The following is a 57671-nucleotide window of genomic DNA, read 5'->3' on the forward strand; positions in this document are numbered from 1 at the left end:
CGGACGCGCCGGGACCGCTGCTCGCGGTCAGCCTCGTCGTGCCCAAGGACGGTGGTGAACCGTTCCCGGCTTCGAACGCCGCCCCGGTGGACGAGACGGTCAACCTCGCCGAGGGCTGGCAGTGGCGGATCAACGCGCGCGGCTGCCTGGTGGCAACGGGCGCTGCAATCGCCAACCACCCGGCCTCCGCGCTGCCGTGGCGTCCGTCCGACGAGGCACCGGGCTGGTGGGATCGGCTGCTGACGACGCACTTCCCCGGAGCCGAGGTGGCCGGCTGCCAGAGCTGGGACGAGGTCGCCGAGGCGATGCTCGCGGGCGGTCCGGACTCCCGCGGCGCGGTGTGGCTGCGCCGGAAGTCCGGCGGGGCGGAGCTGACCGGCCACCTGCTCTACGCCTACTGCGCCGAAGCCGAGGCCTGCTTCGTCGACGGGCAGCGCGGTGCTCCCGCGGATCTGGACGATGACGAGGTCGGCGAACTGGTGCTGGCCCGGTTCCACCGTTCCGGAGCGGACCGGGCGCAGGCCGGGATGCCGACGCTGGCACCGGCGCCGGACTTCGCGGCCGCCGTCGAGAAGGCGCAGCGCTGGCTCGATCTCGCCTATGCGGGCGAGGTGGCGATGGTCGACCCGGACCCGGCCGACGAGCTCGATCGCGGCTGGCTGTTCGCCTGCGCCGCTCAGCGGTTCCTCCGCACCGGTGACTGGCGCGACCAGCTGCTGGACGCGGCGCTGGTGGTGCCCAAGACCGCCGGAGACGAGCCATTCGGGCTGCCCAACGACGATCCGTGGACCTGGTTGCGAGCCTGGGACGCCGGCGAACCGGGTCTGCCCGAGCCCCCGGAGCCCGCGACGGCGTCCTGGCTGGAACCGGCGACCCGGGAACTCGGCGCGCTGCGCGGCGCGGGCAGCTACGAGGACTGGGGTGGCGCGCTGGCCGACCTCGACGGCCTGTCCGACGGCGAGCGGGCGCTGGTCTGGCTGCGGCGGCGCGACCGCCGGGGCCGGGAGACCGTCGGCAACCTGCTGATGGCCGTCAAGGAGGGCGAGGCGCTGCGGCTGATCGACTCGCGGGCCCCGGAGCCTGTCCTCGACCAGAATCCGCTGGCCCTGCACGTCCTCCGGTTTACCGGGCCCACCCGGTGAGCGGACGGGTGGCGCCGGGGGAGTGGACCTTCCTGCTCGACCCGGGGTGGATGCCCGCCGGCCCTGGCCGCCAGCCGCCGGTCGCGGCGGTGGTGGGTGGCTGGTTCGTTCCCGGCGACGGTGGAGTGAGCCTTTTCCGCCCGAATCCCGGCTACCGGCCCTCCCGCCCCGGACTGCCCACCGATCCGGTCGACGAGGCCCTGCACCGTCTCGTCTTCGGCGGGGGCGACGGTGAGGAACTGCTCACCGCGCTTCCGGAGGTGCTGTTCGGCCTGGCCGTGACCGCGAACAGCGCCCCGGTCGTGGCTCCCGCCCCGGACGGCGTGCCGTCGATGCTGGTCGTCACCGCCCCGGTGCACCGCGACCGGGTGCGCAGTCCCGGCTGGCGAAGGGCGACGATCGCGGAACTCGCCGGAACGCTGCCGTCCGAGGGGGTGGACGTGCTGCTCAACCCTGGCGCCCCCGCGTCGATCCGGCTGACCGCCGGCGCGATCCGGGAGGTGGGGGCACCCGGCCCCGGCGCGGTGGTCACCGTGCGTCCCGACGACAGCGATTTCTGGGCCGACGACGTCTTCAGCGCGCCCGCGCCGGGCCAGGGAGGCTGAGCACGGGCGGGCCGGTAGCCCGTGCCTTCGGGCAGATTTCCCGGCGGAACATCACCGGCCGCCGGTTCGCCGGCGCCCGGATTCCCGATGGCTGCCTAGCGTCGGCAGCACAACGCCGAGATCGCACGACCGAGAGGAATCCGATGTCCTTGCTGACCCGATTGCGCCGGATGGGCCACCCGGCGGCGAACGGCTTCGTGACCGAGGTCGGCGACGTCCTCGTGGTGCGGGCGGCCGGCGACGGCACGGCCGGGGCCCGGGAACTGGCCGCGACGCTGCCCGCCGACCCCGGACACCAGGTGGTCGTGGCGGATCTGCCGCCCGGGGCCCCGATCGAGAGCTGGGAGTCGTTCGCGGCCGCGTTGCCCCGCGACCGGCGTCCGCTGCGGCTGGTGCCCGGGCGGCGGCCCCTCGAGATCGGACAGCCGGTCCCGCCGTGGCTCGCCCGGCGGCTCGGCCGTCCGGTGCTGGCCCCCTTCGGCCGGGTGTGGCCGGGTGCTGGGGGCGCCTTGTTCGTGCATTCGGGGCCGCGGACCGGCTGGGGATGGTTCCGGCCGGGGCAGCCCGCGACGTGGGCGGCGAAGCGCTTTCCCGCGCCGGGATGGGAATCGTCCGCGCTCGCGGAGGTCGTGGCGGCGGGCTCGGACGCGGTGGCCGAACCGCTGCCCGCCGGGATGTGGATCCGGCCGAAGGGCCCGGACGCGCGGTTCGCCCGCGAACGTCTCGCGCTGATCGGCATGGTGCCTGCCCGGCCGGGCACGCCGGTGCTGGTGGTGGGCAGCGCCGAAGTCCCCGGCTTGGCGCCGAGCACCATCGCGGCGTTCTGGCGGACCCTGCCCCCGGAGATCCGCGGCGCGGCGTGGTTCGCGGTTCATGGCGGTCTCGCGCTACCTCGGGACCGTTCGGCCGGCGCCGTGCTGGCGGCCGCGATCGATTCGGAAGTGTTGTGTTGCAATGGAATTCCGGTCGGCTCCCCGGATCGTCCCCAGGCGATCGTGCCGCAGGCGGATGGCGGTCCGGGACGGGCGGACTTCGTCCGGGTGTTCGCGTACCGGCCGGGCGAGGCCCGGCCCCGGCTACGCGCCCAGCACGCACCGCTCGGGGACCTGCCCGAAATCGTGCCGGGCGCCTACCGGTACGCCGCCGACGTGGCGGTCGAGGTCATTCAGGCCGGGCTGTGGGTCCGGCCGGTGGAAGGCGAACGCGCGGGTGGAAGCAGCGACGCGATCCGCGCGGTCCCGCAGGATCCGGCGAGCACGCTGGTGCTCTACGACGGCGCCGGCTCCGCGAAGCCCGGCCGGCTGCGGACCGTGGCCGAGGATCTGGTCAGGACACTTGAACTGAACGCGCGAATTCCAGCGCGGGCGCACTCCTTCGATTCGCTTTCGGCGGTTGCGGAACACACCTCTTGCCTACCGGTTACGCCGGTGTCGGCCGAGGGCAGAGCCGAGGCGACGGCGAAGTTGCGTGTCCTGGCTCCGGCGCCAAGCGAACCGATGGCGTCCGTGGCCCGGGAAGTCGATCCGGACGGGCGCACCGCGCGAATTCATGTGCGCTCGGTGCCTGCCGCCGACCCTCCCGGCGAACAACCAGGCCCGGCGGAGCCGACGATCCGGATGGCGACCCAGCCGAAGCCCGCCGACGCTGGCGCCGGGAACGGGGAACCGGAACCGCCGTCGGCGGGCGGTGGGGAAACGGCGTTGCCCTACCTCTCCCGGATGATGGAAACCATGGCGCTGCCGGTACCGGCAGCGCTGAGGTCCGCCGCGGCGGACCTCAGCGCCCCGTTGTCTCAGCTGTCGGCCCGGCTGGAAGGCAAGCTCCGGTGACCGGCGCTGCCGAGCGGGATCAGGTGCGGGTGCTGGTCGACCCCGCCTGGAAGGCGGCCGAGGACGCTCCCGAACCGCTCCTCGAAGCCCTGGTCGGGGCCTGGCCGATACTCCCGGACGGCAGCCGTGACCGGTTCCGGTCGAATCCGTCCTACCGGCCGTCCGCTCCGGGCCTGCCCCTCGACCCGGTGGATGCCGTGCTCGGCGCGATCGCCCGCGGCGCGGCCGGGGCGGACGATTTGCCCGCCCTGCTGCGGGACGCCGAACTCGGCGTCGCGGTCGACGAACGGGGCGTCGTGATCGTGCGTCCCGCGGCCGACGGGACGCCCTCGGCGATGGTGACGACCGCCTACGGTCACCGTGAACGAGTCCCCGCTGCGGACTGGCGGACGGTGTCGCTGGCGGAACTGGCCGAGGCGCTCCCGGAACACGGCGTCGACGTGCTGCTCAACCCCGGTGCGCCGACTTCGCTGCGGCTGTACGCGGACGCCGTCCGCGGCCTTGCCGTCGAGGACCGACCCAGCTGATCGATTCCGTGAAGCCGGTGTTGGCGGCCGTGGGCAATGAGTGTTCGTCTGCTGGTCAGGCCGGACGCGCTTCGAAATCGCGTCGCCTCTGGAGGGGCCTGGCTGATCGGCAGCGGATTCCGGCGACCGTCGCGACATCGCTGTTCGACCGAGGTGGCGGAGCGGCGGTGAGGACGTCGGCGAGCGGGCCGTACTGGCACAGGCCCGTCTCGGCCGGGCCGCCTGCCCGTACGAGCCGGGCAGCGACCGCGCGCCGAAGCCCCGCTGCGGGGCCGGCCACCCCTACCGCGAGACGTGGCGGGGACTGCCCGTCGATAATGGTGCGGCCATGCTTCCGGACTTTACGGGCACCCGACGCGGCCGGTGGACAGTCGCGCCGGCCTGTGGCACGGTGCGAAGATCGGGTCCAACTCACGGAGCACCCGACCGGGCAAAGGAGAACCAGGCTTGGCAGAGGGGTGGCGCTTCCGTCTGCTGGGACCCCTGGAGGTCCGCTACGCCGGCGTCTCGATACCCGTCGCCGCGGCCAAACAGCGGGTGCTGATCGCGGTCCTCGCGCTCGCGGCCGGTGAACCCGTCACGGTCGAGCGGCTGATTGCCTGCCTGTGGAACGACGTGCCGCCGTCCGGGGCTCGCAATACGCTGCAGAACCACGTGTTGCGGCTGCGTCGCACCCTCGCCGTCGGTACCGGGCCCGGTGTCCTGGTCAGCTCGAGCGCCGGCTATCGCCTCAATGTCGATCCTGACCTCGTGGACGTGCACTGCTTTCGCTCGCTGGTGCGTTCGGCGCGGTCCAACACGACCGCCGGTGAGGCGGAAGCGGGTGTGGCCCTGCTGGACGAGGCGTTGAGACTGTGGCGGGGGGAGCCGCTGGCGGACGTGCCCAGCGACCTGCTTCACCGGGAAACGGTACCGGCGCTGGCCGAAGCGCGGCTGGCCGCCCGGGAGCAGCGGATCGCCCTCGACCTGGACCTCGGCCGGCACCGGGAACGGGTCGGCGAACTTGTTGAACTGACCAACGAACACCCGCTGCAGGAGCGGCTGTGGGCACAGCTGATGCTCGCTCTGTACCGGTCCGGGCGGACCGCTGAGGCCCTGGACGCCTATCGCCGGGCTGGCCAGGTCCTCGCCGAGGAGCTGGGCGTCGACCCCGGCCCCGAACTGCACGCGTTGCACCAGGCGGTGCTGGCCAACGACCCCACCCTGGCGATCGCCGGCCCGGCGTCCGGGCCGACGGCCGGCCAGAGCCCTCCGGTGCCGCGGCAGTTGCCTCCGCTCAGCATGCACTTCGTGGGCCGCGCCGCGCAGGTGCGCGATCTCGATGCCCGATGGGAGGCCTCGAACGCCGCGCCGCTGATGGTGATCTCGGCGATCGGCGGCACCGCCGGGATCGGCAAGACCGCGCTCGCGCTGCACTGGGGGCACGCGCGTGCCGACCGCTTCCCCGACGGCCAGCTGTACGTCAACCTGCGCGGCTTCGACCCCGCCGGCATTCCGCTTCCCCCGATGACCGCGGTCCGCGGGTTCCTGACCGCGCTGGGCGTGCCCATGCAGAGCGTGCCAGCGGACCCCGACGACCAGGTCGCGCTCTACCGCTCCCACCTGGCTGGCCGGCGGATCCTGGTGGTCCTGGACAATGCCCGCGACGCGGAGCAGGTGCGGCCCCTGCTGCCCGGCGCGCCCGGGTGCCTGGTGCTGGTCACCAGCCGTGACCAGATGGCCGGCCTGGTCGCTTTGGACGGCGCTGTGCCGCTCACGCTGGACGTGCTCACCTACGACGAGGCCTTCGGCCTGCTGGTGCGGCGACTCGGCCAGGACCGCGTGACACGCGAGCGGGCCGAGGCCGACGAGCTGATCGAGGCGTGTGCCCGGCTGCCACTGGCCGTGAACATCGCCGCGGCGCGGGCCGCCCTGCACCCGGACCGGCCGCTGGCGGCCTTCGTCGGCGAACTGCGCGACGCCCACCGCCGACTGGACGTCCTGACCACGGGGGACGCCGCCGCGGACGTGCGCGTGGTGTTCTCCTGGTCCTACCGCACCCTCAGTCCCGAGGCGGCCCGCGTGTTCCGGCTGATGGGAGCGAACCCCGGCCCGGACGTCAGTCTCCTCCCGGCGGCCGGCCTGACCGGCCAGGACCCCGGCACGACCCGCCGGGCCCTGGACGAGCTGACCCGGGCCCACCTGATCAGCGAGCACACCCCAGGCCGTTACACCATGCACGACCTGCTGCGCACGTACGCCGCGGACCAGGCAAGTGCGCAGGACGGCGCCGCCGAGGAGGAAGCCGCGCTGCGGCGGGTGGTCGACTTCTACGTCCACACCGCCTGCCGGGCCGAATGCCTCCTGAACACCAACCGCGCGCCGATCCCGCTCGCCCCGCCCGCCCCGGGTGTGCACCTCGAACCGCCGACCGACGCGCGGACCGCCATGGCCTGGCATGACGCGGAATACACCAACCTGCTGGCCGCCCAGGAGGCCGCGGTCACGCACGGCTGGCACCTCACGGTGTGGCAGCTGGCGTGGTCGCTGAACTCCGCCCAGTTCCGGCGGGGAAACCGTGCCGAGCGGCTCGCGGTGTGGCAGGCCGCGCTCGAGGCCAGCACTCACCTGCCCGACCCCGGCAGCCGCATGCACGCCCACCGGCTCCTGGGTGGTGTCTACGCCGACCTGGGCCGGCACAACGAGGCGCTCGTCCACCTGCGGCAAAGCCTCGCCCTCGCCGAAGAACACCAGAACCTCGAGCAGCAGGCCGAGACCCACCGGGTGCTCGCCAGAGCCTGGCGGCTGCACCAGGACTACCGGCACGCCCTGGTCCACTCGAAGCATTCCCTGGAACTGCACCGCGCACTCGGGCAGCCGGTGGCGGAAGCCATGGTGCTCAACCAGATAGGCTGGCAGCTGGCCCAACTGGGTGAGTTCGAAGCGGCCCGCGCCAACTGCGAGGCTGCCCTCGCGATCCAGCGGCTCCAGCCCGACCCGGCCAGGATGGCACCGACCCTCGACAGCCTCGGTTACATCCTTCACCACAGTGGCCGTCACCAGGAGGCCGTGGAGTACTACGAGGAAGCCCTTGCCCTGGTCACCGATCTCGGCCATCTCAGCTACACCGCCGACGTGCTGGACAATCTCGGTCATTCGCGTGCTGCTCTCGAAGAGCACGAGCAGGCTCGTACGGTCTGGAGAAGGGCGACCGAGTTGTACTGGCAGCACGGGTACGAGGAGGCCGCCGAGCGGGTCCAGCGACAGCTCGATGCCCTGGAAGGCAGGGAAGCCCGTTAGCTGCATAAGGCGATGACGTTGGTGACACCAGCGTCAAGCCGGGCCGCTGGTGGTTGATCTCCGGCGGCAGTGGGTGGTCGATCCGCAGCTCCTCTCTGTCACGCCGCGGCGGGTGTTGCAGCGTGCTGATCGGTTGTGAGATGGCGACAGATGACCGTGGCGAGTCGCCTTTGCAGGTATCGCATGGCTTCGCAGTGTCCTTTGCCTGTTGCGCGTTTGCGCTGGCAGTAGATCCGGTGCTGGGCGTGACAGCGGACCTGGCTGAGCGCGATGAGGTGTAGGGCGTGGTTGAGCTGCCGGTCGACGGCACAGGAGAGACAGTGGCGTGTGACGTCACCGGAGGAGATCTCGATGGGCGCGGTGCCGCAGCAGGACGCGAAGCGGTTGTCGCTGGGAAACCGGTCGAGTGATCCGACACGACCAATGATGCGCGCGGCCAGGACGGGTCCGACTCCGGGCAACTGCAGCAACGCCGTCGCCGCGTCCTACACCGCGCCCGACACGTGTCGTTCCGCCGCTGCGACCTTCTTGCCGCGATGGCAGATTTCGGAGACCAGGTAGACGGCGAGGGCCCGTCGGGCAGCTTGAGCCCCGCGGGCTCGGCGGATCCGGCCGAGCAGCGCATCGGCGCGGTCGGCCGTCAATGATGCGGGTGCTCCGCCGTCTAAGGGATGTCTCGTAACTGATCTTGGAGTGCTTGCCGGTGATGGCGTGGTCAGCCGGTGGGGATGATGTTGTGCAGGGTGGCGGTGGCGGATGCGGTGTCGCCGAGTGTGCTGGCGGCGCGGCGGTAGTCGCGCGGGATGCTGAACAGGTTCATGCGGGCGAGTGTGTGTTCGACGCGGGCGCGGATCGTGTGGTGGGTGGGGTTGAGGTCTTCCTGCCAGGCTGTGAGTGGTTGCCTGTCGCGGCGTTTGCGGTAGGGCATGATCACTGCCGGGTTGCCCTGGTAGCCGCCGTCAGCCAGGATCGGGTGGCCGGTGAGTTTCTGTTCGATGCCGGAGTCGCGGTAGGCGGTGCGGTCGTTGCGGTTGCCCGGCAGCGGGTCCCCGATGGCGGGGACCAGGCGCGTGTCGGCGTCGATGGCTACCTGCAGGTTGGTGGAGTATCGGTCGTTCTTCGACGGTGCCGCCAGCCGGTGGTCGCGGGTCGGGATGAGGGTGCCGTCCACGATCGCGATCTGATCGACCCGTCGGCGGCGGACCGGGGCCAGTGCCGGCAGCGGGCCGAGGGTGTCGATGACCCGGTGCACCGCGGAGTGCGCAACCCCGGACAACGGCCCGATCTGGCGCATCCGGAGATTCGTACGCCAGTAGGTCGCCACGAGCAGTACCCGATCCGCCAGGCACAATGCCCACTGCCTGCCGGGGCGGCCGTCGGCGATGTCCTCACCACCGCGCACGGCCACCACCCGCACGAGCTTGCGGAACTGGGCGGGCTGCAACCCGGTGCACGGGTGGATCCACTCGGGGCTCGATGACCAGATCACCTGCACACGGACATCAACAACCACCCGCCGTCACAGCCATCCACCGGGTTACGAGACAGCGCTAAGGTGTATCTGGCCAGGACGTTGGTGGCGGAAGGGTTCGGGTTGACGTGAGGAGAGCCCCCGGGTGGGGTGTGGTTTGTCTAGGACCCACTCCGACCGGAGGCTCTCGTGTCTTACCGTAACGCCCGGACCACGGTTCTGGGCAGGTTACTGATTTTCCAACGTCACCGGGCGGGGTGGCCGCAGGCGCATATCGCGTCCGCGATGGGGGTCTCCTGCACGTGTGTGAAGACTGGCTGGACCGGTATGCCGCGGCGGGCGAGGGCGTTGGTCAGCGCGGTGACGGCGAGGCGGGACTTCATCCTGGAGTCGATGGAGTAGCCGACGGTCCGATTGGAGCAGGCGTCCTTGATCGCACAGAGATACAGTTTTCCCTCGGTGGCGCGGTGTTCGATGATGCCGGCAAGCCACAGTCGGTTCGGCGTGGTAGCGGTGAAGTCGCGCCGAACCAGGTCGCCGTGGACCGGTGGACCGGTATTCTTGCCGTTGCGGCCGCGCCTCTTGCCGAACGCGCTCCACCAGCCCATCGACGAGCAGATCCGCCACGCGGTCCGATCCGCCATCGAGCAGCCGGCGTCGCGGGCCTCGTCGGCGAGGAACCGGTAGCCGAACTCCGGGTCGTCGCGGTGAGCGTCGAACAACGCGTTCGCCCGATGGGCCTGTTCGAGCTCGGTGGCGGTGATTGGCCGGGCATGCCACCGGTAGTACGGCTGTCGAGCGATGTCGAGTACCCGGCACGTCACCGCGACGGGAATCCCGTCCGCGGCCAGCTCCGACACGAGCGGGTAAAGCCTTTTCCCGGCAGGTTCGCCTGAGACAAATACGCCCTCGCCCGGCGCAGGACTTCGTTCTCCTGCTCCAGCAGCTTGATCCGCTTGCGGGCCTCGCGTAGCTCCGCCGAGTCGTTCCTGGTCACACCCGGTTCGATGCCCTCGTCAGGGTCGGCTTGGCGCAGCCACTTGACCAAAGTCATCGGGTGGACCCCGAAGTCCTTCGCGATCTGCTCGACCCCTCACACCGGGCTCACGGTCGCGGGCGACCCGCACGACATCCTCCCAGCTCACCAACACGGCAAGCCAACTCAGATGTCACCAACCCGTGCAGCAGACCCGGCTCTACTGTGAGATCTTCGCATCGACCACGAAGCTTGAGCGCGATCGCCCTGGTGCCAAGCGGCGGCTACGGCCTGATCATGGCGCAGAGGCACCTGATGGGCTGCAGGTTATCCCCAGTTCGCCGAGCGGTCTGTTCCGCGGGCCTTCGGTGTGTCAGCGTCGAGGGTATGGAGCCAATCTTCGAGATACGGCCGCTGGCTGAGTACGAGTCGCCGGCGCACGTGTACAGCGACCTGGGGCTGTTGATGCCGGACCTCGAGTGCTCTGAACACGGCGGAGGTGAGGCCGTGCAGGCTGGCACCGCCGACTTCGTCGACGCGCAGAGCGTGACCCGCAGATGACTCGCCTGCTGGTCGACGATGCCTGATCCCGGCTACTCATCGACGACCGGAGAACCTGGGGTGAAGCCAATCAGAGCCCGAAACCATGTGAGGCGTCAGGTTGTCAAGCTCGTCGCGGTGGTGGTGCTGGCATACTTCGCCGGCGTGGGGATCGGCTTCGTGGTGGGCCTGCCCGACCCGTGGATCCACGGGTTCGTCTCCTGTGGCTCAGTCGCGGGCGGGTCGTTCGCAGGCTTCTGGGTGGCCCGCAGAGCGCGCCGGGACAAGAGGTAGTCTTCCTCGCGCCGTTGGCTTCAGTGGCCGAACGCGTCGTGGAGCTTGCGCGCCGGTCGGCTCCCCAGCAACTTCGCCTGGTAGGTCGAGACGGGCGGGGGTCGTCATTGCGTCGTTCGGATGGCGAGAGCCGGTCGCCCTCGAGGGTGTCGAGGGCGACCGGCTCTCGGGGTGCGACGGTAATCAGACGGGGACGATGGTCCATTGCTGGTTGGCCTGGATAAGGTCCATCCATTGCTGGACCCGGGTGGCGTTCCCGGTTTGGTTGTTGAAGGCTTCGACCACTTTGCCGGAGGTGGCGCTGCGGAGTGCGATGCTGCCGTTGGGTGCGGTGGTGATTTCCCATTGCTGGGCGGCGCCGTAGTGGCAGGTGTACTGATCGATGGTGGTGCCGTTGGTGGTGTTGGCGTTGTAGAGGTCAAGGCATTTGCCGGAGTTGCGGTTTTTGAATGCGTATTTGTTGCCGCCGAGGTCGACGACGTCCCAGATCTGTTTCACCGCGGTGGTGTAGCAGTCCCAGAGCTCGGCGCCGGCGAGGTCGGCGAGGGCGTCGTTGCCGACTCCGGCGATCTGGATGCAGCGTCCGGACTGGGTGCCCTTGAACTCGACCGCCTTGGCGGTCAGGGCCTGGGTGGTGTAGGCGACGGTGGCGCCGCCCTCGCTGCTCCAGTCGATACGGCCGCCGGTGAAGGTGTTGCGTCGCCCCTTGGGCAACGCGGTTTCGTCGCTGGTGGGGTAGCCGAGGAAGGATTTCTCGGCGCCGAGTTCGTTCCACTTGGCCCGGATGGTGCCGTAGACGGCGTGGGCGCCGGTGGTGGGTGACCAGTAGATCGCGGCGCCGTTGCTGAAGGTGACGAACTGGCCTTTGCCGTCGCCGGCGGTGGTGGTGTCGGAGACGGGGTAGCCGAGGATGCCGGTTTCGTTGCCGAATTCGGCGTACTTGCGGGCGATGTCGCCGTAGACGGCGGTCGTGCCGCCGGTAGGGGTGGAGTAGATCGAGCCGCCGTCGAACCGCTGGACACGGCCGCCGTTCGAGCCGAATGTCGTGGCGTCGGTGACGGGGTTGCCGAGCGGTCCGCTTTCGTAGTTCAGCGAGGCGTACTTGGTGTGGATCTGGTCGGTCACGACACGGATGCCGACGCCGGGCTTCCAGTAGATCGAGCCGTGAGTGAAGTGATTGAAGAGGACGCCACCGGTGGGGGATGCGGTGGTGTCGGTGGTGGGGAAGCCGAAGCGGCCTTGTTCCCAGCCGTTCTGCCGCCAGGTCTGCCGAATTAAGCCTTGCACGGTGTGGGCCTGCTTGGTCTGGTCGCTGTAGAAGATGGAGGCGTTGGCCAGGCCCTCGAGGTCTTGCTGATTGGCTTGGGTGGGCTGGCCGAAATGAGCGTAAGCCCCTGCGCCGTTGGGACCGCTGGGGGTGGGGGTGAGGCTGGTGAGAGGTTCTCCCTGCCAGGCGGCTCTGCCGAGTGCGACCCATTTTTCCCAGACGGGCCCGTACAACACCTGTGCGCCGAAGGTCTGTGCGAGCAGAGCGTTCCAGTAGATGGTTCCGCCGTTACCGCCGCCCGCAGCGGCGGGGTTACCGGCGAAGTCGACATGCCAGCCGTTCTTCGCGCCACCGGGGTTGCTCTGCTGGCTGGTGCTGGGGTAACCCAGCGGCCCGGCAGGGCCCCCGGTCTTGAGGTAGCTGTCGAGGGCCATGCCGTAGATGGCGCGGGCACCGCCGGCTGCGGTGTAGTAGATCGCGCCGCCGCCTTCGTAGTACTGCACCCATCCGAGGTTCTCGGGGGTTTCGGCTGCGTGCGGCTGGGCGCGGCGCACATGGCCGAGGGGCTCGCTGAGGAAGAAGTCGACGAAGCCTTCGGCGGGATCTTCAACGGAGAGCCGTTTCCGCTCGGCGGTGATCGCGGCGTAGCCCTGTGCCGTGGCGGCGCTGATCAGCCGCAACGCGGATGCGGCCGTGTGCTCTTTGCCGGCCCCGACTGCGGTCCAGCCACCGAGATCGATGTCGACCGCTCCGGCGGTACCGGAACCGTCGATGAGGGTGACGGTGATCGGATGAGCGTTGTCCCCGGCGAGCAGGTAGGCCCCGGGGACGTCCACCGCGTACTCACCGAAGTCGTCCGGGATCTCGAAGCACACCGGCCGGCCGTCCCCAGCCGAGGACTTCACTCGCACCACGTCGGTGCGCCCGGCGCAGCTCACCGGCTCCAGTGGGACCGGGTCCGCTACGGCCACGGCCGGCACGCCCAGTCCCATCAGGACACAGACGGCGACCACACCGATCCGAGACACGCGCAACACCATTTCCCCTCAGCAATGCAGTCAACCGGGCCTGAGTCAATGCAATCGCGTACGTCAGCCCGCGAAACCTGGCCGTGCCCGTGCGCCACCTTAAGGCGCCATCGGTCCATCGAAAGCAGGCGGACATCTGTTACATCCTTCGCTCGGCAGGCGGCATTACTGTCTTTCGGCAGCGAACGGCAGCGGCGACTATGTCCCCCGGCAGGGGGAGAAAGCTTTTAGCAGGCGACGGCCTGACCCCTGATTGTGAGGTCAATTACACACTTGACCCTTGATCATCGCGACGCGTACACTCCTCCCGCCGGTACCAGGTGGCCGGAAATCATCGACAATAGTTGCTCGTCAAAATCTGTGTGCGGTGCGCATTTCGCTCCGTAGCGAAATCTGTTCATATCTGTTTCTGGGGGGCTGACGGGGAATGCTGACGTCGAGGATGGCTCGTGCTGGGCGCAGCGGCGTTGCCGGGCGTGTGCTGGCGGTCGCGCTGGCGCTGACGGTCACGGCGGGTTTGATCGGCGCGCCGCCGGCGTCCGCCGATCCCACGCCCCCGGCCGGGTCCACCGCATCGGATCGGGAGCGGGTGCTCGCGGTCTGGCGGGACGGCGGGCCCGCGGTGCAGATCGCGGCGAGTGCGGCGTTGACCGGCACCGACGCGCAGTTGAAGGCGTTCCTGGACACCGGTCAGGCCGTCGCTGAGCAGCAGGACGTGCGCGGCCAGGTGGAGCAGTTGGCCGCCGGTGGCGGCCCGGTGGTCCGTGAGCGCGCGACGACGGCGCTGGCGGGATCGCCCCAGGCTGTTCAGACCTACCTGGTGTCCGGTTGGATCGATGCGCATCGTCAGGATCTGCGCAAGCAGGTGGACGAGGTTCGTGCGGCAGCAGCGGAGGGTTCGGAGGTCCGGGCTCGCGCCCAGCGGGCCCTCGACGCGGGCACCGTGGAGGCGCTGCGAGGCTTCGTGGACGGCGGGCGGGCCGGCGCCGAGATCGTGGACATGGAGATGCGGATCGCCCGGATGCTGGACGTCGCGCCGAAGGGATCAGCCGTCTACCAGGCCATCCAGGTCGCGTTGGACGGCACTCCGGAGGAGGAGCGGGAATTCCTGGACTTCGGGTACACGCTGGCCGTTGCACGGGACAATGAGCTGCTCTCGGTTCGGGCCTTGGCCGAGCAGGCCGAGCAAGCACGGCAGCGGGCCGCTGAGGAAACGCAGACAGCCAAGGACGCCTCGGCCCGTGCGATCAGTCTCGCCGACTCCGCGGCGTGGCTCGCGGATCGGGCCGGAGACGCCGCGGGGGCGACAGAAGAGATGGCCGGGTTGGCGGGCGGCCAGGCCGCCCGTGCCGCTGACTTGGCAGGCCGGGCCGCGCAGGCCAGCCAGCAGGCCGTGGAGTCGTCCCGCGCCGCCGCGGCAGCGGCGAGCACCGCGATGTCGGCGGCCTCGAAGGCCGCGGCGGCGTCAGCCGTCGCTTCGCGTGCGGCCGGACAGGCCGCCCGTGCCGCGTCGGCGGCGTCGGGGGACGCGCGCAAGGCAGCCGATGCCAGGATCGCGGCCCAAGCAGCCCGCGACGCCGCAGCCGGCGCCCGTGTCGCCGCGGACGCCGGACGAGCCGCGGGTGCGGCGGCGGTACAGGCCGGCCTTGCCGCGTCTGCCGCGGCCGGAGCCGGCGAGAAGGCCGCCGCGGCTGCCGCGTTGGCAGCAAAGGCGGCGCGCGCGGCTGGCACGGCGTCCGCGTACTACCGGCAAGCCGCCCGAGCCGCCGCGCGTGCGCAAGCTGAAGCAGCTCACTCCCGGACCGCGGCGGACACCGCGACGAACTTGTCCGGGCAGGCCAACTACGCCGCCCAAGAGGCCTCGAACAGCGCCATGTACGCCGCCACCAACGCCGAAGTAGCCGCGAGATTGGCGGATACCGCAGCCGACATGGCAGGACGCTCGGCAACCGCGGCCCAGGACACCGTCACAGCTGCGAAGGCCGCTACCACCGCAGCCGATGCCGCACGCACGGCGGCGGACAAGGCCCAAGAGATCGCCGACAACACCCGAAAGGCCGAGACCGAACTACTGGCCGCCGAGCACGAGCACAAACTCGCCCTCGCCCGCGCCGCCGCGGATCTGCCAGACCCTGATCACCCCAACGAGCCCGCCAACGACCAGCCCACCGCAGGACCTGAAACCAGCCGCTGGGACTCGATCACCCAGCAGCGACTCGCGGCAGCGCGTGATCTGCGTACCGCGCCGGCGGCGCGAGCCGGGCTGGCACGACAGGTGGCGCTGCGACTGGCCGGTAACCCCACCACCGGGCCGTGGACCCAAACGGTCGCCGAGACCGCGCTGGGTGGTGACGACGACGCCGCCGAAGGATTCGCCCGTGCCGGGCTTGACGCCGCGGCCGAGGCCGACGACCGGGACCGCATCGCAGTCCTCGCTGCCCCGGCGACTGTCATGCCCGACTCCGGGGAGCCCGCGAAGCTTCGGGCAGCGGCCACGACCGCGGCCGCCGGCACGATCGAGCAGATCCGCAGTTTCCTCGCCGACCCCACCTATCCCGGCCGCGACGCCGACGACCTAGCCGCGGCGCGCGCGGTCCTGGAGACCGCCCGCACTGCCGGGCAGCAGAAACTGGCCGACGCCGCGATCACAGCGCTGGCCGGGACGCCGGCCGATGTGAGGGCGCTGCTGGCCCGCACCCAGGCCTATCGGCAGCAGCGCGACGACGTTCTGGTCGTCGCCCGCGTCCAGACCGAGGCCCGCACGAACAACCAGCAGAACCTGGCCAACGCCGCCGAAGAAGCCCTCGCTGGGCCCGTCATTGGCATCCGGGACTTCCTCGACCGCAGTCAGTATCTCGCCGTCGCCAAAGACCAGGTCACCGCGGCCCACGTCGCGAGCGTCGAGCACTTCCTCACCCTCGCCCGCGAGGCTGCCGCGCTCGCCGCCGGCGAAGCCGCCGACGCCTGGGACGCCGTCGCCCCGGCACTGGCCGCCGCGAACAAGGCCGCGGAACAGGCCGCACGAGCCCGTGGCTACGCCAATCAAGCTGTCGGCTACAGCGCTCAGGCCCGTGCCGCGGCCCAGCGTGCCGCCGACTCCGCCACCCAAGCCGCGGCCTCATCACAGAAAGCCCGCGCCGCCTCCGATCAAGCCGGTCACTCCCAGAACATCGCCGCGTCTGCGGCCTGGCGTGCCTATCGCTTCGCCGTCACGGCCCGTGTATCGGCGCAACAGGCTGCCGGCTCCGCCGCTCGCGCCGCCACCGCGGCGGCGAATGCCGCCGGCGACGCCGCGGCAGCCCGCGACGCCGCCGACACCGCCTACCGCACCTACTTCGCCAAACTCGCCGCTGAAACCCGTCTCAACCGGGCCAATCCCGACGAGCGCAACACCGCCGAAAGCGGCGCCAGTACCGCGGATGACCTCACCCAGCCCGCCCTCGGCCACGACCTGTCCGACGAACGCTACGAAGCACTCCGCGGCATCGGCTATACCGGCTCCCGCCACTTCACCTGGCAGGAAGCCCTCGACTTCGCCGCTCGCGGCCCCTGGCCCCAAGCCGAAGTCTGCTTTGCCCTTGGCGGCACCACCGATCAATGCCGCCCCAATGGGCCACTCGGAGGCTTCGCCGGCTTCATCTACGACATCTTCCTCTCCGACATCAAGGCCTGCGCGCTCCTCGACGCCAAAGCATGCACCGCCATGGCCGCCGGTGCCGCCGGACGCGGCGCCAAAATCATCCGCGAAGCAGGCAAAATCGGCGAAGGGGCCGCCCGCGTCACCCTGCCCAAAATAGGCGAGAAACCACGGAAAGTCGTCAACACCAACGCAAGTCACCTCGGCGACGGTGGTCGATGGCAACGCGGAGGATTCGCTGACGAGAAGGCAGCGAGGGAAGCAGTGCAGGGGCTCGGGAAGTCGATCGAACGTGAAGGATTCCCCAGAGGAACCATTCCGGATACGGCCAACGCCGACCGCATGCTGGTGCCGTTGAACGACAAGACGTACGCTGTCTACCAGATCAAGCCCAACGGCAACGCCGTCTTCAAGACCATCCTGGAAAAGCGAGGTTAAGTGACCGCAGAGCAGCGTGAGCCGATGGTGGCCGCGTTCTGGCGTTTCGAGTCCGATGAGGAACGCCGCATCGTGCGCGATGTCCTGTACCGCCGGTTCCCTCGCCTGACGAGCCTTCTCGCCAGCGCGTTCGAGGCCGTATTTGCCGTCGACATCGCACACCCGGGAAACCCCGACGGCGACAACGACGCCATCGCGGAAACCCTTGCACTCCTCTCCGGGGCCAACGGGAACCTCGACCGGATCCGCATCGCACAACTGCACGACATCATCGGCGAAGGCATTGCACGAAGTTTTGGCCACGTGCCCAACCCTCGCCTCACCCAAGAGACGACCCGGCTGATCAGCGCCGAATCGGCGAGCGTTGCCTGGGAGGCCCTCACCTGGGAGGCAACTGATTCCGACGGAGGCGCGCGCCCGGAAGACATACGACCGCTCAGCCCGCCCTTTTGGGCGCTGCTCAATACACCGGAACAACACCGGGCCGCCAATGCGGTTGTGAATCGGGAGTTCGCGCCTACAGCGTCGATCTTACTCGAGTGCCTGCAACAGGCCGATCCCATGGATATCGTGTACCCGGACCAGACCCCGGAATACCCTGATGTCGTGCGCGAGACGGTCGTACTGCTGTCCGACGTTTACGCCGATCTCGACCGCGTATCCCCAGACCGGCTCGAGCGCGTCGTCGTCGAATCTCTCGCTCGATGCTTCGGCGAGCCACCCGAGGAAGGTCGAGTCCCTCACGCGATCAGCCTCATCACCAGGCATGCGATTCACCTTCGCTGAGAAGCGAAGACCGGGTGCTGTCCGAACGCGGCGGTGGCGGACTTGGTGAGTCGCCGGCCCTGCGCACTTGGCGTAGAGCGGCCTGTTGATTCCGGTGTTCCAGCCGCGTCCGCAGGGCGATGGCACGGCTCCGATGTGCGCTCGTGCGGTGTTCACCGCGATCGTGTACGTGCGGACCAGCGGGTGTGCTTGGCGGGATCTGCCGCCGTCGTTCGGTTGCCGTTCCAGACCGCGCACCGCCGTTTCGGCCAGTGGACCAAGATCGGGCGGTGGCGCGAGTTGCGCCACATGCTCTTGGACGAACTCGGCAGCCAGGGCCTGCTCGACTGGAGCCATGTAACCGTCGACGGGGCCTGCGTGCGGGCGAAAAGAGGGGATCTCTGACCGGTCCCAGAACCAGATATGGTCAGCCGCATCGGCGAGACGCAACACCAGCTTGGTGAGCAGGCGCCGGATCTCCGGTAGCGTGAACCCGATCATGCCCGGCTCGCCGGCAGCGGTTCCTTCTTTGCGACAAGGGATCGAGAGACGGCGAACCAGGCGTGGGCGAGCATCGACAGGGTGATGTGGGCATACCAGGCCCGCCAAGACCGGACCTGATACTGATCGAGTCCGGCTTCGTTCTCCGACCGACAGCCGCCGCCACGACCGGGCGGGCAGGCCTGCGATCAGCTCGTCGGCGCGGGCTTCGCGACCGCCGGTGGTGACCAGGGTGTCGTTGACCTTGGTGGCCAGCCACAACCGCAGGTACGTGACCTGCCCATAGGCCTCATCAGCGGTGATCCAGGCGAACGGCACCTCCGCGGCGAACGCTCGTGCCAGCATCGCCATGGCTTGCCGGGGTTTGGTCTCGAACCCGGTCCCGTCCGGGATCCCTGCCCGCCGGCACCGATCCTGGTCGGCGATCCAGGGCTCGGGCAGATAGAGCTCGCGGTCGATCAGCGCATGTCCGCGAGGCGAGGCATAGGCCAGGAAGATGCCGATCTGGCAGTTCTCGATCCGTCCGGCGGTGCCGGAGTACTACCGCCGCACCCCGGCCGAGCGGCTGTCTTTCTTCGCCGAACCCGGTATCGTCCGGGATCAGCACGCCACCCGGCTCGCCGAGGTGCTCGATCACGTAGCCGCGCACGTCGTCGCTGTCCCAGTCCGCCCAGCGCAGCAACCGCTGCACCCCGTCCGGTGACGCCTCACCGGCCTGCTCGGCCAGCGTCCACCCGTTCTTCCGCTCCAACCCCGCCACCAGCCCGGACACATACTCCCGCGCCCGACCTCGAGGCTCCGGGCGCGCGAACCGACCCGCGATCCGCTCATGCACCCGGTCCAGCTGATCCACCACCACATCGACCACCACCGCGGTGGTCTACCACAGCACCACTAACTGCCGTTGCAGTACTAGCGGACGGGACGATCCGCGGAGAGGTCGGACATCTGGAACAGGTGCGTGCCTGGCTCGGAAACCGTTGTGGGACATGGAATCGGCAGACGCCGACACCTACTTCGGCAAGGTCGTGCGGCACTCGGCCAAGGGAACACGCCTGGCGCGAGCACAGGCCCTGACCACCTACTTCCAGTTCCTCGAACTCCGGCACAAGGTCGAGATCCACCAACTGACCGGCCGGATCGTCGAGTGCCCGATCGACGAGATGAATCGGCCGCGCGGGCGCAAGGACGCCGCGCTGCGGATCCCGCCGGGCGAGGCCGAGGTCGCCGTGTTATTCGGGGGCTGGCGCGAGGAACTGGCGACCTGTCGGAAGTTCGCCCCGACTGCCCGCAACTTCGCGGCCTCGAAGTTGATGTCCCAGGTGGGGCTGCGGATCAACGAGGCCCGCTGGCTCGACCTGGACGACGTCAAATGGGATCTCGGCCGGTTCGGCAAACTGCACGTCCGCAAGGGCAAAGGCGCCCGAGGCAGCGGCCCGCGCGAGCGAATGGTGCCACTGATCAACGGCGCGGATCGGACATTGCGCTGGTTTGTCGAGGACGTCTGGGGCCAGTTCGATTCCGACCACACTCGGCCCGGCGCATCTCTGTTCCCTTCCGAACGCAAGAACGTCGACGGCACCGCGAAACGGGTCGGCGACGATGCACTGCGGTCCGGTCTCTCCGATGCCACCGCCACGCACCTGCCGGCCTGGGCGGACAAGCTCACTCCTCATGCCCTGCGGCACTTTTGCGCCAGCCAGCTCTATCTGTCCGGAATGGATCTGATCTCCATCCAAGAGGCGCTCGGACACGCCTGGGTAGCCACAACCATGAAGTACGTCCACCTTCACCGCACTCGCATTGAGGACGCCTGGATTGCCGGCCAGCACCGGGCCGCCGAGCGGCTGGAAGGACTGTTGTCATGAAGTGGAACTTGCGCTTGGCCTCCGCCAACCGCGGAATCTGGAAGGCGAGCGAGCTGCAACGCAGGCTCGCCGAGCACGGGCTGGTGATCTCGGCGGGGAAGATGTCCGGTCTCTGGTCGGGCAACCCGGCCAGCATCAAGCTCGACGACCTCGACGTGATCTGCGCCGTGCTCGGCTGCGAGATCGGCGAAGTCCTCATCCCCGAGCCGGAGAAGGTCCGCAAGCCTGGCACCGAGGAGGCGCCGAAGGCTGCGGCCGCCGGAGCTCCGGCGGTGACGCCAGGCGCCGTGACGGCCGGTCACTTCCGCCCGCGTAGCGGTCGATACGCGCCTGCTAGCGGGCAGCAAGCCGCCGGCCAGCTGTCTGACGTGCTTCGCCTGGGGGCGACTGCCCGGCCGACACTGCAGCGCCTGCTACTCGTTCGGCCAGAACCACGAGCCTGGGGAGTCCGCTGGCTGCCGCCGTGTCGTGCCGCTGAAGAAGGACTTCTGCCGGTTGTGCTGGTGCCAGGCCAGCCTGGATGCCAAGGGCACAGTCACCGTGCTGGCGCCCTACCTCGAACGAGTACACCACCACCAGCTGTTCTTCGCCTGGATGCAGAAGCCCCGACAGCCCGGCCGCCGGGTGGGCAAACGAGGCCGCCGTCCTCTGCGGCCGCAGCAACCTCCCGTACCTGCGGCGAACCCCGCCACTGGATGCATCCAACTCCGCTTCTTCGACGACTCAAGGGATTTCACCCGTTTCGACCGGCTGCAGCACGGCAACCTCACCAACCCGTGGCTGCTCTGGGCCCAGCACGTTGCCCGGCGACTGGGTGAGGCCCGTGGATGGACCAAGTGGGTCGTCAGCGATGTCGATCGGGCCTTGGTGATCCTGCTGTCCCAGCACATCGAAGGCGAGACCATCCGCTACAGCGAGCTGCTCCCGGCCCTGCGAGCGCATGGGCTCAACGCCAAGCGAACCGTCGAGGTCATCGACCGGATCGGGCTGTTCGAGGACGACCGGGAACCCTCGTTCGACCGGTGGATCGAACGCAAAATCGCCAACGTCGCGCCCGGCATCCGCCAGGCCGCCGAGACATGGGCGCGCCAGCTTTGCCACGGCGGCCCCCGCAGTCAACCTCGCGCGTTGTCCACGTGCTGGAACTATCTCAACAAACTCCAGCCGATCATGCTCGCCTGGTCAGACCGCTACGACCACCTTCGCGAGGTCACCCGCGAGGACATCGTGGCCGTTCGCGATGACGTCCTCGGCAAACAGCGCGAGAACCGGCTCGCGGCGCTGCGCTCGCTGTTCCGGCACGCCAAGAAGACCGGCGCGATCTTCCGCGATCCCACCAGCCGCGTTCGGGTCGGCTGCCAGAGCTACGCAGTGCTCCAGCCGCTGCCGAGCGACAACATCAGCCGGCCGTCGCTGCCGTCACCACCCCGGCGGACCGGCTCATCCTCGCCCTGGCTGCCATCCACGCCGCCCGGCCGAGAACGATCCGTGAACTCCAGTTGGACGACGTCGACCTCGGCGACCGGCGCCTCGTCCTGGCCGGGCACGCGCGCCCGCTGGACGACCTCACCTACCGAGCCCTCGTCGGCTGGCTGGAATACCGCCGCACCCGCTGGCCCAACACCGCCAATCCCCACCTGCTGATCACGCAGCAGACCGCGCTGGACACGCTCCCGGCCGGCAAACTCTGGACTACCAGAGCATTCCGCGGCCTCGCCGCCACACTCGAACGGCTCCACGTCGACCGGCAACTCGAGGAAGCCCTCACCCACGGACCTGACCCGCTGCACCTGGCAACCGTGTTCGGCATCGACGAGAAAACCGCGATCCGCTACGCCACCGCCGCGCGGCAACTCCTGGAAACCGACCTCGAATGCGACACTGCCGGTTGAGTACGAACCCCAAGCATCCAGCCCTGGTCCTGGCGGTCACGGACCCTTGGGTTCCCGGCGAGGAATCTTCACTTTCGCTGAACTCACGGCGGAGCTGGCCCGGGACTCCCGAAGCTGATCCAAGCCGCAAGGTAGAGGTGAGCTGCACATCCCACCCGACGTGGCCGGTCCCGCGCTGGGCGAAGTGGACTTCGGGATGCCCGAGACCGCGCGAGGCGCGGGTAAGGGCCGAGCCTGCGGACCCCGTGTTGTGCTGAGTCTGTCAGGGGCCGAGCAGTTTCGGGACGAGGACGTAGATCTCGAGGACCTCGTAAGCGGCTCCGATGACGAGGAGGGTGAGCGCCGGGATCCAGAGCCAGGCGAGCCGCTTGATGCCCTGCAGGTAGGCCGTGCGTCGCGTGGTGGCACCGATGGTGGCCGGCCGGATCCACGACCTGCCCAGCAGGTAGGCGCCGAACATGATCAGGACGTAGGCCTGGAATTCGACCAGCAGGGTCACCGAGTGCGGAATGAGCGTCAGTGACGACACCCGGTCGACCGGACCGGTGAGGATACCCAGGTCGACCGCTTTGACCGCGAAAATCGCCACCCCGGCGAAGGGAACCACGACCGAGGGCAGAACGATCAGCAGTAACGCTGTCGCGAACACGTTGACCAGGAAAATGAGAACGCCGAACGCCCACGGGTTGCCGACCACGCTGGTGACGAGCGCACCCTGATCAACAGCGAACGAGGCCGTCCTGGCGGCGCGCAGGGCGGGAAAGATCAAGGAGAGCACCATGCCCAGGATCAGTGCCCCATAGGCGATGGCATTGGTGATGAGGTACGCGCGTAGGTCGGCGCGGATGATGTGCAGCGGTGCGCGAAGGAAATCCATCGGTTCGTTGTCCGTCTCTTGGCGGGCGGGGGGCGCATGTGCGTGCCCCGGTGTGAGCAGTAGGCGAAAGCGTGGGGAGCGGCTGAAGTTCGCGGCCTGGGGATGAGGGTTCAGTGGCCTCCGCCGTCGAGCAGCCAGTGGTAGCGCAGCCGCAGGCCGCGCTCGATGCTGGCCAGTACCGCGCCCAGGCCGAGTGCGATGTTGAGCCAGATCGGCAGGCTGACCGGCGAGGTGAAGGCACCGACGCGTGCCGCGACGACCGGTATCCGGGAGAGCGGCTCCAGCAGCTGCAGCACGTTGAGGCCCACCCCGACCAGGAGCAGTAGTACCGACACGGCACCGATGAGGCGGCTGGCCGCCGGGTGCTCGTGTTCCAGCCGGGCACGCCGGCCTTCGCCGGAGCGGTAGTCGGGAACGAGCCGGTGCTCCTGGCCGCGGTTGTTCACGTAGTGGCAGCGCTTGATGCCGAACCTGCTCGTCGCCACCTCGATGACGCCACCCTCCACTGTGAACACCGCGGGGAGCTTGGACTGAGCGTGCTGGTGGCCATTGAGGTAAAGGTGTGCGGCGCCTTCGCCGCCTGCGCCGAACTGCCGCACGTCCAGGGCATACGACATCGGTCGCCGCTCCGCCACCGAGGGCTGCAGGTAGAGCAGCCCCCGGCCGAGCATCATCTGCCACCAGCGGAAACGCGGCAGAGCCCGCCCATCACCCGGCTTCACCTTCCTGCCCGCCCACTGTCGCCGAGATGTCTCGAACACGTGCCTCTCCCCTTTCTTGCGATCCCGGCCGGGATCGGTCCCCGACACCCTGCTAGTACAGTGTGTTAGCCGATCTAGTGGATAAGGTAGCACAGTGTGCTAGTACAGTGTGCTGGATGAGGTGGATGAGATGACCAGACCGGACGCCCAGCCCAGCAGTCGAGAGAAAGTGCTGGTCGCGGCCATAGAGATGCTGTCCGAGAATCCAGGGGCCACGCTCAGCGTGCGGGCAGTCGCCGCGCGGGCGGGTGTGAGCACGGGCTCACTGCGGTTCCACTTTCCGACGCAGCGCGCCCTGCAGGACGAAGTGCTCAGGCAGCTCTACGACGTCATCGCCCCCGCGGAGCACATCCACGACCGGCACGTCCCGGCTCGGGACCGGCTGGCCGACTGCCTGCGCCAGATCCTCGCACCCCTCGGTGTGGGATCCAGCGCCCGGGAGGCGTTCCGGATCCTGCATGAGCAGTTCGTCGCCCCGGAACCGACCGAGCAGGTGCGTGAGGCCTATCTCGCCATCGAACAGGAAACACGGCGGCGCGTGGAGTTCTGGCTGGCGGTGCTCACTCAGGAAGGTGCGCTCGCGGAAGGTGACCATTCCCGGGCGGTGACTTTCCTGTTGACCGTCCTCAATGGACTCTCACTGGGGCGGGCGCTACCCTCCGCGGAGCCGGTTCTGCAAGCGGAGAACGATACCTTGTACCTGGCCGTCGACAGCGTGTTGCGCCCTCGGTGACCTACGGCCGGACAGGTTACTCAACGCGGGCGCGCACCGCCAGCTGCACCGAGCTGTACCCGGCGGCCTTCTTGGGCAGGTCGAGGTCGTAGGTGACCTGCCGTCACCCCGCTGCAGGCGGGACAGCCATGCGTTTCGCCGAGCGGCGTTTGACGTCGGCCTCGGCGGCCTGGTCGAACTCGAAAATCGCCGACAGATACAGCCGCTGCCGCTCGTTCAGCCCCGTCCAGGCCCGCTCGGCCGCCGAGCCCACGGCAGCAGCCCCACCGCGGCCCACCGGGACCGGCGCTCCCGGGCCACCGCGCTCGCGGCGTGCCGTGGCCCGGCCTCATCGCACCGGCCCTCGAGGCACGCGGTGCAGTACATCCCGGCCTCCAGCCAGCCCAGTCCCTCGGCCAGCACGTCCCGCCGCTGCGGGAACCGGCCCGAGCGCGGGTCCTCGATCACCGCGTCGATCGCGGCGTACTGCGCAGCCTCGAACTCCGCCTCGCTGCTGAGCCGGTCTCCCGCGGCGGTCATGACGCGACGGGACCGGGCACGGTGTTCCGCTCCGTGGCCGGCAGCGGCAGATCGTCCTGGCCGGAAAACCACTCATATGACCAGCTGTGCCGGGCCACGATCCGGTCCGCCCACGGGAACACCGACCCCGCCAGCCCTTGCACCGCCCCGGTGAACGCGGCGACCGCTGCCTCCACCCGGTTCCCGTGCACGTTCGCCTTCAGCCCCGGCGGGATCCGGATCTCGAACGACAACCTCAGCACGCGCGGGGTGTCCATTGCCAGCTTCCATCAGATCAGCAAATTTCGCTGAAATATATCCAATTCGTGGAACAACCAGAATCCCCGAGGGAGTGGCGACTTGCTCGAACCCGTACTGGTCAGATAATGCCGTATTATCTGACAAGTGGCGGTTCGGCTCCTGCGGGAACACGGCCGTGGGTGGTACCCCTTCTGTAAGGCGACAACTCGCTGACCCGGCAGACGACACCGCGCGTCAGTAGATCGGCGACACCCGGTGTCAGTGGACTCACTTCCATGGCAGCCGCTCGCGGTGTCAGTGATGTCGCCTCGATGCTGACATTCGCCCGGGACCCGGTTGCCGTTACTCGTGGCCGTTGAACAGCCGGGCGAGGGCGTGCGGTGCGCCGTGGCCGAAGATCAGTTCGACGGTGTCGCGGGCCGCTAGCGCTTCGCTGTGGCTGCGCGGGAACATTCCCGCTTCGTAGGTGGCCAAGGCGGCCTCGGTGTTGTCGGGGTGCGCGGCGATGGCCTGGGCGAGTTCGGCGCCGTCGAGCATGGCCAGGTTGGCGCCTTCGCCGCCGGGGACGGTGACGTGGGCGGCGTCCCCGAGGAGGGTCACGCCGGGGACTCGGGCCCACTGGTGGCGGTCGGGGAGCTGGTAGATGCTGCGCAGCACCGGGTCGGTGTCGCTGTGGGCGATGAGCGCGGTCAGTTCTGGCGCCCAGCCGTCGAACTGCGCGGTGATGGCGGTGCGGGTGGCGTCGGGGTCGGCGAAGTCCAGGGTGTCGAACCACTCGACGGGCCGGGACAGGCTGACGTGGGTGTGGATGGTGTCGCCGGCCTCGCGGTGGGCGAGGAACCCCCCGCCGGGTTCCAGGGCGTAGAGCGCGCCGTCCCCGACGATCGCGGCGCTGGCGACGTGACGGCGCTCGACATCGTGCAGGTAGGTGTCGATGTAGCTCATCCCCGTGTAGGCCGGGGTGTGCTCGGAGACGAGCGACCGCACCTTGGACCAGGTGCCGTCCGCGCCGACCAGCAGGCCGGTCGTGACGGTCGAGCCGTCGGCGAAGGCGAGTTCGTGCCGCCCGTCGCCGACTGCGGTCGCGGAGACGAGCTTCGCGCCCCAGCGCACCGTCCCGGCGGGCAGGGAGTCGAGCAGGATGCCGCGGATGTCGCCGCGTAGCGCTTCGGGTTTGGCCATCGATCCGTTGTCGGGGACGTCGCCGAGGACCACTGCGTGCCGGTTGCACACCCGTTGGGCGGCACCGCCCCGGTGCAGGATCGAGCGGTACTCCTCATCCAGGCCGGCGAGGTGGAGGGCGTATTGCCCGTTGTGCTCGTGCAGATCGAGTTGGCCGCCTTGCGCGCGGGCGCGCACCGAGGTGTCGGCCTCGTAGACGGTGACGGGGACGTCGTGGAGGTGTAGCACGCGGGCCAGTGTCAAACCGCCCAGTCCGGCACCGACGACGGTAACGGGAGTGGTCATGGAGCTCCTCTCATCGTGTTGGACCACCGGTCCAACAATCCGACTTTGGACCACGGGTCCATTCATGTCAAGATGAGCTGTGACTACTCCTCCGGTGCGGGCCCCGAGACGGCGTGATGCCCTGTCCCGGCCACGGATCGTCGCGGCGGCGATCGAACTCCTGGACGCGGATGGTGAGCAGGGCCTGACCGTCCGAGCACTGACGAGCCACCTGTCGACCGGCCGGGGGGCGATCTACCACCACGTCGCGGGGGTGGGGGATCTCCTCGCCGATGCCGCCGACGCCGTCATCCGTGCGGCCACCGAGGACCCCGCCGACGACACCGACCCGAACAGGGCGATCCGGGACCTCTCGCTCGCGATCTTCGACGCCCTCGACGCCCACCCGTGGGTCGGAGCCCAGCTCGCCCGTGAACCCCTCCAGCCGGCCGTGCTGCGGATCTGGAAAACCATCGCCGGGCGACTGCGCGACCTCGGTGTCCACGGTGCAGCGAGATCCGACGCCGGCGCCGCGCTGGCGAGCTACATCTTCGGCTCGGCCGCCCGTTTCGCCGCCGGGGCCCGCCACTCCACCGACGAGATCGAGCGGCAGCGCTACCTCGACGCCCTGGCCGCCGCATGGACCGAGCAAGACGCCGACCAGGTCGTCCAGCAGGCGGCGGCGCATCTGCGCGCCCATGATGACCGCGAACAGTACCTGGCCGGGATCGCCATCTTCCTCCGCGGGATCCGGGGTTGAGACTGGTGAGATGGCTTAGCGCGTGTCCTATATGGTGGTTTTGAGGAGACGCTTCCAGCAGTGCATGGCCGCGGCCAGGTCGAGGAAGGCCAGGTAGTTACGCGGAAGCCTGTCGTAGCAAGGTGAGAGGCGCCGGTAGCCGGTCAGCCAGGACATGGTGCGTTCGATGGCCCAGCGGTGACGGCCCAGCCGCTGGGAAGACTCGACGCCTCTGCGGGCGATGCGGACACCGATCCGCTTCCCGCGTAGCCATCGCCGCAGGGCGGGGATGTCGTAAGCCTTGTCGGCGTGCGGCTTTCGGGGCTTCGCGATCCGGCCACGGCGCGGGTCGTGGCGCGAAAGCAGACCGGCGACAAGGGGCTTCAGCCCGTCACCGCCGACGGTGTTACCACGTGAGACACCGACCACGAGAGGCATTGCGCTCCGATCGGACAAGATGTGCATCTTGGTACCCGGCTTACCCCGGTCCACGGGGCTCGGACCTGTATGTTCGCCCCCTTTTTCGCCCTCACGTGCGCGGTGTCCAGCACGACCCGGGACAGGTCAATCAACCCGGCTTCACTCATTCTGCTCACCACCGCGCGGTGAAGACGGGCCCACACACCCGCTCGGGCCCAGATGGCGAACCTGCGGTGCACCGTCGACTTCGAGGCACCGAAACACGGTGGCAGCGCCCGCCACGCGCACCCCGACACCAGCACGTACACGATCGCGGCGAAGACCGCCTCGTCCTCGATGTTCCGCACCCCGCCGCCTTGCGGACGCACCCTCGGCGCAGGCAACAGCGGCCGAGCCAGATCCCACAAGCCCGCCGGCACGATCCACGACCACCGACCCTCAACCATGATCAACACAACGAACGACAACCATGCAGGACACGCTCTTAGTACTGCAACGACAGATCGTAACAATCTGTCGTTGCAGTACTAAAGCACGAATTCTGGAACCCCGACGATGCCGAATCGGCAGGGGAGCTGCACGAGAATCTGCGATGGTACCGGTACCGGTACCTGAGCCGCTCCAAACCCAGCTCTCACCTGCGCGCTCTGGCCCGCCTCACCGACGAGCAACTACGACACGGCCCCGAACCCCTCACCGCCCTCATCGACGCCATCCGTGCGGAGCTGCAGCTGTGAACCCGCCAACCGGTCCCCGAGGTCTCGAAGAGGTGACCGCGGCTTGGTGCCCAACCGGCATCGACGACCTCGAAACCTCGGCTTGGGATGCATTACGTGACGAGGGCTGCACCGTCGTCACCGCAGGGCCTGGGGCGGGCAAGACCGAGTTCCTCTCCCAGCGGGCGGCCTACCTGCTGCAGACCGGCCTCTGCGCGCCACCACACCGGATCCTTTCGATCTCCTTCAAACGCGACGCCGCGGCAAACCTTGCACGTCGCGTCGAGCAGCGTGTACCGGAAAACGCGGGGCGGTTTGCGTCCCTGACGTTCGACGCCTTCACCAAAGGCGTGCTCGACCGGTTCAAGTCCTCCCTGCCGCCCGGATGGGCCATCCCCGGACGCTACGAGCTGGCCTTCCCGAAGGAACGCGAAGAGCAAGAATTCATCAACTACCTCGCCGCCGGCACGACCGGCACCCTGCGCGTCGCCCTGGACGGTCTGTCCAGAACCACCTTCCTGGCCAAAGTCGTCGGTGCTTGGCCATTGCCGCCAGAGCCACCGGTCGGTGATCCGGCCGACGCCGTCGGCTTGGCCGCATGGCGCTGGTGGCAGGAACGCCACCTCCACCCCGAGACTCCCTTCCTCGACTTCGTCATGATCAACCGGCTGGCCGAGTTTTTGGTCCGGACGCTCCCCCAACTGCGGCGTGCCCTGCGTGCCACCTACCCGTCCGTGTTTGTCGACGAGTTCCAGGACACCAAGATCGCGCAATTCTCCTTCCTCGACACCACCTTCAGCACCAACGCCGTGGTGACGGCCGTCGGCGACTGGAAGCGGCGCATCATGGGCTTCGCCGGCGCCCTCACCGACGCCGTTCCCCGCTTCATCGCCACGTTCTCCGCCCGCGAGTACCCGCTGACCTGGAACCTCCGGTCCACCGACCGCCTTGTGGCGCTGCTGCACGTCATCGCCGGCAAGCTCGACCCGGCGGCCGTACGCGCGGAATCCCGGATCGAGGCCGAACCGGCGGGTGAACCCATCAGCCTGCGGCGGTCACCCAACCTCGCCCGCGAGGCTGCCGTCGTGGCGGACTGGATCGCACGTGACATCGAGCGGTCCGCCCGGACCGCAGCCGACTTCGCGTTCGTCGCCAGGCAGAAGGTCGCCGACCTCGAATTCCGCCTCCGCATGACGCTGGCCCAACACGGGATCCTGCTGCGCAACGACGACGCCGCGGTCGGGAAGATGCGGCTGCAAGACCTGCTCAAGAACGACGTCACCCGGCTGCAGTTAGGTGTCCCCGGCTGGCGGCTCAGCCCGACGGGCTCGGCCAGGTGTGTCTCAAGACATCCGCCTTGCTGCGGCAGATGCGCGGCGCCGCCGGCGACGACACCGCGATCCGCTATGTCCACGACGAGCTCTCCCAGATGGCCAGGGCGGCCCGGGGTTGGCTCGCCGACAACCAAGCCGGTGCCGCTGATCCGGGCGAAGCCGTCGATCAGGTCGTCGGCTCGATCGGTGCCGACGCACTGGTCGGCTACGTCCGATCAGCCGCGCGCGGCGAGGAACTGGAGGTCATCCTAGATGCGTTTCAAGCTCGTCTGGCCGCGGTCGCAGGTCATGCCGAGACCTGGACTGCGGCATTCGACGACTTCGAATCCGCCGACGCCGTTGCGCTCATGACCGTCCACAAGAGCAAAGGCCTCGAGTACCACACGGTCTTCTTCCTCGGCCTCGACGATCACCAGTGGTGGGCGCACGCCCGCGACCGGGACGAGTCGACCTCGGCGTTCTTCATCGGGCTGTCCCGGCTGCGCACCGGCTGATCTTCACGACCGCCTCGGCCTATGCACCCAGTGCATCACGGAGCTGTTCGAGATGCTGCGGGCGGCGGGGGTACCGGAGCATCACTGGTGACGTACAGCGCTTCGTCTCGTGCCAACCGGTCACTCGAGTTCGTGCCCTGCGGTTCCTGCGACGACGAGAGCCGCAGCCCGGCGGCACGTAGAGTCGTCACGACGGCCTGGGTCGCGTTCTGCCGACTCTCCTGGGCATCGTCGGTGTTCGGCAGGGAAACCCAGATCCTGCTGTCGAGCCCAGGCGACACCGTCGCGAGCGCTGCGCCGGGCTCGGACAGTGCGCTGATCGCCCGTTCGCGCAGCCGGGCCGTTTCGCACTGGTCGACGGCGCGTGCGGCACGGTAGATCGACGCGCTGGCGTGCCTGCCTGTCGAACTAGGGGCGATTTAAGGGCGAAATTGAAGCTCGAATGAGGTCGACTGAAAGCGGCTGAGGGCGTGAGCGGTTGCAAATGTTCCAGCTAAATCGAATGAGGTTGATGCGAAATTAATTGACACAATTAACCGGGAGGGTTTCTGGTTTGAGGTGAGCGAGTGGAGAAGATGCTCGATGACGCGTTCATCGGCCCGCGAGCGCCTTACCTTCGTGCTGCTCGGCTCGGTGTCGCGTTGGCAGTTGGCAGTTGGCAGGAACGACTGTGGCGGCGCGTTCGGATGGTGCGCAAGTAGGTGTTTGGTGGGCACTCACGTAATTCGGTGTCCGGGACTGTTGATCTCGATCAGCGGCGGAAGGGCCGTCGTGGATCGCGTGCGTCCACGTTGAGGAACTGTTCGAACCAGGCTTGTGGCCGGTAGTCGCCGATGCCGAGTTCTCGGTTTTGGTCGATGTCGGGGACTTCAATGCTGTCGAGTTGTGTGCTGAAGAGTGCGAGTATGTCGATGTCTTGGAAGAGAGTTTCGGTGAGCATGTCCCAGTCGTGGTCGTCTTCGTGTTCGGGCAGGTCTGCGTAGCGTTCGGTGAAGCCGGCCCAATCATCGTCGACGGTGGCTTCAGCGGAGCGGAGGATGAGGTGCAGCGCCATTCCTTCGGCTGGGCAGCGGGGTTGGGGCCAGTGGCCGGAGGCGAGGCCGTCGCTGAGGTTGCCGAAAGAGCGTGCGGCTTGCCGGCGCCAGACGGGGTTCTGTCGCCACGTGAGCTGCGGGAACTCGTCGAACACCAACCGGGCACCAGTGTTGTCCACAGGTTCGTCACCGTGTTCGAGGACATCGTCGTAAGCCTGGTCGGCCAGGACTCCGGCTGCGGTCCACAGGGCCGCGGCTGTTCGTGGTGTGATTTGGAAGCCACTGCACTGATTGCAGTCGTCCGCGCCGCAGGTGCACAAAGGGATGACAGCGGCGAACTGAGGCCAGGCCGCGAGCGGTACGCCGAGTTCGTCGATCTCGACCACGGACTCGGTGGCCTCAACGAACGCGATGCCAGCCCGTTCATCGATCACGCCGCCTGCGTCGATGAACCACTGCACGGCAGCTATGGCGTCCCCGCGGATGTGGTCCTGTTCGTCCGGCCGGACCTGGGTGACGCTGCGGCCGCTGTTGGCGGAGACAGTGAAATGTTGTCTCGATGTCGGCGAGCGCGGCTTGTTCGAGTGCGTTCTCGTCGGTGATGTCGACGATCGCTTCGACGGTCACCTTCACTCTGCGGCTGCGTCCCTGGGCGCGGGTCATTCGTCCAGGCTATCCCCGCGGGCAGCCTGTGGTGGTCGAGGCCGCGGGGGCGCACGCTGAGCTGGTCGACAAGGAGGTCGTGATGGGACGAGCAGCGGTCTACAAGCGGTGCGGCTGCAAGGCGCGAGGAGAGGCCGGCGGCGAGCCAGGTGCTCTGTGTCCGCGGTTGACTGAGCTGGGGCATGGGAGTTGGTATTTCTCGTTGGAGCTGCCGTGTGGCCGGGACGGCCGGCGGCACCGGGTACGTCGTGGCGGCTTCCGGTCCCGTGCGGCCGCAGAGCAGGCGCGGGCGTACCTACTTGGGGCTGATGTGGTGCCGGGGCGGAGCGCGGTGACGGTGGGGCAGTGGTTGGACATCTGGCTGGAGATGCGCCAGACCTTGAGCTTCAACACCCGCCGCTTGTACACCCAGCATGTGAATGACTATCTGAAGCCGCATCTGGGGAGTGTGCCGCTGCGGTCGTTGACGGTGGCGCGGGTGCAGGCGATGTTCGTGGCGTTGGCCCGGGCGAACGCGACACGGGATCGGCCGCTGTCGCCGGCCACGTTCGTGCGGATCCGGGGGACGCTGCATGCGGCGCTGAACGGCGCGATCCGGCTGGGATTGATCGAGCGGAACCCGGCGCATCTGGTCGAGTTGCCGTCGGGTCGGCGGCCGCGTGCGGTGGTGTGGACAGACGCGCGGGTGGCGCACTGGCGGGCGACTGGGGAGCGGCCGCCGGTGGCGGTGTGGACGGCCCGGCAGACGGCCGAGTTCCTGGAACACGCACGTGACCATCCGCTCTACGTGCTGTATCTGGCGGTCGCGCTGCTCGGATTGCGGCGCGGCGAGGCGACCGGGCTGCGCTGGTGCGATCTCGACCTAGACGCTGCGGTTGTACAGGTGTCGCATCAGGTTCAGGACCGGGGTGGCCGGACGGTGGTGTGCTCGCCGAAGACTGAAACGAGCGTTCGCACGTTGGCGCTGGATCATGGCCTGGTGGCCGAGCTGCGGGCACTGCGATCACAGCGACAGGCGCAGGGGGAGGAGCCGGTCGGGTTTCTGTTCACCAACCGCTATGGCGGGCCGTTGAGCCCGGGGTGTGTGACGCACACCTTCACCCGGCTGGTGGCGGCGGCGGGGTTGCCGCCGATCCGGTTGCACGACCTGCGGCATGGGGCGGCGAGCCTGTCTCTGGCGGCGGGGAACGACTTGAAGGTGGTGCAGGCGATGCTCGGGCACTCGAGCATTGTGCTCACCGCCGACACCTACACCAGTGTCCTGCCTTGCCTGGCTCATCGCGCCGCTGAAGCAACGGCGGCGCTGGTGCTGGAGGTGGCCCGCGACGCGGCGGCCTCGATACGAAGCCGAGGAAGCGGGAAACGGCGCAAGGAATGTCGGGCCCGCAACAAGAAGGCCAAGAACAGCGGCCGACAGGCGCGGTCTCATTCGGCCCCACGCCGGTCCCACCCATGATCAAAGCCTACCAGCAAGATCCTCGTGATCAAGGATACCCGCAGGTGGGCTTCGATTCAGTGGGGTGCGCCATCAGGGACTCGAACCCCGAACCCGCTGGTTAAGAGCCAGCTGCTCTGCCAATTGAGCTAATGGCGCTTGTCTTGCCCGCCGCTTTGGTCTCCCTCGGCGACGTGGAAAAGATTAGCAGGGTGTTCAGGCGGGGTTTCACGGGGGTCCCGTAAGCGGAGAGCCACGGCGTATCGGCTGGTCGCGGCTTGGTTCGCGTGGGTGAGGCGGTCGTGGAAGCGCCTCGTGACCGTGGTCACAAGATCATCGGGAGCGCAAAAACCCCAGCTTGGAGAAGCCTGTCCAAACTGGGGTGATGTCACGACTTGTCATGTCGCCATGATGAACCCCGAATCATGATCCTTGGGGACACAATTCGGGGCCTGCGGGGACGCTGATCAGAAACACTACTCTGACCTGCGTCGATGTGGGGTGAGCGACGGGTTTCGAACCCGCGACCTCCTGGACCACAACCAGGTGCTCTACCAGCTGAGCTACGCCCACCATCTGCGAGGGGACCTCTCGGCCGCCTTGCTGTGGGCAATCCTAGCGTGCCCGCGCGAGCGCTTTTCAGGGGGCTACCCCCCGTGGCGTTCCTGCACTTCGGCGGCGGCAGCCTTGGCCTGTTCGCTGGTCGGGCCGGGCTGGGGGACGAAGGCGGCGCTGCGGTAGTAGTCGAGCTCGCCGATGGACTCCTTGATGTCGGCCAGCGCGCGGTGGGCGAGGCCCTTCTCCGGCTTGGCGTAGTAGACCCGCGGGTACCAGCGGCGGACGAGTTCCTTGATCGAGGACACGTCGACCATGCGGTAGTGCAGGTGGCTGTCGAGCGCCGGCATGTCACGCGCGATGAAGCCGCGGTCGGTGCCGATGGAGTTGCCCGCCAGCGGGGCCGTGCCGGGGTCCGGGACGAACTCGCGGATGTAGTCGAGCACTCGCTGCTCGGCCTCGGCCAGGGTGACCGCGGAGGCGCGGACCTCTTCGGTGAGCCCGGACTTGGCGTGCATGTCGTGGACGACCTGGGGCATGCCGTCGAGCTTGGCTTCGTCGGTGTGGATGACGATGTCGACGCCGTCGCCGAGGACGTTGAGGTCGGCGTCGGTCACCAGTGCGGCTATTTCGATCAACGCGTCCTTGCCGAGGTCGAGCCCCGTCATCTCGCAGTCGATCCAGACTAGGTGGTCGGTCACCTGGACAACCCTAACCCGACACGGGGATGACAGCGGGGTTACCTGCGCATTCGGCGCGTTACGCTCGGGCGGCCAAGTGAAACGGTGTGATTTCGGACTCGGGAACGGGGTGCGGCCAGTGGCCGAGCAGGGGTCGGGGCCCGCGGCGGACATCGCCGCGGGGTACGTCAGCGAGGGCGGCGCGGTGGAGCTGGGAGCCGTGGTGATCGACGGGAGGGCGGACGCATCCGCGGCGGTGCGGCTGCCGCTGGCGACGCTGAACCGGCACGGGCTGGTCGCGGGCGCGACCGGGACGGGCAAGACGAAGACGTTGCAGCTGATCTCGGAGCAGTTGTCCGCGGCGGGCGTGCCGGTGGTGCTGGCCGACGTCAAAGGTGATCTTTCGGGACTGGCCGCGGCGGGCGAGCCGAGCGACAAGCTGGCCGGACGCGCCCAGGAGCTGGGGGACGACTGGGCGCCGGCCGCAGCGCCCGTGCAGTTCCTGTCGCTGGGCACGGGCGGAAAGGGCTCACCGATCCGCGCGACGATCACCAGCTTCGGCCCGGTCCTGCTGTCCAAGGTGCTGGGGCTGAACGAGACGCAGGAGTCGACCCTCGGCCTGATCTTCCACTGGGCCGACCAGCGCGGGCTCGCGCTGCTCGACACCAAGGACCTGCGCGCGGTGATCACGCACCTGACCAGCGACGAGGGCAAGGCCGACCTCAAGGGCATCGGCGGCGTCTCGGCCGCGACGGCCGGGGTGATCCTGCGCGCGCTGTCCAACCTGGAGGCCCAGGGCGGCGAGGACTTCTTCGGCGAGCCCGAGCTGGACGTGCACGACCTGATGCGCCAGGCCGACGGCAAGGGGGTCGTCACCCTGCTGGAGCTGGACAACCTGCAGTCCAAGCCCGCGTTGTTCTCCACCTTCCTGATGTGGCTGCTGGCCGAGCTGTTCGAGGAACTGCCCGAGGAGGGCGACCTCGACCAGCCCAAACTCGTCTTCTTCTTCGACGAAGCGCACCTTCTCTTCGCGGACGCGTCGAAGGCGTTCCTGGAGCGCATCGAGCAGACGGTGAAGCTCATCCGGTCCAAGGGCGTCGGCGTGTTCTTCTGCACCCAGCTGCCCACGGACATCCCGAACGCGGTGCTCTCGCAACTCGGTGCGCGGGTGCAGCACGCGTTGCGCGCGTTCACTCCCGACGACCAGAAGGCGCTCACCCGCACGGTCAAGACGTATCCGAAGACGCCGCACTACGACCTCGAATCGGCGCTGACGTCGCTGGGCATCGGTGAGGCGATCGTCACCGTGCTGTCCGAACGGGGCGCGCCGACTCCGGTCGCCTGGACACGGCTGCGCGCGCCGCGGTCGAAGATGGGCTCGATCGGCGCGGACGCCGTCGCCGCCGCGGTGACCGGTTCCGACCTGCACGCCAAGTACAGCGAGACGATCGACCGCGAATCGGCCTACGAGAAGCTGGCTGCGAAGGTCGCCGCGCCCGCGGACCCACCCGCGGACCCACCCGCGCAGCCGGACACGCCCGCGGAGGCGCCCAAGCCGCAGAAGGAGGAGCCCGGTTTCCTCTCCCAGGCGATGAGCAACCCGGCGGTGAAGTCGTTCATGCGCTCCGCCGCGAACGCGCTGGGCCGTGAGGTCACGCGGGGGCTGTTCGGCAACCGGAGGCGCTGATCGACCGGCTGCACTGGGATCAGCAGACCGGGCGGATGCCAGGCAGACAGCGCGAAGGCCGCTCTCCCCGGGCCCCGATTCCCTGGGAGAGCGGCCTTCACCGGTTCCTCGCCTTACCCCGAACGGTGAGCGAGAAAGTGGACGGGCCGCCCCGACCGCGGTCCGTCCGCGACCGGATCAGCCGTTGACGATCTGGTTCACGATCGTCTTGGCGTCGTTGATCGGGATGGCGAAGCCGATCCCGACGCTGCCCGCGGCACCGCTGGCCGAGGCCGACGGGCTGTAGAGCGCGGAGTTGATGCCGATGACCTCGCCCTGGGCGTTCACCAGCGCGCCGCCGGAGTTGCCCTGGTTGATCGAGGCGTCGGTCTGGATGGCGGTGTAGCTCGGGCCGCTGCTCGAAGACTCGTTCGAGGTCTGACGGCCGAACGGCGACTGCTGTTGTTGCTGCTGCTCGCCGACGTCCGACAGCGGCCGGTTCAGCGCGCTGACGATGCCGGTGGTCACGGTGTTCTGCAGCCCGCCCGGCGAACCGATGGCGACGACCGACTGGCCGACCACGAGCTTTCCGGAGTCGCCCAGGGTGGCGGCGGTCAGCCCGCTGGCGTTCTGGGCCTGCACCACGGCGATATCGCCCTTGGTGTCGGCGCCGACCACACTCGCCTGGTACTTCTTGCCGTCCGAGGTGGTGATCGTGACGCTCCGGGCGCCGTCGACCACGTGGGCGTTGGTGAGGATCCGGCCGTCGGAGCTGAGGATGACCCCGGAGCCGATCGCCTCGCCCTGCGCGGTGGTCACGTTGACCTGCACGACGCTCGGCACGACCTTCGCCGCGACCGCACTGACGTCGCCGGTCGAGGTGGTGCTGCTGATCGTCTGGCCGGTGACCGCCGACGACGTGGCCGGAGCGGCGGCGGAGGTCCCGGTGAGCCCGACGATCGTGGCCCCGGCACCACCGCCGATCAGCGCGGCGGCCAGCGCCGTGCCGCTGACCACGGCCGCGAGCCGGCGGCTCCGGCGCGGAGCCGGGACCGGCGGCGCCGGCGGCGTGAAGAGCGGGTTCGGCGAGGCCGGCTGCTGGTAGCCGTACTGGGGGTACGGGCCGTACTGGGGGTGGACGTTCTGGTGCGGCTGGTGCCCACCGGTGGAGGCGGGGCCGGGCCGACTCTCGTTCTCGGTCATGCACCAAGGTTCTCGCCCGTGCTTGTGAGAATCCTGTGGAAACCCCTGGGGCTTTGCTGAGAAGAATCAGCTGAGAATCCTCAGACATTCCTCAGCCTCCACCGCTCAGTCGAAGAAGGACGGGACGTCGAGCGCACCTCCGGAGGCTTCGAACTCGTCGTGCACGGCCTTGCGCAGCGCCTCGTCGGCCAGGTAGTCGGCGGCGGTGAGAGCGAGCCCGAGGGCCCCGTCGACCACGGCCCGGTCCCCGGACGGTGACCCGGCCGCCTCGGCGAACTCCTTGGTGTGCAAGGCCACCGTGGGCTCGGAGACCGCGATCATCGGGTGCAGCGCGGGCATCCGGAAGGACAGGTTGCCCAGGTCGGTCGAGCCGGTGAGGAACTCCGGCACGATGCCCGGCGGCAACGGTTTGCGGCCGGTCCCGACCTGGTTGACCGACCAGCGCCCGGCGAGTGTGGTGTTGAACCGGATCGGCAGGTACGCCGGTTGCGCGTCCCAGCTCAGCTCGACCCCGCAACCGGTCATCTCCGCCGCGCCCCGCGCGATCGCGGTCATCCGCTCCGCCAGGTCGCGCAGGGTCTGCGGATCCGCGGAACGGAGGTAGAACAACAGCGCCGCCCGCTCCGGGATCACGTTCGGCCGGGCACCGCCGTCGGTGAACACGCCGTGCACGCGGTCGGTGGACGGCAGTTGCTGCCGCATCGCCGACACTCCTTGGTACGCGGCCACGGCGGCGTCCAGGGCGTTGCGCCCCATGAACGGCTGCGCGGAGGCGTGGGCCCCGATCCCGTGGAACACCATCTCCAGCTGGCGCCGACCCAGGAACGGGTGCAGCGCGATGTCGTGGCTGAACGGGTGCAGCATGATCACCGCGTCGACGTCGTCGAACACCCCCGCCCGCGCGAGGGTTTCCTTGCCACCGCCGCCTTCCTCGGCCGGCGTGCCGATGAGGGAGACGCGCCCGCCGAGCTGCTGCGCCACCGCGGCGGCGCCGAGGAAACCGCCGGCCCCCGCGGTGCAGATGACGTTGTGCCCGCACGCGTGGCCGAGCCCGGGCAGCGCGTCGTACTCCGACAGCACGGCGATGTGCGGGCCGCCCTGGTCCGGGGAGCCGGCGCGCAACGCCGTGTCGAGGCCGCCGAGCCCGACCGCGACCTCGTGGCCGTGCGCCCGCAGCAGATCGGCCAGCGCGCCGACGGAGCGGCGCTCGGTGAAGCCTTCCTCGGGGTGGGCGTGCAGGTCCTGGCTCAGCGCGACGAGCTCGTCCGCGCGCGCTTGGAGCTCCCGGCTCACGGCCGCACGGACCTCCGCACCGGCTCCGACGTGGTCGGAGCCGAGTGGTTCGGCGGCCTCGACCGCTTCGGCCGTGGCTTCGAGCAAGGCGCGCAGGTGGCTGTCGTCGGGTGGGACGGGCGCGGTGTGGGTCATGCGGCCGATGCTAACCGGGGGCACCGACAGAAGTGGATCAGCTCGACTCGGGGCGCTTGCCGGCGACGATCTGAACGACGCCGGAACTCTGCTCACTGAGGATGAGGAAGCCCCGGGCGCGCAGGCTCGCGGCGATCTCCCCGCGGTCGAACATCCGCTGTCCGCTGAGGATCCCGCCGGCCGAGCCGACCAGCCGCGCGGGCTGCCAGCCGGGGCGCGCGCTGGTGAGCAGCACGACGCGTCCGCCGGGCCGCAGGATCCGCGCGAACGAGTCCAGCGCGCGCTCGGGCTCGTCGAACAGGTGCAGCGCGGCGAAGCAGCAGATGGCGTCCACAGTGGACTCCTGAAGTGGCGGCCGGACGGCGTCCGCGCGGAGGTAGGCGACGCTGCCCGGACTGCGTTCCGCGGCGGCTCGGGCGAGCATGCCGCGGGCCCCGTCGAGGCCGATGGCGAGTCCTTCTTCGCCGACGGTTTCCCCGAATGCCCGGGTGAACCGGCCGGTGCCACACGCGACGTCGAGCACGACCTGGCCCGGGCGCAGGGCCAGCAGTTCGATCGCCAGGCGGACCTCCCCCGCCATGCTCGGACCGAACGGACCCTTGAACAACCGGCCTAGGGCTGGACGCCAGTAGCGCTCGTAGACCTGGGGGAGCAGCGTCGTGCGCATCAGGCGCTGGGTGAGGCCGGTGGTCGGTCCGGCCTGGGGGACGTCGCCCAGTACGTCGAGGAAACCTCCGCCGGTGCGGGGTGTGGTTCCGGATTCGGCCTGACGCTCGGGTCCGGTGAGCAGGCGGTTGAGCCGCTTCTGGCTGGTCAGCTTCGCGGTCGGCGCGTCGGCGGTGGCTCGTGCGGTGGGGTCGGCGCTGGTCATCGGCTCGGCCGGTGGTGCAGCCGGTCGAGGGGCGGGCGGTGACGCCGGTTGGCTCTCTACGGCCGGCGGCTCTCCTGGCTGGTCCGCGGCTTGATCCCGGTCGGTCGGACGGCTGGTCGGCACAGGCGCTCCTTCGGGGCGGCAAGTTCGGATACCGGCAGTATGCCTGCGACCCACTACTCACGATCGAGTGAATCGAATCCCGATCACCAGTTCGAAGACCCGGATTGTCAGCCCCCGTTCCTAGGGTTTCCACCAAGGCCTCCAACCCCGGAGCCGCAGCGGAGGGACCCCCGATGACCACACCGATCCTGGCCCGCACCGAGCTGCCCCTCGGCGAGATCGCCGTGCGCGGCCCGTTCGAGCTGTCCGCAGCCACCCGCTTCCTGGCCGGCTTCGGCCCGGCGGGCCGTCCGGACGCAGCCTCCGAGCGCGGCGTTCTGCGCCTGGCCTTCCCCTCCGACGGAGACTGGCGCCACGTCGGAGTGACGATCCGGCAGAGACCGCCCGGAGAGCCCGGCGCCGATCTCTTTACCACCGGCTCGCCCGCCTCTCCTGCCTCCTCCGGACGTTCCAGGGTCGTCTCCTCCGCCCCTTCCGGGGTTTCCGGTGCCGGCTTGTCCCACGCCTCCGGGCCCACCTGCACGGTTTCGCCCCTGCTGTCGCTCCCCAGCGCCAACCGGGGCGCCCACAGCTCAGCGCCACCGGCCACCACGTCGTCCGCCGGCGGCCCGGCTGATCCGGTCCGGCCCGGTCGCATCCGGTCCGCCGCGCGCTCGTCCGCCGCCGGCGCCTTCGGCACCGTCGAGGTCGAGCTGTCCGCGCCGGTGGAGTCGGCCGGCCGGGTGCTGGCCCAGGTCAGCCGGATCCTGTCGCTGGATGTCGACGGTTCCCGCTACACCGGCCTCGGCTTCCGCGACCCGGTGATCGCCGGGTTGCAGTCGCGGCGAGCTGGCCTGCGACCGGTCCTGTTCTCCTCGCCGTACGAGGCGGGCTGCTGGGCCGTGCTCGCCCAGGGCATGAGGTTCAGCCAGGCCATGAGGTTTCGGCGGAGGCTGGCCGAGCGCTACGGCAAGGTCGTCGACGTCGGCGGGTACCGGGTGTTGTCCTTTCCCACCCCAGGAGTGATGGCGGACCTGCCTTTCGGACCGGGCTTGGCCGATTTCCGGACCGCGCGATTGCGCGCCGTGGCCAAAGCCGCCGCGCAGGGCTACCTCGATCCGGCCGAGCTGCGCAGTCTGCCGATCTCCGAGGCGCTCGAGCGGCTGCGCGAGATCCCCGGCATCGGCCAGTTCTCCGCCGAGCAGATCCTGGCCCGTGGTGCCGGGCATCCGGATCTCTTCCCCCGGGCCGACCTCCGCCTCCACGAAGCCATACGGGAGGAGTACGGCCTGCTGGATTCCGTTGGTGCCGCGGACCTGGAGCTCCTGGCCGAAGCCTGGCGCCCCTACCGGAGCTGGGCCTCCCTCCTGCTCCGCGTGGACCGGGACGCGGTCCCGATCATGGAGGAGGTGATGGCCGCCTGACGCGTGGCAACCGAAGGCTCCGAGCGGTGGTCCGTGCACACCGTCCTGGCTTCACTGGGAACCGGTTCGCATCTGACGTGGCTGTCTTCGTACCGCGGAATTACCACCCGATCGAGGGGTTCCCGTTGACGAAAGGTGACACAACAGCCGCCCGCCCGCCGGAGCCCTTACCGGTCCCGAGAGAGACGCTCAACAACCGTTCGGAAGGTGCTTAGCGGCCGCGTGCTGGGCGCCGGTTCGTAGCCGCCGCCGGAAACGTTCCCGCGTCCAGCCCGGCGCTCCGTCGACCCACCACCACCCCGGCCTCGCACACGGGCCGGTTCGACCACCGATACCGACTGACACCGGAAAACGAGAAAGGAGCCGCGATGGGAAGACGCACCCCATAGCGGAGGGGCACGGCCGAAGTACGGCGGGCGCTCACCGGGGCCAGATGCGGGCTGTGGTGAGGTGGCGGCGTGTTTTCGACCGCCTTCGCTGTCTCGTCCGTCCTCGGCCCGCTGGTGCCCGGGGGACTGCCCGGGGCGTCCGCGCTGACCCGCGCGTCCGGGCTGGCCGCCGCGGCCGGTGGCGGGACGGATGCCGCCATCGGCACCGCGCTCACCCAGGCGCAGACGCCCGGCGCGATCACCTTGGTCACCGGTGGGGTGGCGTTGCTGGTGGTGCTGGTCGGCGGAACGCCGTGGCGGCTGGCACGCAACGTGATCACGATCGTGCACGAGGCGGGCCACGGACTGGCCGCGGTGCTGGTCGGACGGCGGCTGCGGGCGATCAAGCTGCATTCGGACACCTCGGGCGTCACCGTGTCGCGCGGCAAGCCTGAAGGCCCGGGCATGGCTTTCACCGCGCTGGCCGGCTACGTGGCTCCGTCGCTGCTGGGGCTGCTGTTCGCGAGCCTGCTGGGGGCCGACCTGATCACCGCGGTGCTGGTCGTGGTCGCGCTGCTGCTGCTCGGGGTGCTGATCATGGTGCGCAACGCCTACGGGGTGTTCTCGGTGGTCGCGAGTGCCGTGGTGCTGGGGCTCGTCGCGCTGGTGGCGCCACCGGTGGTGCAGGCGCCGTTCGCGTACCTGCTGACCTGGTTCCTGCTGTTCGGCGGGCTCCGGCCGGTGGTGGAGCTGCAGATCAAGCGCCGCCGCGGCTCGGCCCGCGACTCCGACGCCGACCAGCTGGGCCGGCTCACCGGGGTGCCCGCAGTGCTGTGGGTGCTGGTCTTCGCCGTGCTCACGGTGAGCTGCCTGCTGGCGGGTGCGCTGTGGCTGCTGGAACCGGTCGCGAGCTGACGGGCGGCCTACGCGCCGCCGAGGGTGCGGGTTCCGGGGCCTTGGGCTCTGGTGGAGGACCGGGATCGCCGGTCGCCAGCTCAGGGGTGGCCCGAGCCGCGACGGGGCTGGGACTCCGCCGAGCTGACGGGCGGACCGGCTTCCGGGAGTTAAGGCGGCGGCGGACTAAAGCTGCCGCGGGCTGAGGCTGCGGCGGACCGGGGTGTGGCCCGGTTTGGTTTCCGGGAGAGGCTCAGGCTGCTGGAAGCTGACTTGCGGCCCGCTTTCGAGCGGGGTTGAGGCTCTTGCGGGCTGCCTCCTCACTCGGGGGCCGATCTCTATGGGCTGCCAGATGGCCGGGTGCCGGGCGTCGAGCTCTCGATGGGCTAGCGCGGGGGTTGACGGCTGGGCCAGGGCGCTCGTGGACGTGCCCTGGGGCTGGGGCGGTTGTGGATGTGCGTTGTGGCTGGGGCGGGTTTGGATGGCCGGGTCAGGGCGGTTGTGGGTGTGCGCTGTGGGCTGAGTTGGCCGGGGCCGGGGCCGGGGCGGGTGTGCGTTGTGGGCTGCCGTCGGGCCGGGGACCCTGCCGACCGGCGCGCCGGGCACCCCCGCCGACCGGCAGGCCAGGCACTCCGTCGGCCGTCGGGCCGGGCACTCCGCCGACCGTCGGGGCGGGCAGCTGCCGACCGTCGGGCCGGGCACCCGCCGGGCGCTGGGCTGGTTGGCGGGGTGGCCGCCGAGCTGGTGGGCGGGGCTCGAAACGGTGGGTTTGCGCGGGCCGGTGGTTGCCGGGGAGTGAGCCCGTCGTCTCCTGGTGTGCGTGGGTGCGGCAGACTGGGTGTCTGCTGGATCGGTGCGGAAGGAGACGAAACGGTGGACGAGGTCGCTGAGGTCGTCGAGAGGTGTGCGCGGACGGCCAAGCGGGCTGCGCCGTCGTTGGCTGCTGCTACCGATGAGGTCGTGGACGGGGCGTTGGCCCGGATGGCCGAGCGGCTGGTCTCCGGCCGCGGGGAAGTCCTCGAGGCCAACGAGAGCGACGTCGCCCGGGCGCGGGGGGAGGGGATGAGCGCCGGGTTGCTGGACCGGCTGACCATCACCCCGCAGCGGCTCGACGGCATGGCCGAGCAACTGGAGATCCTGGCCGGGGCACCGCACCGGGCGCGGTCCATCGATGTGTCCACTTTGGACGGCGGGCTGCGGCTGGTGGAGCGGCGGCGGCCGGTCGGGGTGATCGGGGCGAACTACGAGGCGCGGCCGAACGTGACCGTGGACGTGGCTTCGCAGCTGGTCAAGTCGCGCAACGCCGGAGTGCTGCGCACCGGATCGGCGGCGCTGGGGTCCGCGCAGCGGCTGCGGGAGGTCGTGATCGCGCCGGCGCTGGCCGATTCCGGGATCGACCCGGCGGTGGTGCAACTGGTTCCGCGAGTCGAGCGGGAGGCCGCGGCGGCGCTGGTGCGGCTGCCCGGTCTGGTGCCGCTGGTGATCCTGCGCGGCAGCGGCGACAGCACGCGCGAACTGGCCCGCGAGGCGGCGCTGCACGGGGTCGGCACGCTGGCCCACGCGGACGGCGGCGGCGTGCTGTACATCGACGCGGCCGCGGACGCCGGCAAGGTGCGCGAGCTCGTGTCCGCCAGCCTCGACCGCCTCGGCGTCTGCAACCGGCTGAACCTGCTGCTCATCCACGAGGGCGCGCACGAAGCCGTCTGGCCTTCGGTCGAAGAGGCGCTGGCCGAGCGCGGGGTGACGCCGTCGCTGGCGCCGCACGAGCACGCCCTCGGGTACGAGTGGGCGCTGGACTCCGAGCGGGAGGCGACCGTCACGGTCGAGAAGGTGAGCGGGCTGGCCCAAGCCGTGGAGATCGCGAACGAGCAGACGTCCGGGCTCGCGGCGGGGATCGCCACCGAGGACCCGGCCGCGGCCGACGCGTTCTTCGACGGCTACACCGGCACCGGCGTGTTCTGGAACGCGCCGACCCGGCTGCTCGACGGCTTCAAGCTGCTTGCCGTCCCCGAGACCGGCATCAACCTCGACCGCGTGCCGGGGCCACGCGGACCGGTCACCTACACCGACCTGCACGTTCGCCAGTACGCCGTGCTCCCGGCTTGAACCGTGGCCGAAGCCCCGACGCCCGCCCGGCCCCATGTCGTGCTTTCGGCCGCCCAGTCGCTGGACGGCTACCTCGACGACGCGAGCGGCACTCGCCTCCTACTGTCCAATGAGGACGATTTCGCCGAGGTCGACCGGCTTCGCGCGGAGGCGGACGCCATCCTCGTCGGCGCCGGCACGGTGCGGGCGGACGACCCGCGCCTGCTCGTCCGCTCGGCCGAGCTTCGGCGTGAGCGACGGGCCGCGGGTGAGCCGGAGCAGCCGGTCAAGGTGACCGTGACGGGCAGCGGCGAGCTCGACCCCCACGCGCAATTCTTCACGGCCGGTGATGCGGCCAAGCTGGTCTACGCGCCGCCTTCGGTCGCGGAGCACCTGCGTGACGTCGCGACGCTCGTCGATGCCGGCACCCCGCCCGAGCTGGAGCGGATCCTCGACGATCTCGGCGCGCGTGGGGTCCGGCGGTTGCTCGTCGAAGGTGGCGGCACCGTGCACACGCAGTTCCTCTCCGCCGGCCTGGCCGACGAACTGCGGCTCGCCGTCGCGCCGGTCACGGTCGGTGACCCGCGGGCGCCTCGGTTCCTGGGGCCCGGGGCCGTTCCGCGAACGCTGCGGCTGACCGGGGTGCGGAAGCTGGGCGACGTCGCCGTGCTGCACTACCGCGTGGCCGCGGAGCCTTCGGCGCTCGACCTGCTGCGGTTGCGCCAGGCGATCGCGCTCGCGGACGAATGCCCGCCGAGCTCGACCTTCCGGGTGGGCGCCGTGGTCACCGCGGCCGACGGCACCGTGCTCGCCACCGGGCACTCCGGCGAAGGCGATCCGCTCAACCACGCCGAAGAAGCCGCACTGGCGAAGCTGCCCGCCGGGGACCCCCGCCTCGCCACCGCGACCATCTACAGCTCGTTGGAGCCGTGCAGCGCCCGTGCGTCGCACCCGCTCAGCTGCACGCAGCTGATCCTCGCGGCGGCGATCCCGCGAGTGGTCATGGCGTGGCGCGAGCCGTCACTCTTCGTCGATGCCGAAGGGGTCGAGCAGCTCATGGCCGCGGGATGCCGGGTGATCGAGATCCCGGCGCTGGCCCCGGAAGTCCGCCGCGCCAACACCCACCTGCCCGGCGTCCGGCCCTGACCCGTTCCGGCGATCGCGCGACGCCGGATGCCGGATGCCGGGTGACTCGGAGGAGTCACCCGGCATCCGGTCGGGGTCAGCAGGCGCCGTTGTCGGACCAGACGCCGTCCGGGCCGGTGGTCCCGGGCTCCTCACCCTGGGTCCACCACTTGGCGGTCCACTTGTGGTTGTTGTGGGAGACGGTGTTGCCGCCGGTGTAGACCTGCGTCTTGGACCACTCCCCGGCGGTGCAGCTGCCCGGGTTGGTGGGCGGGCTGGTCGGCGGGCCCGTCTGCGGCGGGGTGGCGCCGGCGAACCGGGTGGTGAACTTCGTGAAGTCCCAGTCGTTCTGCTGGACGTTCGAGCACACGCCGTTGTCGGTGGTGCCCACGCAGGCGCGGTCGCGGTTGACCGACCAGAAGGTGAAGCGGCCGAGCTGGTGGCTGGTCGCGTAGTCGTAGACGGTCTGGAAGTCCGACACGTTGAAGATTTCCGCGGCGTCGGACTTGCCGTTCATCCCGGAGAAGCCCTCGTGCGAGTACGCGGTGGCGCTGTCCCAGCCGAGGTGGCTCATGAGCAGCCCGTGGAACGCCTCCAGCGCGGACACCTGCGAGGAGCCGCCGTTGAAGCCGCCGTCGAAGGGCATGATGGAGAAGTTGTTGGGGGAGAAGCCGATCGACTTGGCCTGGTCGAGCAACTGGGTGCCGAACCAGCCGGTGCCGGCCGAGGTGCCCGGCATGGTCACCGAGACGAACAGGCCCGGGTTGTCGGCCTGCAGCGTCTTCGCGGCGCCGAGTTCGTTGGCGATCGCGGCGGTGTTCTCGTACTCGGGCTCTTCGAGGTCGAAGTCGATGGCCTTGAGGCTGTACTTGCTGATCACCTGCTGGTACGCGGCGGCGGTCGCGGCCACGGTGCCGCAGGTCTGGCCGAGCTTGGTGCCGCCGTAACCGCCGACGGACACCGAAACGTCACCGCCCGCCCCGCGGATCTTGCCGATCACGCCGGCCACCGCGGTGTCCGAGGACACCGCGGAGGTGCCGTCCCAGGTCGGGGAGCAGCCGCCGCCGCTGGGCGCGAGGATGAACGCGAGCTGGAACGCCTTCTGCCCGGTCGCGTTCATCACGGTGACCGGGTCGGGCGGATTGTTGCTCTGGGGCATGAGGTACGGGGCCGACGCGTACCAGTTGTTGCTGAGCGCGGCGGGGGCGGCCGCGGCCTCCGGTTGTGCGCTGGCGGTCGCGGCCAAGGTCGCGGCAGCCCCGAGCACGGTGGCGGCGGCGATCCCGACGGTGGCCAGTCTGCTTCGTCGCATCTGTCCTCCAGGTGTCGAGGCGAGGTGCGCTCCAGCATTGGACTAGACCATTGCGAAGTCAAGGCGTGCGCCCCGGTCATCCGACATCCGTAGGGGGACTGTGGGCGATATGCCGGGATCGGCGACCTTGGTTCACCCGGGCGGCCCAACCCGGCCTCGGACCAGTGCCGCGAATGGTCCGGTCGCCGGACCCCGCCCACGGGGCGGTGCGGGCTCGCGGCCGACGTGAGACCTGGCTCGGCGCCGGAGCCGTCGGGGTCCGGGCCGTCTACTCGCCCTCCAGGTCGCCTTCCAAGGTCAGGTACACCTCGCGCAACTGGGCCAGCAGCTCCGGATCCGGCTCGGCCCACAGACCCCGGTCGGCGGCTTCGGTCAGGCGCTCGACGATGCCGCGCAAGGCCCAGGGGTTGGCCTGGCGCAGGAAATCCTGGTTCACCGGGTCCAGCACGTAGGACTCCGACAGCTTCTCGTACATCCAGTCGCCCACTACGCCCGCGGTGGCGTCGAAGCCGAACAGGTAGTCGACCGTCGCGGCCAGTTCGAACGCACCCTTGTAGCCGTGCTTGCGCATGGCGGACAGCCAGCGGGGGTTGACGACGCGGGCGCGGAAGACGCGGGCGGTCTCCTCGCCCAGGGTGCGGGTGCGGACCGCGTCGGGAGTGGTCGAGTCGCCGACGTAGGACACCGGCGCGGTGCCGGTCAGGGCGCGGACGGTGGCGATCATGCCGCCGTGGTACTGGAAGTAGTCGTCCGAGTCGGCGATGTCGTGCTCGCGGGTGTCGGTGTTCTTCGCGGCGACGACGATGCGCTTGTACGACTGCTCCATGTCCTCGCGCGCCGGGCGGCCGTCCAGATCACGGCCGTAGGCGAAGCCGCCCCAGACCGCGTACACCTCGGCCAGGTCCTTGTCGTCACGCCAGTTGCCGGAGTCCATCAGGGGGAGCAGGCCCGCGCCGTAGGCGCCCGGCTTCGAGCCGAAGATCCGGGTCGTCGCCCGCCGGTCGTCGCCGTGGGCGGCCAGGTCGGTGGCGACGTGGGCGCGGACGTAGTTCTGCGAGAGCGGTTCGTCGAGCCCCGCGACCAGGCGCACGGCGTCGTCCATCAGGGTGATCACGTGCGGGAACGCGTCGCGGAAGAAGCCGCTGATCCGCACGGTCACGTCGATGCGCGGGCGGCCCAGCTCGGCCAGCGGGATGGCCTCGATCCCGGTGACCCGCCGGGACGCTTCGTCCCAGACCGGCTGCACGCCCAGCAGGGCCAGCACTTCCGCGGCGTCGTCGCCCGAGGTCCGCATCGCCGACGTGCCCCAGACCGAGAGGCCGACCGAACGCGGCCATTCGGAGGTGGGGCTGTCGTCGCGGTACCGGCGCAGCAGCGAGTCGGCCAGGGCCTGGCCCGTCTCCCAGGCCAGGCGGCTGGGGATGGCCTTCGGGTCGACGGTGTAGAAGTTGCGGCCGGTCGGCAGCACGTTCACCAGCCCGCGCAACGGCGAACCACTGGGCCCGGCCGGGATGTAGCCGCCGTCGAGGGCGTGCAGCACGGCGTCCAGCTCGGCGCCGGTGCCCGCCAGCCGCGGCACGATCTCGGTGGCCGCGAACCCCAGCACGAGACCGACCTGCTCGTCCGGGCTGCCCAGCACCTCCTGCACCACCGCGGGCCCGGCCGAGGGTGCCCACGAGCGCGCCTCCATCGCCTCGACCAGCGCTCGGGCCGTGGTCTCGATGGCGTCCACTTCGGACAATGGGGTGTCGGAGTTCTCCTTGAGCCCCAGGGCCGAGCGCAGGCCGGGCACCGCGCCCTGCCGCCCGCCCCAGATCTGCTGGGCGCGCAGCATGGCCAGCACCAGGTTGACCCGCGCCTCGCCGACCGGAGCTTCGCCCAGGATGTGCAGGCCGTCGCGGATCTGCGCGTCCTTGACCTCGCACAGCCAGCCGTCGATGTGCAGCAGGAAGTCGTCGAACTCCGCGTCGTGCGGGCGTTCGTCGATGCCGAGGTCGTGGTCCAGCTTGGCCGCCTGGATCAGGGTCCAGATCTGCGCCCGCACGGCGGGCAGCTTGGCCGGGTCCATGGCGGCGATGTTGGCGTGCTCGTCGAGGAGCTGTTCGAGCCGCGCGAGGTCGCCGTAGGACTCGGCGCGGGCCATCGGCGGGATCAGGTGGTCGACGATCGTGGCGTGGGCGCGGCGTTTCGCCTGCGCGCCCTCACCCGGGTCGTTGATCAGGAACGGGTAGACCAGCGGCAGGTTGCCCAGCACCGCGTCGGGCGCGCAGGCGGCCGAGAGCCCGGCCGTCTTGCCCGGCAGCCACTCCAGCGAACCGTGCTTGCCCAGGTGCACCACGGCGTGCGCGCCGAACTCCTCCTCCAGCCAGCGGTAGGCGGCGAGGTAGTGGTGGCTCGGCGGCAGGTCCGGGTTGTGGTAGATGGCCACCGGGTTCTCGCCGAACCCGCGCGGCGGCTGGATCATGAGCACCACGTTGCCCGCCTGCAGCGAGGCCAGCACGATGTCGCCTTCGGGATTGGCCGACGTGTCGACATACAGCCGGCCCGGCGCCGGGCCCCAGTGCTCCTCCATCGCCTCGCGCAGCTCCGCGGGCAGCCGCGCGAACCACTCGCGGTACCGCGCGGCGGGCACGCGGATCGGGTTGCCCGCGAGCTGGTCCTCGGTCAGCCACTCGGGGTCCTGGCCGCCGGCCGCGATCAGCGCGTGGATCAGCGCGTCACCGTCCGGCTGTTCGGTGCCGGTCGGCTCGACGCCGGGGAACGCGTCCGCGCCCAGGTCGTACCCCCGAGAGCGCATCCGCCGCAGCAGTTCGATCGTCGACGCGGGCGTGTCCAGCCCCACCGCGTTGCCGACGCGTGAGTGCTTCGTCGGGTACGCCGAAAGCATCAGCGCGATCCGGCGCTGCGGCGGGGGAGTGTGACGCAGGCGCGCGTGCGCCAGCGCGATCCCGGCGACGCGGGAGGCGCGCTCGGCGTCGGGCACGTAGCGGGGCAGGCCGTCTTCGTCGATCTCCTTGAACGAGAACGGCACCGTGATCAGCCGGCCGTCGAACTCCGGCACGGCCATCTGGTTGCCGGCGTCCAGCGGGGTCAGCCCCTCGTCGCTGGCCGACCAGCGCTCGCGGTCGCTGGTCAGGCACAGGGCCTGCAGGATCGGCACGTCCAGGCCGGCCATCTCGGCGACGTCCCAGGCTTCGTCGTCCCCACCGGCGCCGACCTCGGAGGGGCGGGTGCCACCCGCGGCCAGCACGGTGACCAGCAGCGCGTCCACCCGGCCCAGCTCGGCCATCATCTCCGGCTCGCGCGTGCGCAGCGAGGAGCAGTGGATCGGCAACGCCCGCCCGCCCGCGGCCTCGATCGCTTCGGCCAGCGCTTGCACGAAGCCGGTGTTCCCGGACAGGTGGTGCGCGCGGTAGTAGAGGATCCCGACCAGCGGCCCGGTGTTCGCCGACGGGGGCCGTTCCAGCACGCCCCACGCGGGCTGCACGGCGGGCGGCTCGAAGCCGTCGCCGGTGAGCAGCAGCGTGTCGGACAGGAACCGGTGAAGCTGCGTGAGGTTCTCCGGGCCGCCCTGCGCCAGGTAGGCGTGCGCTTCCGCCGCGATGCCCGCCGGCACGGTCGAGAGCTTCATCAGCTCCGCGTCCGGAGTCTGCTCCCCGCCGAGCACGACCACGTGCGAACCGGAGGCGCGCAGGACGTCCAGCCCCTCCTGCCAGCTGCGCGGGGTGCCCAGGATCCGGACCACCACGATCGACGCGCCGCCCAGCAGCCCGGGCAGCTCGGCCAGGTCGAGGCGGGCCGGGTTGGCCAGGCGGAACTCACCCTCGGCGGCCCGGGCGCTGAGCAGGTCGGTGTCCGAAGTGGACAGCAGCAGGATCACGGCGTTCCTCACTCGGGGTGTCCGCGCCCCGGGTCGTCGGTCGCGGCGGCGGGAGTTCCTGGCTCCCCGGATCACTCCGGGTCACAGTGGCGGGACCGTCCCGGACTCTCACCGGGTTCCTCCACCTGCCGACGCGTGTTCACCCTCACTCTCGCCGGGAGCGGCGGCGCCCGTCAAGGTGACGTGTCAGACCACGCGCACCGCGACGATCGGCCGCTCCTGCACCGGGTGACGGCGGCGGGCCGTGACGCTCCACGCGTACCCGCCGAACCCGCCGGTGGCCGGGTCGGCGTGGAACACCATGTGCCCGCGACCGGCGCCCTGGCCGCCGGGCCCGCGGCTGTCCGGGAACCGCGTGGAGGTGCCGTGCGGATCGGCCGTGCAGTCGGCCACCGGCACCCGGTACGCGCCGGCCCCGTCGGCCACCGGCGCCCCCCGGACCAGGACGATGTGGCCGGTGTTGACCGGCCGCCGGTGGCCGTAGTCGATCACCACCAGGTCGCCCGCCCGCAGGTCCGCGACCGTCTCGACCCGCGCGAAGTGCGGCACCGCGCGGCGGCTGAACACCCACCAGTACGTGCGGGAGGGCGGGCTGACCGAGCGGAAGTGCGTGGTGAAGAACTCGTCGTCGGCCCAGGCGTAGGCGTGCTTGAGCACCTGGGTCTGGAACGAGGCGCACTGGGTGTGGTTGCGCCACGGCTCGGCCCAGCTCACCAGGTCGGGCCGGCCGGAGACCTTGTACCGGTTGTGCTCGGGCGGCACGTGGTCGATCAGCCGCTCGGCGGCGCGCAGGTGTTCGGGGACGCTCACCCCGTCCTTGATACCCCGCCCTCGGCCGGTGCGCCCCCGGTCGCCGATCCGCGGGAACGCGGCAGTGGGGACAGCGGGGGGACCGCGGGGGGACAGCGTGGGGGACGGCACTGCCACCTCGAAGAACCCACGTCAGGGGCAGGCGCAGCAGGATCGAGGCCGGCGTCGACCCGAGCCCACCCACGACACTTGATCACCGGCTTGCCGAGCCGCCCGCCAGCTACAGTGAGCGCTATGTCCAGCCCCGCCCGCGTACGCGCCGACGCGTGCCCAGGCGTTTTCGCGACGCACGACGCGGCGGATGGCCCGTTGGCCCGGGTCCGGCTCCCAGGTGGCGTGGTGACTGCGGAGCGGCTTCGCGTGCTCGCCGCGTGCGCTGAGGATCTGGGCGACGGAGACGTCCATCTCACTTCTCGCGGTAACGTTCAGCTTCGCGGTGTGACGCGGCCCGGTCTGGCGAAGCGGCTGACCGAGGCGGGGCTGCTTCCGTCGCCTTCGCACGAACGCGTCCGTAACGTGCTGGCGTCGCCACTCAGCGGGCTTCACGGTGGGATCGCCGACGTCCGTGGCCTGGCGCAGGCCCTCGACGCCGCGTTGTGCGCGCGTCCCGTACTGGCCTCGCTGCCGGGGAGGTTTCTGTTCGCCTTCGACGACGGACGCGGTGACGTTGCCGGTGAAGGCGCCGATGTCTGCTGGCGCGCCGTCACGCCGTCCCTCGGCACAATCCTGCTCGCGGGCGTCGACACCGGCTGGAGGGTGCCGCGGGAGAGCGCCGTGGACGCGATGCTCACCGTGGCCACGGCCTTCGTCGAGACGCGCGGGGCGGTGTGGCGGATCGCCGAACTGACCGAGCCGATGGCACTGCTGCCCGGCGGACCGCGCGAGCGGCCGGTGGACCGGCCGGTGCGGGTGGACCCGGCGGTGGGGCGGTTCGGCTCGGCCATCGGCGTCGCGCCGCGGTTCGGCCGGCTCACGGCCGCGCAGTTGCGGGTGGTGGCCGACGCCGTGGAGCGGGCGGCGCCGACCCCGGTCCCGGCCACCCCGGTCTTGATCACGCCGTGGCGTTCCGTGGTGCTCCCCGGGGTGACCGGGCTGGAGGCCGAGGGGCTGAGCCTGGACCCGGCGGTGCTGGAGCTCACCGCGTGCATCGGGCGGCCGGGCTGTGCGAAGTCGCTGGCCGACGTCCGGGCCGACGCGGCGCCGCTGGTGCCCGGCGGGGTCCACGCGCACTTCGCCGGCTGCGCCCGCCGCTGCGGCCGGCCGTCGGGGGCCCACCTGGACGTGGTGGCCGAGGGCGGCGGCTACCGTGTCGACGGGCGGTGGACCCCGGTGTCCCGTCTGGCGGAAGCGTTGGCGAGGAAGGAAACGTCGTGATCGACTACCTGCGGGACGGGGCCGAGATCTACCGGCACTCGTTCGCCACGATCCGCGAAGAGGCGGACCTGGCGATCCTGCCCGAAGACGTGGCCGGCGTCGCGGTGCGGATGATCCACTCCTGCGGCATGGTCGACCTGGTCGACGACCTGCGCTACACCCTCGACGTGGTCGAATCCGGCCGCGCGGCGCTCGAAGCGGGCGCGCCGGTGCTGTGCGACGCCAAGATGATCGCGAGCGGCATCACGCGCAGGCGGCTGCCCGCCGCGAACGAGATCGTCTGCACCCTGGACGACCCGGGCGTGCCGGGGCTGGCCGAGCGCATGGGCACCACCCGCTCGGCCGCGGCGCTGGAGCTGTGGCGGGACCGGCTGCCCGGCTCGGTGGTGGCGATCGGCAACGCGCCCACGGCGCTGTTCCGGCTGCTGGAGCTGCTCGACGAGGGCGTCGGCGCCCCGGCCGCGACCATCGGCGTGCCGGTGGGCTTCATCGGCGCGGCCGAGTCCAAAGTGGAGCTGGCCGCGGCTTCGCCCGCGCCCTACCTGGTGGTGCACGGGCGCCGCGGCGGCAGCGCGATGGCCGTGGCCGCGGTCAACGCGCTGGCGAGCGTGGCCGAATGAGCCCCGGCAAGCTGTACGGCGTCGGGCTCGGCCCGGGCGATCCGGAGCTGATGACGGTCAAGGCGGCGCGGCTGATCGGCCAGGCCGGGGTGGTCGCCTACCACAGCGCGCGGCACGGGCGCAGCATCGCGCGGTCGCTGGCGGCCCCGTACCTGCGGGACGGGCAGCTCGAGGAGCCGCTGGTCTACCCGGTCACCACGGAGACCACCGACCACCCCGGCGGGTACGAGGGCGCGATCGCGGACTTCTACGAGCTGAGCGCGAAGAAGCTGGCCGAGCACCTCGACGCCGGGCGTGACGTCGTGGTGCTGTGCGAGGGCGACCCGTTCTTCTACGGCTCCTACATGTACATGCACGAGCGGCTGTCCGGGCGCTACACCGCGGAGGTGGTGCCCGGCGTGACGTCGGTGAGCGCGGCGTCCTCGGTGCTGGGGCGCCCGCTGGTGCAGCGCGACGAGGTGTTCACGGTGCTGCCCGGCACGTTGCCGGCGCCGGAGCTGGCGCGGCGGCTGGCCGACACGGAGTCCGCGGCCGTGCTGAAGCTGGGCCGCACGTTCGGCTCGGTGCGCGAGGCGTTCGCGGAGGCGGGCAAGCTGGACGACGCCTGGTACGTGGAGCGGGCGACCTGGGGTGAGCAGCGGATCGCGCCGCTGGCGGAGGTGGATCCGGCCACGGTGCCGTACTTTTCGCTGGCGCTGCTGCCGAGCCCGGCTTACGCGTCCCGTGTGGACGGTGCGAACGTCCGACCGGCACCGGCGCGTGAGGGGGGCGAGGTGGTGGTGGTCGGCCTCGGCCCGGCGGGGCCGGAATGGCTGACCCCGGAGGCCTCGGCCGAGCTGGCGGCGGCGGAGCACGTGGTCGGTTACGGGCCCTACGTGGCACGGGTTCCGCAGCGCGCGGGCCAGCAGCGGCACGCTTCGGGCAACCGCGTGGAGGCGGACCGGGCGGCGGACGCGCTGGAGCTGGCGCGGGCCGGCGCGCGGGTGGCGGTGGTGTCCTCGGGCGACCCCGGGGTGTTCGCGATGGCTTCGGCGGTGCTGGAACAGGTTTCCGCCGGCCGCGGCGCGGGCGTGCGGGTCCGCGTGGTGCCCGGGGTGACGGCCGCGCAGGCCGCCGCCGCCCGCGTCGGCGCGCCGCTAGGTCACGACTACTGCGTGCTGTCCCTTTCGGACCGGCTGAAGCCCTGGGAGATCATCGAGCGCCGGCTGGACGCCGCGGGCGCAGCGGATCTGGTGCTGGCGCTGTACAACCCGGCTTCCCGGACCCGGGTGACGCAGCTGGCTTCGGCCCGGGACGCCTTGCTGCGGCACCGTGCCCCGGCCACGCCGGTGGTGGTGGCCCGGGATGTGGGCGGGCCGGAGGAGGACGTCCGGGTGACGACGCTGGGCGAGCTGGATCCCTCCACTGTGGATATGCGCTGCCTGCTGATCGTCGGCTCCTCGCGGACCCGGGTGGAAGCGGGGCCGGACGGGGCGGCGGTGGTGTGGACGCCGCGCAGCTACGAGTGAGCACGAAGGAGTTTTGCGGCTAGGTCGACTGAGACCGCTCCGGCCGGCGGCCGGCGGCGGCTGGCCCGCATCGCCACGGAGGTGCTCGCCCCGTGGGTCTGGGTGCTCGGGCTCCCGCTGCTGGTCGCCTGGCCGGTGACCGGGCGGCACCTCGGCGAGACCGTGCTGTGGGGGCTGGTGGTCGGGGTCACCGGCTCGCTCATCCCGATGGCGGTGATCGTCCGCGGCGCGAAGAGGGGAAAGTGGGACGGCCACCACGTCACCGACCGCGCCGGCCGGCTGGTGCCGTTCGCCACCTGCATCGGCTCCCTCGCCCTCGGGTTCCTCGTGCTCATCTTCGGCCACGCCCCGCCCGAGATGATCGCGCTGGCCGCCGCCGAGCTGGTGTGCCTGGTCGCGGCGCTGGCGATCACCTTCGCGCTCGAATTCAAGATCTCCATGCACGCGATCGTCGCCGCGGGCGCGACGGTGATGCTGATGAAGGTCTACAGCCCTTGGCTGGCCGTGCTCTTCCTGGCCGTCGCGTGGGTGTGCTGGTCGCGGGTCGAGCTGAAGGACCACACGACCGCCCAGGTGACCACGGGCGCGGCGGCCGGGGGGCGGGGTCTTCTGGTGGTTGGCCGCCGTCCTCGGCTAGCCGCGGTGGAACCGGTCGTCCGGGTTCGGGTGCTCGAGGCCGGGACGTTGCTCCGCAGCGGCCACGCTCCTGACCGGGAGCCCCAGGCGCGCGCCGATGGCAGTGGTGATCGCCCTGGTGGTCAAGGTCTCCTCGCCTACCGCGTGCAGCCGCGACCCGGCCCAAGGTGAGAAGTTCGGGGGACGAGCGTGAAGCCGAGGTTGCCGCTCGTGCCGGTAATGGGAACCGAACCCGCGTGAGCGTCTTGAACGCTCCGCCCGAGCAGTCCGTGCTCGAAGCGATCGAGACGGCCTTCGCCGCGGTGGAACCGCCGGTCCGGGTTCGCCTCGGATCTGCGGGACCTGTGCCCGAAACCGAACGCCGTCATCGCCGCGAACCCGAGCTGCCGAGAAGCCGCGGCATCACCGGAGCGGTCGCCGAGGTGCTGCGCTCGTGGCGGGCTCACCGAACCCGCCACGACGGCCGCCGCCGAACTGACTTGAGGACCGGCTCAGCGCGTCGGGTCCTTGCCGTTCGGCTGCTTCGGCCCCGGCCCCGGCGACCACCAGCCCCACACCGTCTCGGTGCCCCGGCGGACCGTCGGGGCGATGCCCTCGGTGAACGGCTCCACCTGCAGCAACTGCCCCCACGACTGGCTCGGCTGCCCGATCAGGTAACTGGGCACCTCGGGCTCGTCCGCGAGCTCCTCCAGCCAGCCGTTCGGGCCGCCGTTGGTGCTCGAGGCCCAGTCGGCCTCGTCGGCCAGGCTGCCCGCGGTGATGCGGTAGTCCGGGACCTGGGAGATGCCGTCGTGCGAGGTGACCGGTTGCGCGCACGGGTAGACGAACGACGCGGGCCAGTCGATGTACACGGACTTGCCCGCGAGCTTGTCGGTGAGGGTGGTGAACTTCGGCACGCGCGGGGCCGAGGCGGCGATCCAGCCGTCCTCGGTCAGGTCGTCGTCGACGATGTCGATCCGGACCGCGTCCGTCTGCGGGGGCAGGTCGCGCAGGTTGATCCGGGTGTCGCCCCAGCCGCCGGTGCCCGCGCCCGGGGGCAGCGCGAACTGGCTGCGCAGGATCTTCACCCCCGCCGGGGTGTTCACGCCGTAGTCCAGGCTGACCGAGGACGGCCGGCGGACCTGGGCCGCGGCGGAGACCACGATCTGGCCGTTCGCGGGCTTCTCGGTCAGCGCGTACCAGTCGCTGCGCAGCCGGCCGGCCCGGGTCTGCGGGTCGAGGTAGCTGCTCCACATCGGCACCGTGGCCGGGGTGAACCCGTGCGGCGGCTCGGCGAGCGGGTCCTTGTCGTCGGCCGGGGCGGTGTGGAAACCGGTCTGCACCCGGCCGTTGCCGGGGTTCGGGTCGGGCAGCGGCGAGGGCGGGTCCTCCGGTTCGGCCGGCACGGTCCGCTGCTCGGACTGGGCGTGCAGCATGCTCTTGGCCGGGTCCTGCTCCACCATGACGTGGTCGGACAGGTTGCAGCTGTGGCCGAGCAGGTGCCCGAAGTCGGCCGCGCCCAGGCTGTAGCTGCCGGACTGGGTGTGCATGGCCATCGCCATCGTGTAGAACTCGCCGGCCGCGGCCAGCCCGCACACCACCACCAGCGACAGCGAGCCCAGCCGCAGCGAGCGGCTGCGGCCTTCCGGGGGGTGCGCGGACGCACCCGGCCGGTGCGCGC

The 57671-nt window shown here is 70.3% G+C and carries 42 protein-coding genes, 2 tRNA genes, 6 pseudogenes and 1 riboswitch (2 of these 51 cut by a window edge); of the genes and pseudogenes, 27 read left to right on the forward strand and 23 right to left on the reverse strand.

Going from position 1 to position 57671, the window contains the following annotated elements; genetic code table 11:
- The 5 genes from NYF13_RS14320 to NYF13_RS14340 form a co-directional block, all read left to right on the forward strand.
- Positions 1-1142: the 3' portion of a YrhB domain-containing protein gene (locus tag NYF13_RS14320; protein WP_315656900.1), read on the forward strand. The gene continues 124 nt to the left of window position 1, outside the view; only the last 1142 of its 1266 coding nucleotides appear in the window; its start codon lies off the left edge, out of view; its stop codon occupies positions 1140-1142.
- Positions 1143-1150: 8 nt separating this feature from the next.
- Positions 1151-1747, forward strand: a complete 597-nt coding sequence (locus NYF13_RS14325; RefSeq protein WP_315657337.1) for a type VII secretion system-associated protein — start codon at positions 1151-1153, stop codon at positions 1745-1747.
- Between the two features lie 143 nt (positions 1748-1890).
- Positions 1891-3576, forward strand: a complete 1686-nt coding sequence (locus tag NYF13_RS14330) for a hypothetical protein (protein WP_315656902.1) — start codon at positions 1891-1893, stop codon at positions 3574-3576.
- Positions 3573-4103 (forward strand): type VII secretion system-associated protein, encoded by a 531-nt coding sequence (locus NYF13_RS14335; protein ID WP_315656904.1) that lies wholly within the window; start codon positions 3573-3575, stop codon positions 4101-4103. Before NYF13_RS14330 ends, NYF13_RS14335 begins: the two co-directional genes overlap by 4 nt.
- 447 nt (positions 4104-4550) lie before the next feature.
- Positions 4551-7382: a BTAD domain-containing putative transcriptional regulator gene (locus NYF13_RS14340; RefSeq protein WP_315656906.1), complete on the forward strand. Its 2832-nt coding sequence runs from the start codon at positions 4551-4553 to the stop codon at positions 7380-7382.
- Between the two features lie 98 nt (positions 7383-7480).
- Here NYF13_RS14340 and NYF13_RS14345 read toward each other — a convergent pair whose 3' ends face one another.
- Together NYF13_RS14345 and NYF13_RS14350 are read right to left on the reverse strand one after the other, a co-directional pair.
- The gene (locus NYF13_RS14345) at positions 7481-7852 is read right to left on the reverse strand and encodes an IS110 family transposase (protein ID WP_315656907.1); all 372 of its coding nucleotides are present in this window, start codon (positions 7850-7852) and stop codon (positions 7481-7483) included.
- 245 nt (positions 7853-8097) lie between these two features.
- Complete coding sequence (locus NYF13_RS14350) at positions 8098-8877, reverse strand: transposase family protein (RefSeq protein ID WP_315656909.1); 780 nt, start codon at positions 8875-8877, stop codon at positions 8098-8100.
- A gap of 165 nt (positions 8878-9042) precedes the next feature.
- Here NYF13_RS14350 and NYF13_RS14355 point away from each other — a divergent pair.
- A pseudogene (locus tag NYF13_RS14355) lies at positions 9043-9180 on the forward strand (IS481 family transposase); the annotation flags it as partial.
- Between the two features lie 56 nt (positions 9181-9236).
- On the opposite strand, the pseudogene NYF13_RS36695 reads toward NYF13_RS14355, so the two are convergent.
- Together NYF13_RS36695 and NYF13_RS14360 are read right to left on the reverse strand one after the other, a co-directional pair.
- Positions 9237-9497 (reverse strand): annotated as a pseudogene (locus tag NYF13_RS36695) (IS3 family transposase); the annotation flags it as partial.
- 176 nt (positions 9498-9673) lie between these two features.
- Positions 9674-9907 (reverse strand): hypothetical protein, encoded by a 234-nt coding sequence (locus NYF13_RS14360; protein WP_315656911.1) that lies wholly within the window; start codon positions 9905-9907, stop codon positions 9674-9676.
- A gap of 309 nt (positions 9908-10216) precedes the next feature.
- On the opposite strand from NYF13_RS14360, the gene NYF13_RS14365 reads away from it, so the two are divergent.
- Positions 10217-10390, forward strand: a complete 174-nt coding sequence (locus NYF13_RS14365; protein ID WP_315656913.1) for a hypothetical protein — start codon at positions 10217-10219, stop codon at positions 10388-10390.
- 456 nt (positions 10391-10846) lie between these two features.
- Here the strand turns inward: NYF13_RS14365 and NYF13_RS14370 are convergent, their stop codons facing one another.
- The gene (locus tag NYF13_RS14370; RefSeq protein WP_315656915.1) at positions 10847-12958 is read right to left on the reverse strand and encodes an RICIN domain-containing protein; all 2112 of its coding nucleotides are present in this window, start codon (positions 12956-12958) and stop codon (positions 10847-10849) included.
- Between the two features lie 427 nt (positions 12959-13385).
- Between NYF13_RS14370 and NYF13_RS14375 the strand changes: the two genes are divergently transcribed.
- From NYF13_RS14375 to NYF13_RS14385, 3 genes and pseudogenes are all read left to right on the forward strand, one after another.
- Positions 13386-17033: an ALF repeat-containing protein gene (locus NYF13_RS14375; RefSeq protein ID WP_315656916.1), complete on the forward strand. Its 3648-nt coding sequence runs from the start codon at positions 13386-13388 to the stop codon at positions 17031-17033.
- Complete coding sequence (locus tag NYF13_RS14380) at positions 17034-17819, forward strand: hypothetical protein (protein WP_315656917.1); 786 nt, start codon at positions 17034-17036, stop codon at positions 17817-17819. It abuts the gene before it with no gap.
- Between the two features lie 82 nt (positions 17820-17901).
- Positions 17902-18211: pseudogene (locus NYF13_RS14385) on the forward strand (transposase); the annotation flags it as partial.
- An 84-nt stretch (positions 18212-18295) separates the two neighbouring features.
- On the opposite strand, the pseudogene NYF13_RS14390 reads toward NYF13_RS14385, so the two are convergent.
- A pseudogene (locus NYF13_RS14390) lies at positions 18296-19170 on the reverse strand (IS701 family transposase).
- Positions 19171-19288: 118 nt separating this feature from the next.
- Between NYF13_RS14390 and NYF13_RS14395 the strand changes: the two are divergent.
- The 3 genes and pseudogenes from NYF13_RS14395 to NYF13_RS14405 all read left to right on the forward strand — a co-directional run bounded on the left by NYF13_RS14395 (position 19289) and on the right by NYF13_RS14405 (position 21811).
- On the forward strand, positions 19289-20167 hold the full coding sequence (locus tag NYF13_RS14395; RefSeq protein ID WP_315656918.1) for a site-specific integrase: 879 nt from the start codon (positions 19289-19291) through the stop codon (positions 20165-20167).
- A pseudogene (locus NYF13_RS14400) lies at positions 20164-20319 on the forward strand (XRE family transcriptional regulator); the annotation flags it as partial. The gene NYF13_RS14395 and the pseudogene NYF13_RS14400, both read left to right, overlap by 4 nt.
- Positions 20320-20635: 316 nt before the next feature.
- On the forward strand, positions 20636-21811 hold the full coding sequence (locus tag NYF13_RS14405) for a hypothetical protein (protein ID WP_315657359.1): 1176 nt from the start codon (positions 20636-20638) through the stop codon (positions 21809-21811).
- Positions 21812-22321: 510 nt separating this feature from the next.
- Here NYF13_RS14405 and NYF13_RS14410 read toward each other — a convergent pair.
- Positions 22322-22936 carry a stage II sporulation protein M gene (locus NYF13_RS14410; RefSeq protein WP_315656920.1) on the reverse strand — a complete coding sequence of 205 codons (615 nt, stop codon included), beginning with the start codon at positions 22934-22936 and terminating at the stop codon, positions 22322-22324.
- 110 nt (positions 22937-23046) lie between these two features.
- Complete coding sequence (locus tag NYF13_RS14415) at positions 23047-23745, reverse strand: hypothetical protein (RefSeq protein ID WP_315656922.1); 699 nt, start codon at positions 23743-23745, stop codon at positions 23047-23049.
- Between the two features lie 82 nt (positions 23746-23827).
- Between NYF13_RS14415 and NYF13_RS14420 the strand changes: the two genes are divergently transcribed.
- Positions 23828-24430, forward strand: coding sequence for a TetR/AcrR family transcriptional regulator (locus tag NYF13_RS14420; protein ID WP_315656924.1), 603 nt, complete (start codon positions 23828-23830; stop codon positions 24428-24430).
- Positions 24431-24646: 216 nt separating this feature from the next.
- Here the strand turns inward: NYF13_RS14420 and NYF13_RS14425 are convergent, their stop codons facing one another.
- The 3 genes from NYF13_RS14425 to NYF13_RS14435 form a co-directional block, all read right to left on the reverse strand.
- Positions 24647-24949, reverse strand: a complete 303-nt coding sequence (locus NYF13_RS14425; RefSeq protein WP_315656926.1) for a hypothetical protein — start codon at positions 24947-24949, stop codon at positions 24647-24649.
- Positions 24946-25206, reverse strand: coding sequence for a hypothetical protein (locus NYF13_RS14430; RefSeq protein WP_315656927.1), 261 nt, complete (start codon positions 25204-25206; stop codon positions 24946-24948). Before NYF13_RS14430 ends, NYF13_RS14425 begins: the two co-directional genes overlap by 4 nt.
- Before the next feature lie 325 nt (positions 25207-25531).
- Positions 25532-26656, reverse strand: coding sequence for an NAD(P)/FAD-dependent oxidoreductase (locus tag NYF13_RS14435; protein ID WP_315656929.1), 1125 nt, complete (start codon positions 26654-26656; stop codon positions 25532-25534).
- A 79-nt stretch (positions 26657-26735) separates the two neighbouring features.
- Between NYF13_RS14435 and NYF13_RS14440 the strand changes: the two genes are divergently transcribed.
- Positions 26736-27395 (forward strand): TetR/AcrR family transcriptional regulator, encoded by a 660-nt coding sequence (locus tag NYF13_RS14440; protein WP_315656930.1) that lies wholly within the window; start codon positions 26736-26738, stop codon positions 27393-27395.
- A 27-nt stretch (positions 27396-27422) separates the two neighbouring features.
- Here NYF13_RS14440 and NYF13_RS14445 read toward each other — a convergent pair.
- Positions 27423-28240, reverse strand: a protein-coding gene (locus tag NYF13_RS14445) for an IS5 family transposase (protein ID WP_396287290.1) whose coding sequence is annotated in 2 segments (ribosomal slippage) — positions 27423-27898 and positions 27898-28240 — 819 coding nt in all. Because the reading frame shifts where the segments join, the coding sequence is not laid out codon by codon here.
- A 323-nt stretch (positions 28241-28563) separates the two neighbouring features.
- Here NYF13_RS14445 and NYF13_RS14450 point away from each other — a divergent pair.
- Together NYF13_RS14450 and NYF13_RS14455 are read left to right on the forward strand one after the other, a co-directional pair.
- Positions 28564-30096, forward strand: a complete 1533-nt coding sequence (locus tag NYF13_RS14450; RefSeq protein WP_315656931.1) for an ATP-dependent helicase — start codon at positions 28564-28566, stop codon at positions 30094-30096.
- A 17-nt stretch (positions 30097-30113) separates the two neighbouring features.
- Entirely contained in the window at positions 30114-30338 is a 225-nt protein-coding gene (locus NYF13_RS14455; protein ID WP_315657339.1) for a 3'-5' exonuclease, read from the forward strand.
- A 751-nt stretch (positions 30339-31089) separates the two neighbouring features.
- Here the strand turns inward: NYF13_RS14455 and NYF13_RS14460 are convergent.
- Positions 31090-31833 (reverse strand): hypothetical protein, encoded by a 744-nt coding sequence (locus tag NYF13_RS14460; RefSeq protein ID WP_315656933.1) that lies wholly within the window; start codon positions 31831-31833, stop codon positions 31090-31092.
- 98 nt (positions 31834-31931) lie between these two features.
- On the opposite strand from NYF13_RS14460, the gene NYF13_RS14465 reads away from it, so the two are divergent.
- Positions 31932-33491 carry a site-specific integrase gene (locus NYF13_RS14465; RefSeq protein ID WP_315656935.1) on the forward strand — a complete coding sequence of 520 codons (1560 nt, stop codon included), beginning with the start codon at positions 31932-31934 and terminating at the stop codon, positions 33489-33491.
- A gap of 65 nt (positions 33492-33556) precedes the next feature.
- Here the strand turns inward: NYF13_RS14465 and NYF13_RS14470 are convergent.
- The 3 genes from NYF13_RS14470 to orn all read right to left on the reverse strand — a co-directional run bounded on the left by NYF13_RS14470 (position 33557) and on the right by orn (position 34726).
- A tRNA-Lys gene (locus tag NYF13_RS14470) sits at positions 33557-33629 on the reverse strand.
- A gap of 338 nt (positions 33630-33967) precedes the next feature.
- Positions 33968-34043, reverse strand: a tRNA-His gene (locus NYF13_RS14475).
- 74 nt (positions 34044-34117) lie between these two features.
- On the reverse strand, positions 34118-34726 hold the full coding sequence (gene orn, locus NYF13_RS14480; RefSeq protein ID WP_315656936.1) for an oligoribonuclease: 609 nt from the start codon (positions 34724-34726) through the stop codon (positions 34118-34120).
- 118 nt (positions 34727-34844) lie between these two features.
- Between orn and NYF13_RS14485 the strand changes: the two genes are divergently transcribed.
- Positions 34845-36392: a helicase HerA-like domain-containing protein gene (locus tag NYF13_RS14485; protein WP_315656937.1), complete on the forward strand. Its 1548-nt coding sequence runs from the start codon at positions 34845-34847 to the stop codon at positions 36390-36392.
- Between the two features lie 177 nt (positions 36393-36569).
- Here NYF13_RS14485 and NYF13_RS14490 read toward each other — a convergent pair whose 3' ends face one another.
- The 3 genes from NYF13_RS14490 to NYF13_RS14500 all read right to left on the reverse strand — a co-directional run bounded on the left by NYF13_RS14490 (position 36570) and on the right by NYF13_RS14500 (position 39873).
- Positions 36570-37574, reverse strand: coding sequence for a trypsin-like peptidase domain-containing protein (locus tag NYF13_RS14490; RefSeq protein WP_315656938.1), 1005 nt, complete (start codon positions 37572-37574; stop codon positions 36570-36572).
- A 105-nt stretch (positions 37575-37679) separates the two neighbouring features.
- Complete coding sequence (locus NYF13_RS14495) at positions 37680-39002, reverse strand: M20 family metallopeptidase (protein WP_315656939.1); 1323 nt, start codon at positions 39000-39002, stop codon at positions 37680-37682.
- A gap of 37 nt (positions 39003-39039) precedes the next feature.
- Complete coding sequence (locus NYF13_RS14500) at positions 39040-39873, reverse strand: methyltransferase domain-containing protein (RefSeq protein WP_315656941.1); 834 nt, start codon at positions 39871-39873, stop codon at positions 39040-39042.
- Positions 39874-40169: 296 nt separating this feature from the next.
- On the opposite strand from NYF13_RS14500, the gene NYF13_RS14505 reads away from it, so the two are divergent.
- From NYF13_RS14505 to NYF13_RS14520, 4 genes are all read left to right on the forward strand, one after another.
- Complete coding sequence (locus NYF13_RS14505; RefSeq protein ID WP_315656942.1) at positions 40170-41399, forward strand: hypothetical protein; 1230 nt, start codon at positions 40170-40172, stop codon at positions 41397-41399.
- A gap of 587 nt (positions 41400-41986) precedes the next feature.
- Positions 41987-42682 (forward strand): M50 family metallopeptidase, encoded by a 696-nt coding sequence (locus NYF13_RS14510; RefSeq protein ID WP_315657341.1) that lies wholly within the window; start codon positions 41987-41989, stop codon positions 42680-42682.
- Between the two features lie 852 nt (positions 42683-43534).
- Positions 43535-44767, forward strand: a complete 1233-nt coding sequence (locus NYF13_RS14515; protein WP_315656944.1) for an aldehyde dehydrogenase family protein — start codon at positions 43535-43537, stop codon at positions 44765-44767.
- A gap of 3 nt (positions 44768-44770) precedes the next feature.
- Positions 44771-45892, forward strand: coding sequence for a dihydrofolate reductase family protein (locus NYF13_RS14520; protein WP_315656945.1), 1122 nt, complete (start codon positions 44771-44773; stop codon positions 45890-45892).
- Positions 45893-45968: 76 nt separating this feature from the next.
- Here the strand turns inward: NYF13_RS14520 and NYF13_RS14525 are convergent, their stop codons facing one another.
- From NYF13_RS14525 to NYF13_RS14535, 3 genes are all read right to left on the reverse strand, one after another.
- A complete protein-coding gene (locus NYF13_RS14525) occupies positions 45969-47183 on the reverse strand; it encodes a chitinase (protein ID WP_315656946.1) in 1215 nt (404 codons plus the stop codon).
- Between the two features lie 268 nt (positions 47184-47451).
- Positions 47452-51063, reverse strand: coding sequence for a cobaltochelatase subunit CobN (cobN, locus tag NYF13_RS14530; RefSeq protein WP_315657343.1), 3612 nt, complete (start codon positions 51061-51063; stop codon positions 47452-47454).
- 52 nt (positions 51064-51115) lie between these two features.
- Positions 51116-51185: riboswitch (cobalamin riboswitch) on the reverse strand.
- Between the two features lie 64 nt (positions 51186-51249).
- Positions 51250-51873: a hypothetical protein gene (locus tag NYF13_RS14535; protein ID WP_315656948.1), complete on the reverse strand. Its 624-nt coding sequence runs from the start codon at positions 51871-51873 to the stop codon at positions 51250-51252.
- A gap of 234 nt (positions 51874-52107) precedes the next feature.
- Here NYF13_RS14535 and NYF13_RS14540 point away from each other — a divergent pair, with 234 nt between their 5' ends.
- The 4 genes and pseudogenes from NYF13_RS14540 to NYF13_RS14555 all read left to right on the forward strand — a co-directional run.
- Complete coding sequence (locus NYF13_RS14540; protein ID WP_315656950.1) at positions 52108-53247, forward strand: precorrin-3B synthase; 1140 nt, start codon at positions 52108-52110, stop codon at positions 53245-53247.
- Positions 53244-53867, forward strand: a complete 624-nt coding sequence (locus tag NYF13_RS14545; protein ID WP_315656952.1) for a precorrin-8X methylmutase — start codon at positions 53244-53246, stop codon at positions 53865-53867. Before NYF13_RS14540 ends, NYF13_RS14545 begins: the two co-directional genes overlap by 4 nt.
- Entirely contained in the window at positions 53864-55375 is a 1512-nt protein-coding gene (locus tag NYF13_RS14550) for a precorrin-2 C(20)-methyltransferase (RefSeq protein WP_315656954.1), read from the forward strand. The genes NYF13_RS14545 and NYF13_RS14550 overlap by 4 nt, the downstream gene beginning before the upstream one ends.
- Positions 55376-55435: 60 nt before the next feature.
- Positions 55436-55972 (forward strand): annotated as a pseudogene (locus tag NYF13_RS14555) (hypothetical protein); the annotation flags it as partial.
- Positions 55973-56502: 530 nt separating this feature from the next.
- Here NYF13_RS14555 and NYF13_RS14560 read toward each other — a convergent pair.
- On the reverse strand, positions 56503-57671 hold the 3' end of the coding sequence (locus tag NYF13_RS14560) for an arabinosyltransferase domain-containing protein (RefSeq protein WP_315657344.1). The gene runs 1921 nt beyond the window's last position; 1169 of the gene's 3090 nt are visible here — the last part of the coding sequence; its start codon lies beyond the right edge, outside the window — the gene reads right to left on this strand; it ends in the stop codon at positions 56503-56505.

Origin of the sequence: Amycolatopsis sp. PS_44_ISF1 (genome assembly GCF_032335455.1) — a bacterium.
GTDB lineage: Bacteria > Actinomycetota > Actinomycetes > Mycobacteriales > Pseudonocardiaceae > Amycolatopsis.

Coding starts and splice junctions, on each gene's coding strand:
- NYF13_RS14330 (WP_315656902.1), top strand. CDS start 1,891: ATGTCCTTGCTGACCCGATTGCGCCGGATGGGCCACCCGGCGGCGAAC.
- NYF13_RS14360 (WP_315656911.1), bottom strand. CDS start 9,907: ATGACTTTGGTCAAGTGGCTGCGCCAAGCCGACCCTGACGAGGGCATC.
- NYF13_RS14365 (WP_315656913.1), top strand. CDS start 10,217: ATGGAGCCAATCTTCGAGATACGGCCGCTGGCTGAGTACGAGTCGCCG.
- NYF13_RS14375 (WP_315656916.1), top strand. CDS start 13,386: ATGCTGACGTCGAGGATGGCTCGTGCTGGGCGCAGCGGCGTTGCCGGG.
- NYF13_RS14395 (WP_315656918.1), top strand. CDS start 19,289: ATGGAATCGGCAGACGCCGACACCTACTTCGGCAAGGTCGTGCGGCAC.
- NYF13_RS14410 (WP_315656920.1), bottom strand. CDS start 22,936: ATGGATTTCCTTCGCGCACCGCTGCACATCATCCGCGCCGACCTACGC.
- NYF13_RS14420 (WP_315656924.1), top strand. CDS start 23,828: ATGACCAGACCGGACGCCCAGCCCAGCAGTCGAGAGAAAGTGCTGGTC.
- NYF13_RS14425 (WP_315656926.1), bottom strand. CDS start 24,949: ATGACCGCCGCGGGAGACCGGCTCAGCAGCGAGGCGGAGTTCGAGGCT.
- NYF13_RS14430 (WP_315656927.1), bottom strand. CDS start 25,206: ATGGACACCCCGCGCGTGCTGAGGTTGTCGTTCGAGATCCGGATCCCG.
- NYF13_RS14435 (WP_315656929.1), bottom strand. CDS start 26,656: ATGACCACTCCCGTTACCGTCGTCGGTGCCGGACTGGGCGGTTTGACA.
- NYF13_RS14465 (WP_315656935.1), top strand. CDS start 31,932: ATGTCGGCGAGCGCGGCTTGTTCGAGTGCGTTCTCGTCGGTGATGTCG.
- NYF13_RS14490 (WP_315656938.1), bottom strand. CDS start 37,574: ATGACCGAGAACGAGAGTCGGCCCGGCCCCGCCTCCACCGGTGGGCAC.
- NYF13_RS14495 (WP_315656939.1), bottom strand. CDS start 39,002: ATGACCCACACCGCGCCCGTCCCACCCGACGACAGCCACCTGCGCGCC.
- NYF13_RS14500 (WP_315656941.1), bottom strand. CDS start 39,873: ATGACCAGCGCCGACCCCACCGCACGAGCCACCGCCGACGCGCCGACC.
- NYF13_RS14505 (WP_315656942.1), top strand. CDS start 40,170: ATGACCACACCGATCCTGGCCCGCACCGAGCTGCCCCTCGGCGAGATC.
- NYF13_RS14525 (WP_315656946.1), bottom strand. CDS start 47,183: ATGCGACGAAGCAGACTGGCCACCGTCGGGATCGCCGCCGCCACCGTG.
- NYF13_RS14540 (WP_315656950.1), top strand. CDS start 52,108: ATGTCCAGCCCCGCCCGCGTACGCGCCGACGCGTGCCCAGGCGTTTTC.
- NYF13_RS14550 (WP_315656954.1), top strand. CDS start 53,864: ATGAGCCCCGGCAAGCTGTACGGCGTCGGGCTCGGCCCGGGCGATCCG.